The organism is Halalkalibacter suaedae (assembly GCF_017939705.1).
GTDB classification, from domain to species: domain Bacteria; phylum Bacillota; class Bacilli; order Bacillales; family Bacillaceae_D; genus Halalkalibacter; species Halalkalibacter suaedae.
This window is the reverse complement of sequence record NZ_JAGKSQ010000012.1, coordinates 1-57671: the sequence shown is the minus strand read 5'-3', so window position 1 is coordinate 57671 and position 57671 is coordinate 1. Positions and strand designations below refer to the sequence as shown.

Genomic DNA, 57671 nt, shown 5'->3' with positions numbered 1-57671 from the left:
GTTCTGATGCTATTGGATTATAAATTAGCAATCAGAGAATGGATGAATAGTGACTTTGACCCTCCCTCATTTGATAATGATTATCATTAACACTAATAATGATATTAATTTATTAGTAAGTTGTCAATGGAAATTTTCAGATATTATCGTGAGCAAGTATTTTAATGAGATAATATGAGGTAGATCTTAGGACTTAGTAAAGAAGATAATAACTATTTATCCGCAATCCTATCCCATCTTTGTATATATCGGAATATGTTAGTATTATAGAAATTGCATAAGAAAAATGATAAAAAAGAATAGGGTGATGAAATGGATTTAATGGAAGTGCTTAAAGCTAGAAGAAGTATTGGTCTGGTGAAAGAGGACGCCGTATCACGCGATTTAATTGAACAGATACTTGAAGCAGGGACGTACGCACCTAATCATCACCGAACAGAACCTTGGCGTTTTTTCGTTCTTGAAGGAGATGCTAGGAATAGACTAGGAGATGTACTCGCAGAGATTACTCAATCAACATGTGCCGACCCTCCTTCTGAAGACGATCTAAAAAAAATTGAGAGACAAAGGAAGAATCCACTTAGGGCTCCGGTTATTATTGCTGTTGGTGTTGAACCAACAGATAAGAAAAATGTCATTTTACAAGAAGAACATGCAGCTGTACATGCAGCGGTTCAGAATATGCTTCTAGCGATTCATGCATTAGGATTAGGTGCGGTTTGGAGAACAGGACCGATTTGCTACGATAAAAAGGTGAAGGAATTTTTCAAATTATCACCTCAAGGTGAGTTAGTTGCCTTTTTATATATTGGATATCCAAATATGGAGCCAGGGAAAAAGATTAATAAAGGGTTTGAAGAACATACAACATGGATGGAATAATCAACTAAAAGAAAAAAGAGGGCCGGGACAAAAGTCACTAACAAAAAAACGAACGAAGGGGTAGGGCATAGGGACGCCGCTGAGTATCCTCGTGCTTCGTGACTTTTGGGTCCCCTTTGGCTTTTGCATGAGGCCACTGAAAGAGTCCCTTTGGCAGATTCGAGGAAGCAGCAATGGCTCCACACGTTGCACGCCTGCTATGAAACCCCCACTCATAGCAAGCTTAAGAGAACGCAACGGTTCCGCTCATTGCTTAAAGGCCACTAGGAAAGGTGAAAATCATACCTTTCCTTAGTGGCCTCTCTTACTATCTATTATAAATTGTCGTCATCCATTCAACGATACCCATGTTTTGTTCAATGCGAAGTGATTCGACATTGTGATGGCCAATAATAGAGCCGTCTTTAATGACAATTACATCATCGAGGATTGTCTCAATTTCCTTGATTTCATGTGTTGTAATGAGGACAACTTGTTTTTCAAGATCAATAAATGAGATTAACCCTTTTACGATTGATTCACGAACCATCGGATCTAGGCCAGAAAGTGGTTCGTCCATTAAGATGACTGGAACTTCACGAGCAAGTGTTAGAACGATTTTTAGCCGTCCGCGATTCCCTTTTGATAGATGCTTTAATTTTGCATTCCTATCAAGGTTCATAAACTCCCTGATTTCTTCAGCCTTCTCTTTATTGAAATCTGGAAATTGTGATGCGTGGAAATCGATGGTTTCACCAACGTTGTAGAAGCTATAGTATTCATCCAGTTCAGATAAATAGGCAACTTGATTAGCAATTCGATGAGTCGAAGGGACACCATTAATCGTAATCGTTCCCTTAGTCGGTTTGTTCAGACCGGCAATTAGTTTAAGTGTGGTTGATTTTCCACTGCCGTTTTCCCCAACAAGACCGATAATTTTACCTGATTCTAGCTCAAGACTGACATTTTCCAAAGCTGATTTAGATAGAAACTTCTTAGAAACATGTTGAATGCTAATCATGAGTAATCCCTCCATTTACCTTGTTCAAAAAGGACCGAAGACCCGATTCGATTTCTGTATTGCTATAGCCCATTTCATGCATACCATCTACAAATTGAGAGATTTCCTCTGCTTTTAATTTTTCTCTCATTTCATTTAAAATTGCTTGATCCTCAGTCACAAATGTCCCTTGGCCTCGCTTTGTCTCCACAATTTTCATCCCTTCTAGTTCACGGTACGTACGTTGAACCGTATTTGGATTAACATTTGATTGAATACCCATCTCTCTTACTGAAAGTAATTTATCACCTGGCTTAAGTTCACCACGAAGAATTTGTTTGTTTATTCGATCAGCTAATTGACTATAAATTGGTTTTGAAGCATTGAAATCTGTCATTGATTAAACCTCAACCTTTCGTTCAAGAAGCCAACAAGCACCCAGAAATAAGAGAAGGGCAAGGACAGATTCAAAAATGTATTCACCGATATACAGGTTAACTTCTCCGATTTCACTCATTACATCAGTACTTTCAGAATCAACGGTGAAGCTAAGTCCATTGATTAGTTCCGGGAATTGAACTGGCCCCCATGACGTAATTGTTTCAACAAGGACGGTCCCTGAAAACCACTCACCAATACTTGCGAAAGCTATAAAAAGTACAAACGTCATAACGAAACTAACAAAGCCTCCCAATTTTGAATGAATGGCGAGAAAGATCATCCAGAAGAACAAGAAAACAGCGGCAAAGCTTAAGGCTATTAAAATAAGATGTGAACCTCCAAATAGGCTAATGCCAAGAACATTAACATCTGCCAGCTCTTGATTGAATGTTGATGAGTAATTCCATGACAGGAGAAAGGTGGAAGCCGTTATGATCATGGTGATGACCATAAAGAATAACCCCGATACAACTTTGGCGAGAAGGAGGGCGTATCCAGGCATCGGATTGTGGAGCCACAAGTGCAGGCGTTTCTTTTCATATTGCAAACTATGCAGCAGATAGTAAACGAGATAAAATACTTGAACCCCTGTAGCAATCATTGCAACAATCGTTATCGATTCAAATGAAAATCCTGCGTTTGAACTGAAATAAGCAGCAACCCCACTAATGATAATAAAAGCAATGATTGGAATTAGAAATGCCGCAAACCCCACTCTTACTTCCTTCCTAACTAAACTGAACCAAGCTGACATAAAATGACCTCCTTATAATTTTGTTATACTGTACTAATATGATAGTACACTAATACAAAAGTACGGTCAATGGGTAAATGGGATATTTTACAAAAAACAGTGGCTGCTTTATACGGACTGTAGACAGAGTAACTCTAGGAACTAACGATATTTAAGATTGTTCTCAGTCTTACGATTGAGGATAGGGTGACTGACTGCAGGGGGGAAGGGAGGACTCTGAAAAGGTACGGTTTAAAAAATCACATGCCAATATACAAATATAAAAGACCAAAATGGGTGCCTGCATTTACGTACTCGACAAACAGGAAACCCTGCGATTTAGATTTCAGTTTTACTTACGGACATTGGTTCCGCTAAGTAATGGAAAAAAACAAAAAATCGTGTAGTAACGGACATTTAATCCTTTATTCAGTGTTTGGATTGTCATTTTTCTAAGATTTATATGAAATAACGGATCATATGTCCCTAACAGTGTTAAGAAGGGGGGATTATTAGGATTTAAGGGATCATATGTCCGTAAAGAATTCTACAAACTGTAAAAAAACCTGAAACATTTGAGACATTGCTGCTTGCTCAAATTTATAAAAAGGAGCTTGTTTCAGTGAAAATCCACCGGCTAAGCCGGTTAGTTCCATTCCCTCCGGAGGGTGCGTGCCCCCATCCCGGTAGCGGAGTCGAAGGTCCTGTCATAGCCTTCCTAATAAAAAAGCTTGCTGACTGCTCTTCAAAGAGCTTTGTCAACAAGCTGAATACAGCCACTGCTGTCTTAGTTTGAGGAATCATTAAATTTAAGTTTACGACGTGCGAGTAGCTTTGAAAGCAGCCCGTGTGTGGGGGAGAAAATAAATGTAAGACCAAAGAGTATTCCAGCAACGGATGCCATTGAGCCTGATATGGAGACATTGGATAAAAGGGCCGTGTAATAACCTCCTACTGCTGAAAGAATACCTACAACTGCACTTAGGATCAGCATGATAGATAGGCGGTCCGTCAATAGATAAGCAGTTGCCCCAGGAACGATAAGCATCGCCACAACTAAGATCGCACCAACACTATCAAAAGAAGCAACAGTCGAGATTGACAGCATTCCCATTAACAAATAATGAATGACCATGACGGGGATGCCTAGTGCTATAGCCATATCCGGATCAAATGAGGCAATCTTAATCTCTTTGTAAAAACAAGCGATAATAATTAAGTTAATAAGTAGAACAGAACCTAGGATCCAAACGGCTTTAGGTCCCAGGTCGACCCCAGCAATTTCAAGAGTGTTCCAAGGGATGAAGGCAATCTCACCCATTAACGTGTGATTGACATCTAAATGAACACGGCTTGCAAATGAGGTTAGTAAAATGACCCCGACTGCAAATAGAGAAGTGAAGACGACTCCAATGGCAGCATCTGATTGAACACCACTCGCATCAAGCAGTTGAATTAAGAAGGCAGTAAGCAATCCAACGATCACCGCACCGATGAACATATTGATTCCTTCCAAGCTATTACTAATTAAAAAGGCAGCGACGATACCAAGTAGAACGGTATGGCTTATGGCATCGGCAATCATGGCCATTTTTCTTAAGATAAGAAAACAGCCAATGACCCCACACGTAACACCGACAAGAGAACCTGTTAAGATAATCCAAGCCCCATACGTCATTGGCTATTCGCCTCCCTTCGAAATCCGCTTGTTGAATGTGTTACTAGTTGAATAGCTTTAGGTTCCCTGTCATAGATTAAGAGTAATTCTTTTAATTCCTCAAGAATTTCCTTCGGTAGCTTAAAGATGTCGGACTTTTGATCTTGTTTGATATTGAGATGGGCAAATTTTGTTTCATTCATCAAGTAAACCTCTACTAATCTATTTTGAAGAGTAATTGTATGGGCAACCTTTAGTCCTCGGTTTGTTAATGTCCATTGATTCGTTTTTGTTTGACAAGTGAGCCCATCTTTTTCAAGACGTACAAGAGTTTGTTCTAATGCACGTTTCTTAGTATGACGCCTTTGGATGATTTGCCCTGTCGAAAAATCATTAGATGTGATAGTGGGTTTCTGTTGCAATGTTTCTTCTAATAAATCATAGAGAGTTTGTAAAGTGTTCTCCTTTAATACTTCTTTTCTCAACTTATATTGGCGGAGTGACTTCATAAGTAGGCCACGATTTGGAGCGAATACGAGTGAAACGAGAAAGATGATTGTAGCTGCAACAATAATAAGCGGCCCTGTAGGCATTTTATTTGCAGAAATACTTAAGGCCGTTCCTAAAACGCCTGAGACGGCACCAATAACACCAGAAATAATGATCATATGATCAAGTCGTTCTGTCCAATATCTAGCGGCAATTGCAGGAGTAATAAGCATTGCTGCCATCAAAATCACTCCTACAGTTTGTAGGCCGATCACGACAGCCCCAACAATTAATGTCATGAGTAAGCCATTTAGCAAGCCTGTTGGTAGACCAATTCCACGTGCGAACTGGGCATCAAATGTTAGTAGTTTCAGTTCTTTAAATAGAATAAATGTAATGATGATTAAAGTGATGGCAACCCCAGAAATGATTCTCACATCTGTTCCAACTAACGAAGCAGCCTGCCCAAATATAAATTCGTCTAAGCCACTTTGGTTTCCGTTACTATTTTGGTTAATATAGGTTAGAAGAACAATCCCAAAGCCAAAGAACACGGACAAAATTAGACCAATTGCTGTATCTTCTTTAATTCGGGAATGTTTAATAATCATTTGAATAAAGTAAGTCGCTAACAAACCAGCGAGTGCTGCACCGATTAAAAACCAAATCATTGATTTAGAGCCTATAATAAGATAGGCGACACAGATCCCTGGTAAGGCCGCATGTGCCATGGCATCCCCGATCAGGCTTTGTTTGCGAAGCAAGGCGAAGCTACCAAGAACTCCGCTCGCAATGCCGAGTAAAGTTGTGCCAATTAATACCCATTGAGAATTTGGATTTGTGAAAAGATTTATGACAATTTCAATCATGAATGTCACCCCTAATGTTGCTCAATTATCGCATTTCTTTGGTCAAGAAATGCTAGACGGCCTCCGTATGTTTTTTGGAGATTCTCCATCGTAAACACTTCTTCCGTTGGACCAATGGCGATTTTTCGCATATTTAATAATAGCACCCAGTCAAAATAATCTTTGACAGTTTGAAGGTCATGATGGACGACAAGGACGGTTTTGCCCTGAGCCTTTAGTTCATTTAACAGAGAGATAATCGCTCTTTCTGTAGCCGCATCAACACCAACAAACGGTTCATCCATAAAGTAGACAGTTGCATCTTGGGCCAGTGCTCTAGCAAGAAAGACCCGTTGCTGTTGTCCGCCAGATAATTGACTAATTTGTCTGTTGGCGTAGTCCTTCATTCCAACCTTATTTAAACATGAAAGAGCATACTCGATATCCTTTTTACCGGGACGCTTAAACCAGCCAATATGGCCGTAGCGTCCCATTAGTACAACATCAAGTGCATTTGTCGGAAAATCCCAATCAACAGAGCCTCTTTGAGGAACATAACCAATTAATTTTCTTTGTTTTTTATAAGGTTCTCCGTAAATTTCAACCTCTCCAGAGGCTTTTGGAATAAGCCCGAGAGCTGCCTTTATTAGCGTAGACTTTCCTGCACCATTAGGCCCAATAATGCCGATTAATTTCCCTTCAGGTACTGTGAAGCTAACCTCTTGAAGGACGGGTTTACGGTTATAAGCGACAGTTACATTGCTTACTTTAACTGGTTCCAATTGGAATTCCTCCTTCTATAACAGTTATTTCAATGATGACACAATTGTTTCAATATTGTGTTTGAACATACCAACGTATGTGCCCTCTTCTGTTCCTTGCTCTCCCATCGCATCAGAGTATAACTCTCCACCAATAACAACGGTATGATCCTTTTCGCCAGCACCTTCAACAACTGCGGTGATGGAACGGTCCGACACACTACTTTCAACAAAGACGGCTTTAATATTGCGATCAACAAGCACATCGACTAAATCTTGCACATCACGTAATCCATATTCTGAGTCTGTGCTGATGCCTTGAAGCCCCATTACTTCAAAGCCGAAAGCTTCGCCAAAATATTGAAAGGCATCATGAGCGGTGACAAGAACGCGACTTTCCTCAGGGATTTTTGCAAATTCCTCTTCACCGTAAGCGATAAGAGCTTCAATTTCTTTAAGGTATTTTTCAGCATTTTCTTTGTACGTATCAGCATGATCTGGATCAAGCTCAACTAATTGATCCCGAACTTCCTCGACAGCATACACCCATTTTGAAGGGTCAAACCAGATATGAGGGTCGATTTCACTCGCATTTTCCTGATCATCAAGTAGTAATGAGGTAGGAAGGGCATCTGCGACAGCTACTGTTGGCTTATCTTTGGACATTTTCTCGAAAATCGTATCCATTTTTCCTTCTAAATGTAATCCGTTGTAGAAGATAATATCTGCTTCATCTAATTTTGAAATATCTCCCTGTGATGCTTGATAGGAATGTGGATCAATTCCAGGCCCCATTAAAGATTCAACTTCTGCTAAATCACCAGCGACGTTGATTGCGATATCAGCAATTTGTCCTGTTGTTGTTGTAATGATCATTTTCTCATTATCGGAACCCGTTGTTTCTGAACCGCAGGCTGTAAGTACCCCAACTAGACAAATTGCAAAGACCCACTTTAATGTTTTTCTCATTTTAAAAACTCCTCCTTTTTTTGGTTCAAGCTATTTATTTTTCCTTAGGTAAACTTTTTAGAGAAAAAAAGAAGCAGTGCAATACAAAAATAACATATGAAAGATGATATGAAGGTGTGCACTATTTTTTCCCAATAGCATGAAAGGTGGACAGATGATAAAAAGTTTCCCTATGGAAACAATTTAACGTCTAGCAAACTAAAAGTCAATCAATTCCTTTCGACAGAAATCGATTGCTTGGGAAATAACAAAGAGCAGGGGTTTTTAATAACCCTTGCTCCTCTTTTGATCAATGTATTAACTCTAATTTGACTGCTTTAAATAGGCAATTCCATCAGGATGAATCCCTGCATCGATTCGTCCTTCTTCTTTAAGTGTACTCATGTTGATTACTGAAATATCATTTGTTTTGTTATTCGCTACATATGCATAGGAACCATCGTCATTAAATACTGTACCACCTGCCCATATACCAACTGGCACTCGTTTGATTTCCCAAGGGCGTACTTGTCCATTAATTTTTTGTTGTGTTTCAATTACTGAAATATCTCCTGACTCCCGGTTAGCACTAAGTGCGTATTTTCCGTCAGGGGAAAAGACTAATCTGACAGGACAACCACCAATGCGACGTTTGAATAATACCTCATATGTCATTGTATCAATTACATGCAATGTGTTGTCACCCTGGTTAGCAACATATAAGTGATGACCGTTCGGATGAACAGCAATACCCTCAGGTTCTGGACCGACAGGGAAGTGATTGATGATTTCTTCTTTTTCTACATCAATAACGGTAATATTATTGCTACCGATATTCGGTACATAAACGGTATTTCCATCTGGAGAAAAAGAGATCATATGAGATTTATCTTGGAATGTAGGTAAAATCTTCTCGATTTCATCTGTGGTCGTATTAATAATAAAGATTTTCTCACTATAGGTTGAAGCAAGGTAAAGCTTCTTCCCGTCCTTCGTTAAGCCAAGTCCGTGAGGGAAATCAAAATCTGGATGTTCAATCCGTTTAACGATTTCAAATCTAGAGTTGTCAATAATATTAATCTTATTTCCTAGGGAACAAGCAATATATGTTTTTTGCCCGTCGGGAGTAATGATCACTTCATGTGGGTTATGATCGGTTTCAATCGTTTTCTCAATTAGCTTTGTTTCAAGATTGATAATAGAAATAGTATCTTCGTCTTTATTTAGTACGATAAGACGTTCTGTCATCGGTATATCCTCCTCGAAATGTAATGAATATTATTCCTATTTTAACATGTTTATTTCGTGTATAGAAATATTTCTACCGAAAATACTTTGTCAACACATCTAACACATTGATAGATTATGATTTTTTAATTATTTACAATTAAACCTGCATAAATAAAAGGGTTTTTCACTTTGTTAAAAATAGGTCTGACAGAAATGATAACAGTGCTTCTGTCTTTTATTTCGATTTTTTTGTTCAGAATATTAAGATAAAAAGGGGGAGAATATGAAGCATAAAGGACAAATGGCAGCACTACTTTTCTCAACGTTAGCGATGATTGTGTCTTTCACTGTTTGGTCGGTCTTTTCGCCGATTGCTTCACTATTACAAGAAATGTATCAACTATCTGAAACGCAAAAAAGCTTTTTGATCGTCACACCGATCTTATTAGGGTCGTTAATGCGTATACCAATGGGCATTATTGCAGATAAATTTGGTGCAAGGAAAATTTATACACTAACAATGATTTTTAGTGTATTTCCTTTAATTGCTGCAGGGTTTTCAAATTCTTATACTGCATTACTCTTTTGGGCCTTCTTAATAGGTATGACAGGAACGACATTTACAATTGCGATCACGTATGTAACTAGATGGTATCCACAGGAAAAGCAGGGATTAGCACTTGGTATTATTGGTGTCGGTAATTTGGGTACGGCGATGGCAGCATTGATTGTTCCATCAATTGTTCATTGGTTTGGTTTGAACTGGGCTTTTTGGAGTTTAGCAGTTATATTGGCTGCGATGTCACTCGTTTTTTGGATGTGTACAGCAGATGTACCTAACCCGCCTAAGGCAAAAACGCTAAAAGAATCGCTCAGTGTATTAAAATTTAAAGAAACATGGGTTCTCTCATGCTATTATTTCTTAACATTTGGTGGATTCGTTGCCTTCGGATTCTATTTGCCAACACTGTTTCAAGAAACATTTCTTTTTACGGCAACGGTTTCAGGATGGTTTGTCGCTGGATTTGTTATTGTTGCTACATTAATTAGACCCCTTGGTGGGTATATTGCTGATCAACTCGGTGCTAAGCAAGTGCTCAGACTTTTGTTTGCTGGTATTGTTTGCACTTCGTTGATCATGGCATTTGTTGTTTCTAGTATTGTTTCATTCTGTATCTGCTGTTTTGTTATGGCGATCTTATTGGGAGCAGGAAATGGAGCTGTGTTCAAACTAGTACCGGACGTATCGCCAAACAACACTGGAGCCGTAACGGGGATTATTAGTGCAGTAGGTGGAATTGGTGGTTTCTTTCCACCACTAGTAATGGGTTTCCTAATGGAGACAACAGGTAGCTACAGCATTGGTTTTGTTTTGCTAGCGATTTTTGCAACGGGCTGTTTATGTATGAATCTCATACCAGAATTTAAGAAAAAACATCAATTCCATAGTGCTTAAGAAGGGCGGTGGCTTATCATATTGACAGAGAAAAAAAAATCTCTGTCAATATGGTTAGTCACTGTCTTTTTTGATTGTTACTCCAGGGGGACATGGTCAGAACATCTGACCAAGTAAGACCAAAAATTGGACTTGAGAAAAACATTGGTAATAAAGGGTTTACAGTAAGTTGTTTGTCAAAAGATGTGACAGACTCAATTATTTTTTAGGGAAGCTATGTGATAATGGAAACTACTTACTATTTGAATGCTGAATTTTCGTATAATTCAATTCATTTATGCTGGAGGTTTACAATGGGAAATCAAAAGCTTGTTATTATCGGGAACGGGATGGCAGGGGTTCGTTGTGCGGAAGAGATTATTAAGAATGACCCAAATGCCTTTGACATTGACATAATTGGTAGTGAACCACATGGAAATTATAATCGTATCATGCTTTCAGCTGTGCTGCAGGGTGGAACCAAAATGGATGATATCTTAATTAACGGTTTAGATTGGTACGAAGAAAACCAGATCACGCTTCATGCAGGAGAGACGGTTACGAAGATTAATAGAAAGAAAAAAGAAGTTAGTACAGATCAAAAGAAAACGATCGCTTATGATCGGTTAATTATTGCAACAGGCTCCAATCCATTTATGATCCCATTTCCAGGCAGTGACAAAGAAGGCGTTATGGCCTTTAGAACAATGGAAGATTGTGAACAAATGGTAGAGGCGGCGAAAAATTATGATAAGGCCGTTGTGATCGGTGGAGGTCTTCTAGGGTTAGAGGCAGCAAAAGGCCTGCTTCATTTAGGGATGAAGGTCGATGTCGTGCATCTTGGTGATTACTTGATGGAACGGCAGCTTGATTGCAAAGCAGCCAAACTTCTCCAAGCTGAGCTAGAAAAGCAGGGAATGAACTTTCTCTTAGAAAAACAAACGGAACGATTTATTGGTCAGAAACGTGTGAAAGCAATTGCCTTTAAAGACGGAACTCAAACAAGAGCGGATCTCGTTGTGATGGCCGTTGGTGTAAGGCCAAATATTGAACTAGCGAAAGACTGTGGACTTGAAATCAATAGAGCGATCGTTGTCAATGATTTCATGCAAACAAGTGATCCATCCATTTATGCGGTAGGTGAATGTGTAGAGCATCGAGGTGTTGTTTACGGATTAGTCAAACCATTATATGAACAAGGAAAAGTACTAGCGAAACATATTTGTGATGTCGGAACGAGAGGGTATCAAGGGACGATACTTTCTACTCAGCTTAAAATTTCCGGGGTTGATGTGTTCTCGGTAGGCCAGTTTGTTGATGACGCGACAACAAAAAGTATGAATGTTTTGGATGAACTAGAAGGGATTTATAAAAAGGTTGTTTTTCGAGACAAAATTGCAATTGGAGCTGTTTTGTTTGGAGATACGAGAGAAGGTCCAAAATTAATGGAAATGATCTCAAATCAAGAAAGAGCAGATGTAGTGAAGGAGGCGATCTTTCAAGTAACAACAAAATCGGCTGAAGAGCATCTTGCTACAATGCCACTCTCCGAAACGATTTGTACATGTAATAACGTTTCAAAAGGAACGATCATTGAAGCCGTCCAGAATCAAGGCTGTGCAACGGTTGATGATATTAAAAAATGCACAAAAGCTTCTGGATCATGTGGTGGCTGTAAACCGTTAGTAACCGATTTACTTTCGTATATTCAAAGTGATGAGTTTGATGAAGCGATCGAAGAGAAGACATTCTGTTCCTGTACTACACTTACCGAGAACGAAGTGGTTGAGCAAATTCAGGTCCAGCATCTAACTACAATTAAGGATGTCAAAAGAGAGCTAGGCTGGCAAGCGAGTGGCTGTTCCACGTGCTCAGCAGCACTTGATTATTACCTCGGCATCATATTTGCCGATGGTATTAGCTCGAATGTAGCAGATCAGAGGGTAGGTGCGACAAAGCAATTTGATGGAAACTATACAATTACACCATCGTTGAGCGGCGGAATGGTTTCGGCAGAGACATTAAAAGAGTTATCCAATTTAATTGATACCTACAAAATAAATAGGGTTGCCCTAACGCAAAACCAGCGTATTAGCTTAATCGGAATTAAGGAACAGGATGTAGAGACAATCTTAGATAAGCTAGGTATCGAAAAGAGGGCTTCAGAACATTGGGTTCATAATGTTCGAACCTGTATTGGAGAAACAAACTGTCATTGTGATAGGTACTCGGTACTAGAATTAGCAGAACAGCTAGATGAGCTTTTAGAATACGCATATACACCAGAGCACCTATTTCTTGCTGCCTCTGGATGTATCCATGATGGAGCCAATAGCAAGCAGACAGATATCGGACTAATTAAGATAAATCGAGGCTGGGAGATCTATATCAGCGGGACACTTCTATGCGTTAGTGAAGGAGATGTATCGGTATCGGATACAGTTATCGCATTGGTTCAATATTATCGACAAACAGCAAATTACCTTGAATCAATAAAACAATGGATGGACCGTATCGGGATTATTCATCTAAGAGAAGTGCTCTTTGAGTATGATTTGCGAATTGAACTTTTAGAAGGGTTTCACAAAAATAGTCAGCATCATCTTAAAAAGCTTGAGCTGTCCTAAGCAGTAATAGTGAAAATTGGACAAAAAGGATGTGACGTTGTGACAGAATTATTACTCAAATACGTTCAAACGGTACAAGAGAAGATACAGTCCGAAAAAACGTATCAAACCCAATGTCCGTATTGCAGCATGCAATGCAAGATGGCAGTGGTCGAACAAAAAAGTGCCACCAAAACGAGTTATAAAACAATACCAGTTGATAACCCGACGTCTGAAGGAAGATTATGTGTGAAAGGCTTAAACGCCCATCAACATGTAATGCATCGCGACCGAATTAAGCAACCGTTATTGAAATCAGACGGGAAGTTTATACCGGTGTCATGGGAATATGCTCTTCAGGTTATGAAAGATAAATTTCAAGAGATTCAAATGGAATATGGAAATGACGCCGTTTCTGTTTATGGAGGTGGCTCCTTAACAAATGAAGAGTCTTATTTACTTGGGAAATTTGCGAGGGTTGCACTACAAACCAAATATATTGATTATAATGGACGTTTTTGTATGTCAGCTGCTGCGACTGCAGCTAATCAAGCATTTGGGATTGACCGTGGAATAACGAATCGACTTTCGGAAATTGAACAGACAGATTGTATTATTTTAGTCGGAACTAATATTGCTGATTGCCAGCCAACGATTATGCCATATTTTGAGCGTGCAAAGGAAAATGGCACGAAAATCATCGTTATTGATCCTCGAGAAACAGCAACGGCCAAGCTTGCTGATTTGCATTTACAGCTTAAGCCAGGAACAGACGCTGCTCTTGCGAATGGATTGCTTAAGCTATTACTTGAGGTTAAGGCAATAGATGAGACCTTTATTGCAAACCGGACAAATGGATTTGGAGAGCTAGTTGATCATCTATCTTCAATTACAATCGATGACGTTGTTGAAAAGACTGGTGTTGCTTACGAGGATCTTCAAAGGGCGGCAAACCTCTTTGGAAACGAAGAGAGAGGGATGATTTTCACAGCTAGAGGGGTTGAACAACAAACGGATGGGTATATGGCAGTCCGTAATTTTCTGAACATCCTAATGATTACAGGAAAAATTGGAAAGATAGGCTGTGGCTATGGTGCGATCACCGGTCAGGCAAATGGTCAAGGTGGGCGTGAACACGGGCAAAAGGCTGATCAGCTACCTGGTTATCGATCAATTGAAAATCAAGAGCATCGTGAATACATTGCAAATGTTTGGGGGGTAAAGGAGGAGGAGCTTCCTCGTAAAGGTGTGTCGGCATATGAAATGATGGAAAAGATTCATGAAGGCGAAATTAAAGCAATGTTCATTATGGGATCTAATCCGATTGTATCGAATCCAAACGCTACCTATGTCAAAGATGCACTCGAAAAGTTATCGTTTCTTGTCTCAGTAGATATGTTCATGTCTGAATCTGGTAAGCATGCAGACTTGATTTTGCCAACGACCTCATATCTTGAAGATGAGGGGACGATGACGAACTTAGAAGGACGTGTCATGCATCGTCCGGCATCAAAGGAAAAGCCAGGGCAGACCAAGCATGATTGGGAAATTCTATGTGAAGTCGCGAAAGTACTAGGGAAAGAAGAGCACTTTTCTTATTCGACGGTTGAAGACGTATTTAATGAGTTACGAGTAGCGAGTCGTGGAGGCATTGCCGACTATTATGGAATGACATATCAACGCTTAATGGAAGGTGACGGTCTCTTCTGGCCATGTCCGAGTGTTGATCATCCTGGGACGGAGACATTGTTTGAAAAAGAGTTTCACCATGAAGACAAGAGAAGTAGAATCATCCCGGTAACAAATGAAGCGGACTTTCGTAAAGAGCGAGTTAGTGAGAAATTCCCGCTTTATTTAACAACAGGGAGAGTCATGTCTCACTACTTATCTGGTGTCCAAACGAGAAAGAGTGCCGCACTTGCTGCAAGAGATGTGGAATCACATGTACAGATCCATCCAGAAACAGCGAGTGAATACGGAATTGATGAGAATGTGCTAGTTTGTGTTGAGTCGCAAAGAGGTAGGATTATTGTTCGAAGTCAATACTCGAAGAATATTAGAAAAGATACAGTATTCATCCCATTTCACTGGGGAGATTCTCAAAACGTTAATGATCTCATTTCAAATGAGTTGGATCCGACCTGTAGAATGCCTGGCTTCAAAGTGGCGGCTGTTACGGTTTCAGCTGTAGATCAGTTTTATACGGAAGCCTCAGTATGATCATTGTTGTCAGATTTTCTAATCGAAATTAGATAATTAAGCTGTCAGAATATTTAACAAGATCTAACAAGGGAGGTAATGATTGCTTTACACTAAGTAGTAAGGAGAAGGGGGGCAGTGAACATGCAAAAAGGCATTGTTTATTTTGTTGGAGCAGGACCAGGCGATCCAGAATTATTAACGATAAAAGGAAGACGAGTTTTGAGAGAAGCAGATGTAGTTGTGTTTGATCGATTAGTCAATCCCATTCTATTAACGGAAGTCAAATCGGATGCGAAACTGGTCTATTGCGGAAAACAACCATGTCAGCACTTTCTCAGACAAGAAGATATTCAAAAGGAATTACTCATACATGCAAGAAAAGGCAAGAAAGTTGTTCGCTTGAAAGGAGGAGATCCTGCTGTCTTTGGTCGTGTCGGCGAGGAAGCAGAATTACTCTCAGATAATAAGATAGACTATGAGATTGTCCCTGGGATTACGGCAGGGATTGCAGCACCGGCTTACGCTGGTGCGACAATTACTCACCGCGAGCACTCACGATCGTTTGCAGTTGTTTCAGGACATAGTAAGACAAAGGATGGCAAGCCGGATATAAAGTGGGAATCGCTAGCAGGTAGTGTTGATACGATTGTCTTTTATATGGGTGTGAAGCATCTACAATTAATAGCAGATCAATTGATCAATCATGGGAAACCCCAAGATACAGCTGTCCTAGTCATTCAGTGGGGAACACTTAGCAGGCAACGGACGATTGATGGAACACTGAAAACCATTGCTAGAAAAGTGAAGCAGGCAGAATTGACGAACCCAGCAATCATTGTAGTTGGTGATGTTGTCAAACTAAGAAAGAAACTACAATGGTTTGACCAACGATCGTTATCTGGAAAGGGTATCTTATTCCCAACGAGTGACCCGGCACAACAATTGATTGTCTCCGAGCTTAAGAGAGAGGGAGCCGATGTCTATCAGCACCCTAGATTAACTCAACGTTCCTTAATAAAGGAAACTCCATTTAAAGAAAGATGGAAGGATCTTAATTCCTGTGCAGAGCTAGTCTTTTTATCTGATGCTAGTGTTGACCATTTTATTGAAGCGATTAATGAATATGATTGTGACCTTCGAGAAATTCATTCAGTGTTCTACAGCAATAAGGATTCAACGAGAGATAGACTTTTGCAGATAGGCTGTCGCTCCAAAGAGTTTCATTCGGCCAAGAAGCTTATCAATCCGTTGTTTGTTGGAAGTGAGCTAGATATGAAATCTATTGATCTAGTAGACGTGCACAAAGTCAACCACTTGTTCACACATGAAGATATTGTCTCAGAGGGAGAGATTCAAGCATTTAATCGGCTTGTTGAAGAAGAGCATGCAGATACTTTAATCCTTAGCAGTAAAACACACGCCCTTAAATTTTTGAATTTTCTTAAAAAAGGCATAGTTAGTCGGGAAGGCCTTTCTAAATTGTCAATTCTATGTCAGGCAGATGCGGTTAAGGTATTAGGAAATGAAGGAATTCATCCAGATGTCGTATTCGAAGACGTAGGAAATATGACTCAGCTCATGACTCAGTTAACAGGACGACTTTTGTTAGCACAAGAAAGCTAAATATCATTTTAGATAGGAGAGGATTTTTGTGGGAGAGAGACTTGTACTTATTGGAAACGGTATGGCGGGAATTCGAACATTAGAGGAGATTATTAAAAAAGACCCAGCACGTTACTCAATGACTGTATTTGGAGAGGAACCTCATCCGAACTATAACCGAATCTTATTATCATCTGTGTTACAGGGGGATGCAGATGTAAATGATATCGTCCTGAATGATTATGACTGGTATGCAGAAAATGGAGTGATATTATATACAGGTGATCCTGTTATTAAGGTCGATACGAAGAAGCAAATTGTCTACAGTTCAAAAGGAATTGAGTGCCCTTATGATAAATTGATTTTCGCTACTGGTTCAAATCCGTTTATGCTGCCATTGCCAGGTGCAGATAAAGAAGGGGTTATTGCGTTCCGGAATATCAAAGACTGTGAAACAATGATCGAAACATCAAAAAATTATAAGAAGGCTGCCGTTATTGGTGGGGGACTATTAGGGCTAGAAGCTGCTAGAGGTCTATTAAATCTTAATATGAAGGTAGACGTCATTCATATTTCAAATACATTAATGGAAAGACAATTAGATGAACCGGCTGGCAAGATGCTTCAGGAAGAATTAGAAGGCCAAGGCATGAACTTCTTACTTGAGGCTCAAACGGAGAGTATTATTGGTCGGGACCGTGTCCAAGGTCTTCGTTTTAAAGATGGAACGAGTATTCAAGCAGATCTAGTTGTTATGGCTGTCGGAATTAAGCCGAATATTGATCTTGCTAAGAAAACGGGACTCAAGACAGAACGGGCAATTGTCGTTGATGATTATATGCAAACAAGCATTAAGAATGTCTATGCGGTTGGGGAATGTGCGGAGCATAGAGGAATCGCTTATGGTCTTGTTGCACCATTATATGAACAAGGTAAGGTACTTGCTGAGCATATTTGTGCATCTGAACCGATGACAAAACCAGGTTATCAAGGTTCCATTGTGTATACTCAATTAAAAGTATCTGGAGTAGATGTATTCTCAGCAGGGCGTTTCCAGGACAATTCTGAAACAAAAGCAATTCGAGTTCATGATGAATTCGAGGGGATTTATAAGAAGGTTGTTGTTCAAGATAACAAGATTGTCGGGGCCGTGCTATTCGGTGATACTGGTGATTCACCTCGTCTGTTAAATATGATGAGAAGTGGCGAAGATATCTCGCAAATGAGTAAAGTAGCGATCTTACCTTCTGAGAATTCTGGTACACGTGAAAGTCCTGTTGTTGCTATGGCTGATGGTGAGACCATTTGTGGCTGTAATGGAGTATCAAAGGGAGATATTTGTTCGGCCATCACTGATCAAGGATTGACATCAGTTGAACAGGTGAAGCAATGTACAAATGCAGGTCGTTCATGTGGTGGCTGTAAACCACTTATTGCGGATCTCTTAACACTTACAACAGGTGAATCTGTTGCAAATGCGAAAGAGCCAATGTGTAGTTGTACTGAGTTCTCACACGAGGAAGTCGTAGCTGAAATTCGTGAATTAGGCCTTTCTCATCCGCGAGAAGTGATGAATGTACTTGGCTGGGAGTCTGACGAAGGTTGTTCAAAATGTCGACCGGCAATTAACTACTACTTGAAAATGGTTGATCCAATTAAAAATCAGGATGATCCAACATCACGCTTTATTAACGAACGTGCCCATGCAAATATTAATCATAATGGTACATTTACCGTTGTTCCACGAATGTATGGTGGGGTCACGAATGCGGCTCAATTACGCAAAATTGCTGAAGTAGCGGATAAGTACGACGTTCCATTATTAAAGGTAACGGGTGGACAGCGGATCGATCTTGTCGGTATTGATAAGGATAATCTGCCAAAGGTATGGAAGGATTTAGACATGAGATCAGGCTCTGCTTATGCAAAAGCCTTACGTACTGTCAAAACATGTGTTGGTGCTCAGTTCTGTCGCTTCGGTACACAAGACTCGATCGGACTTGGGATTGAACTTGAGAAGAAATTTGAATATATTAATACTCCTCATAAAGTGAAAATGGCTGTTTCTGCTTGTCCGAGAAACTGTGCTGAATCAGGTATTAAAGACTTCGGTGTTGTTGGTGTTGATGGAGGCTGGGAGCTTTATGTTGCTGGTAATGGTGGTGTCGACCTTCGTGCTGGTGAATTATTCTGCAAGGTTAAAGAAAAAGATGAGCTGATTGATATCATTAGTTCCTTTATGCAATATTACCGTGAACATGCTCGTTACCTAGAGCGTACATCCCATTTTGTTGAACGTGTTGGCTTAGATCATATGAAGAAAGTCATTCTTGAAGATACAGAAGGCCGCAATGCATTGATTGAGAGAATGGATCTTGCTCTTTCAACTGGTAAGGACCCTTGGAAAGAAATCATCGAAAACGAAGAAAAGCAAAGTGAATACAAAAAGAACAATATAGAAGTACTTCAATAGGGGGGATTCCAAAATGAATCAGACAAAGAATGGAAATAAAGTTCAAGTAGCTGTGCTTTCAGAATTAACTCCGGGTGTTGGGAAGCGAGTCAAAGTTGCTGATGAAGAGGTTGCCTTATTTAAAAAAGGCGATGATACAGTGTTAGCCATTCAAAATAGTTGCCCTCATAAAGGCGGTCCCCTATCTGAAGGGATCGTCAGTGGCGACCATGTATTCTGTCCTCTTCATGATTGGAAGATCAATATGAAGGATGGCCAGGTACAGGCACCTGATCATGGCTGTGTGAAGCGATTTGATGTAGAAATTGAGGGTGAAGCTGTCTTTATCTATGTTGCATAGAAAGAATAAAAGATAAGGTCTTTGGTTTCATTCCAAAGCCTTATCTTTTTTATATTGAGGTGCTTATTAAAAGTAAACGAGATAGATTGCAAACGCCAAGACGATTCGATAAATCGCGAATGGTACGAGTTTGATTTTATTAATAAGCTTCAAGAAAAAGCGAATTGAAACTAGAGCGAAAATAAACGCACTAATAAAACCAACGACGAAAAATGGGATTGCATCAACAGTGAAATACTGCCAGTTCTTCAAAAGAGACAGCCCACTAGCTCCAACCATGATCGGAACAGCCATGATAAAGGTGAAGTCTGCAGCGGCCCGGTGACTCATTCCTAGTAATACCCCACCAGATATCGTCGAGCCGGATCGAGAGAATCCTGGCCAGAGTGATAAACATTGGATTAGTCCGACAACGAGTGCCTGCCTATAGGTAATTTGATCAACTGTTTGTATCGCGGGATCTTTTGAACTGAATTTGTCAGCGATAATCATCAAAATCGCACCGACAACTAAACCGATTAAAACGGTAGTAATTGAAAATAAATATTCATCAATATAGTCTTCAAGCAGAACCCCTAAAATACCAGCCGGAATAAGTCCGACAATTACTTGTGATAACTTAAGACGGTTTGTTTGTTCAGAAGACTTTTTACTAAACTTATTTAAGCCAAGTAGATCAATAAAGCGATCCTTAAAGACAACAACAACTGCAAGTATTGAACCGAGTTGAATGACAATTTTAAATGTATTCGCGGCATATTTTCCGAGGAATTGTTCTGATTGCAGCCACATATCATCTACAATAATCATATGTCCGGTTGATGAAACAGGGGCAAACTCAGTTAATCCCTCTACGATTCCAAGAATAATTGCTTTTAAGATTGTGAAGATATCCATCCATTTTAGCTCCTCGATCAAAATAAAAAACGGTTTCTATTTGCTTTACCGCTACTAATAATATAACAATTTCATTATTTATGATATATGTTTTAATAGTGATTCAATGTATTTTCTTTTAGAGCTTTGATTTGGTTGAAAAAAAGAGTGGGAACGTCTATTCATTGCTGAATGAGGCTTTTGTTCCAGATATTAATCCTTTATACTTAAGGAATCTACTATTCATGAAAGAGGGTGTTCTAGATGAAACAGGGTTTACTCGGAAAACGAGTTGTACTTGGTGCATCACGTAAAACGGAGGAAATGAGTACTTTAATTGAGAAACAGCAGGGTATCCCGTTAGTCCGCTCTCTTCAAGGGACGGTTTTCTTGGCTGATGAACAAGTAAAACCAGGTCTAGAAAAGATTATTGAGGAAAGCTATGATTGGATGATTTTCACAACTGGAATGGGAGCCCAAAGACTTGTTGATTTAGCATCCGATATGGGAATAAAAGATCAGTTTATTGAGGCGATTCATCATGCGAAGGTGGCGTCTAGAGGCTATAAAACATTTGCGGCATTAAAAAAATTGAATGTCACACCAGATGCTAAGGATGATGATGGGACAACGGCAGGAATGATGGAAGCTCTAAAAGACGTTGATTTTAACGGTAAACGAGTTGTCGTGCAATTACATGGAGAGAACGCTCCTCGTCTTATTACTTTTTTAGAGGAATCTGGAGCTACTGTTTTACAGCTTCTACCATATCAGCATGTTGATCCTGTATGGGATACCCTAGAAACATTGGTTAACGAAATGACGAATCAAGAGGTTGATGCTGTTTGTTTTACAGCTGCCATTCAAGTTCGTTCGTTTTTTAATTTCTTAAGAAGTAAAAATTACACTGAACGAGTCCTTGAAGCGTTTGAGGATAAAGTTGTTGCCGTTGCAGTTGGTAAGGTAACCGCAGAGGCGTTACAGGAAGAGGGAGTCAAACGGATTATTTCCCCTGAAATAGAACGAATGGGTGCAATGATTATTGAGCTTTCACATTATTACGAAGCGCAACAAAATAACTAGTAACATAGGGTGTCTCTTTCTGTGAGGCATCCTTCATTTATAGAGTTTGTTCAAAAAGGATGGTTTTTCCCTTTTTGAACAAACTCAAAGCAATGAGTGTAGTCGCTACATCCTTTAAAGTCTTGTGATGAGTGGTCTCCTCATCACAAGACGCGTAGCGAACGAAGCCATTACGTTATTGAACATGTTCTTATAGATGAACTGAGTCTAACAAGGACCTAAGTATAATTCCTTCATCTATAATAATATGACACATAAGATAGAGAGGGAGTGCTATCTAAATGACCTCCATTCAGCTTGAAACGAACATAAGATTTATTAGTGAGACTGCTGTTACAATATATGTAGGGCAGGAAATCTCAGAGGAAAATCACGAAAAGGTGAAAGCGTTATCAACTAAATTAGAGAACGATCCTTTTCAAGGTTTAATAGAAGTTGTCCCAGGATTTTATAGTGTCACAGTTCACTTTGACCCACTACTAGTAATGAGGGTGAAACAACAAGGAGAGACAACTAGTGATTACATTCGGAGCTTCCTCACAGATAGCGTCAAAACAATCGACTTGAATAAAAAGATTCCTGTAAGAGAAATCGAAATCCCTGTTGTATACGGGGGGCAATATGGACCTGATTTACTTGAAGTTGCACAGTTTCATCAACTAACAGAAGAAGAAGTGATTAACCTTCATTCAAGTAAGAGTTATTTAGTCTATATGCTTGGTTTCGCTCCTGGCTTTCCGTACCTGGGCGGATTGTCTTCTAAATTGACCACACCAAGAAGGAAAAAGCCTCGACTTAGAATCAAGCAAGGGTCAGTTGGTATAGGAGGCGAACAAACGGGAATCTATCCAATCGAATCACCAGGTGGCTGGCAGATTATTGGGCAAACACCTACATCTTTGTTTTCTCCAATTAATCATTCACCTTGTTTACTCCAGGCGGGTGATCGTATTCGCTTTAAACCGATCACTGAAGAGGAATTTCTGTTACTGAAGGAGGATTAACTATGAGCATGGAGCTTCTTAAGTCAGGTCTTTTGACGACAATTCAGGATTTAGGGAGAATTGGTTATCAGCGTGATGGCGTGATTGTAAGTGGTGCAATGGATCCATTCTCGTTAAGACTGGCGAATACTCTTATCGGAAATAATGATAATGATGCAGGGCTTGAAATTACGTTCTCAGGTCCTTCTATACGATTTAAGAAGGAAACCTTACTCGCTATAACTGGAGCTAATCTTTCGCCTATGATCGATGGTCGCCCTGTTCCATTAAACCGTCCCGTTCTTATCAAAGGAGGAAGAATTCTTTCTTTCGGTCAAGTACAATCAGGCTGTCGAGCATATGTGGCAGTAGCTGGTGGTTGTGATGTTCGGAAGGTTATGGGGAGCCGCAGCACCTATTTGCGTGCTAAATTGGGTGGTTATAATGGAAGAGCCTTAAAAGGAGGAGATGAAATTCCGATTGGAGAGGCAACAACAAAAGCTAAGAAGCTAATAGCTAGTGTAAAAGAAAGCAATCCTGACTCGTTTGCATCAACTAACTGGGACGTTCGTTCACCATACTCTTTCTCTTATAAACGTCCACATTTGGTACGGGTCATGGAGGGACAACATTTCGATCTCTTCAAAGCTGAAAGTAAGATGGCTTTTTTTGAGGAGAAATTTAAAGTGAGTCCAGAATCGGATCGAATGGGTTACCGTCTTGCAGGAAACATATTGTCGCTAAAAGAACCAGTCAACATCGTTTCAGAGCCTATAACAACTGGTGCAATTCAAGTTCCAGCAAACGGAAATCCTATTATCTTGATGGCCGATCGTCAGACGACAGGGGGTTATCCGATCATCGGTCAGATTAGCTCTGTTGATCTTTCTGTAATTGCTCAAGCGAAGCCAGGTGAAGAAATTTATTTTCAAAAGATCACGCTACAAGAAGCTGAAACCCTTTATTTAAAGAGAGAATATGAAGTGAATGAAATAAAGGCCGGAATTAATGCGAAGCTCCTTGCAAGCAAGTAAAGGGGATGAAAGAGTTGGTAACAGTAGACTTAAATAGTGATGTAGGAGAAAGCTTTGGTGCTTTTAAAGTCGGTGAAGACCGAGAATTAATGAAGCATATTACATCAGCGAATATTGCCTGTGGTTATCATGCTGGAGATCACAATATTATGGCTGAAACGGTGAAGCTAGCCATTGAGCATGGCGTTAAAATTGGGGCACATCCAGGGTTTGCAGACCTTATTGGATTCGGAAGACGTGCAATTGAAACGAGCAAAGAGGATATTTTCCATTCGGTTGTTTATCAAATTAATGCGTTAAGAGGATTTTGTCAGATGAATGGTGTGAAGATGAATCATGTTAAGCCACATGGTGCGCTTTATAATCAAGCTGCCATAAATCCGGAAATAGCAGAGGCCATTGCCAAAGCCGTCTTTGTAACAGATCCAACTCTTATTTTATACGGATTATCTGGAAGTGCACTAATTAAGGCTGGAAAAAAGTATCGATTAACGGTAGCAAATGAAGTTTTTGCAGACAGAACCTATCAGATCGATGGAACATTAACCCCGAGAAGAGAACCGAATGCATTAATACATGACTCGCAAATAGCAGTTGAGCAGGTACTTTTAATGGTACAGGAGAAAGTGGTAAAGACAGTAGATGGGACGTTTATTCCTATTGAAGCAGATACGGTTTGTTTGCATGGAGATTCAAAGGATGCGGTTCGTTTTGGAATGGACCTGAGAGTACGTTTAGAACGGGAAGGGATTATTGTTAGGTCATTGGGTAATTAATTCAATGTGGCTTTTTAGAGTGTAAATGTTCATAGCGACCACTTTAATTCTCAATAACAAGAAAAGAAAACCGTTCCGTTTACCGTAATACACTGCTTCGACTTCGCTACCGGGATGGGGGGCACGCTTTCCGCAGGAGGGCATGGAACTAACCGGCTTCGCTGGTGGATTTCCATTTGCCCTTATTTCCTGCAGGAGTCGGCCCGCCCATCCCGTCCGCTTGATAAGAGGATAGATGAGAAGTCACTTACTTTCTAATCCCTCCTGAATAGGGGCATATTTAGACAGTCAAAAGTTTCTTATATGTTGAATATATTTATTAGATATGCTTGTTTCATAGTTCATGAACTTAACAAGAATTAGCAAATTGATGCTGGTAAAATGGCATACCTCTATTAGTTCAAAGAGAAAGTGTGGATCTATGCAAAACTCCTTTGAGAGTATTAATTCTCAAAGGAGTTTTTTTAAAAGCTCTGAACAAAACGAAAGAGACTAGGACAAAATTAAAGTGTCTAACTGAAATAGCGAACAAAGCAATTACGTAGCGGATGAAATATACGTAGACTCCTGCGGGATGTAAAAGCCAAGGGTGAGACCCCACAGGCGTAGACGAGGAGGCTCACCGGCTTCCCGCGGAAAGCGAAGTATATTTCAGGAGCGGTTTACGTCCACCACCTATCATTATTCGGACTTTCTATTAGTTGAATCACTTTTCTCCCAACCTCTCTTTTCTAGTTACTTCTGCTGTACATCAATGACATTTCCATCGATTGTTACACTCTTAATTGTTTCATCGTTTAAAAAGAGTCTTTCTTGGTCTTCATTTAGATTGTACTGCCACTTAAAGCCAGATTCAGTTGTGCTTGTAGATCCTGCTTTTAATTCAAACGTTTTTTCATCTATTGTTGTGACTGTAACGACTGGTGTGTAGGTTGGTAGGAATTCTGTCTCTCCGTCTTGGCGTGTTCCTTCAATCCCTATACCATTTGCTGAGATATTGATAGCATCAAGCTGTAATTTCTCATCATCCTCTGCCAAATTCAAATCAACGCTGATATTTTGCGAGGTAGGGCTTTCACTACCTATGAAGGTAAGATGGAAAGGTCCGTTAACCAAAACCTCATCTGTTTTACTATCTAAGACTTTATCAGCCGAAATCGTTAATTTTTCCCCACTGATGTTTTTGGTTGTATCGATGTCGAACATAATCATCAGCTTCTTACGGTCCTCGGTCATTTGTTGATCTACCATATAACTCGCATTCTGTTTCCAGCCTAACTCAAGATTAGGTATCACCACATCATTTTGAAAGGCAGTTCCGTCTTCCTTCTCAAATGAAACGAGTATGAGAGCACTCTTCCCACCGATGATACTTTCTTCAACTGCCATTTTAATACCTGAAACGCTAATAGATTGATTAACTGATTGGCTTTCAATTCCACTCTCTTGTGCACCAAAGAACATTGAAAAATAATCAGTATTCTGTGCTGCAACCGATGCAGACCCGATAATAAATAATGTTGAGGTGACAACAAGCCCCGTTTTAAGTAATTTCCCTCCGAAGTTTTTCTTGCCTGGTTTTACATTTTTCATATTAATTCCTCCATTACATTACTTCAACTAAGCTTTAATACTTGGTTGAGTGTTTTTAGTATAGGGAGGACTTCTAAAGAAACTATAAAGATAGAATTAAGGTTATCTAAATTTAGGGACATATTTCCATAGGGCTTCGAGGTTTTAGTCAAGTGGAGGTCCAAGTCTCTGTTAAATGAATGCTATATAAATCCGAACAACGATAGTTGGCGGACGTAAATCGCTCCTGAAATATACTTCGCTTTCCGCGGGAAGCCGGTGAGCCTCCTCGTCTACGACTGTGGGGTCTCACCTTTGGCTTTTGCATCCCGCAGGAGTCTACGTATATTTCATCCGCTACTAATTGCTTTGTTTGGTATTTCAGTTAGACACTTTAGTTTTGTTGCGGCTTCTTCCTATAGAACATTTTAAAACACTCTATAATTATCGATTAGATGTTTAGACAGTCAATGTTAAGTGGTATATATCAACTAATGCAGTGGAAAAATAACCTTGTTTGAAATGGAGTCTAATAGAAGTAGAGGGAGTGTTTGAATGGCGAATATTCTAATTCCTTATTACAGTGCTTATGGTCATATTTATGAAATGGCACAGTCTGTTGCTGAAGGAGCGAAGCGAGTAGATGGAACCGAAGTGAAGATAGTGAAAATTGAAGAGTTTGATGCTGTGAAGGAAGCGATGTCAGGACAAGAGGCATATGTACAAGCCCAAAACGTTCAAGATGCTGTGGAAACTGCGACACACGATCACTTACGTTGGGCTGATGGAATCATTTGGGGAATTCCAACACGTTATGGGTCAATGCCTGCACAAATGAAACAATTTCTAGATTCTGCTGGTGGACTTTGGGCAAGTGGAGAATTAGAAGGGAAAGTTACTTCCATCTTTACAAGTACAGGTTCCGTACATGGGGGGCAGGAGACGACCATCATTACGTCTTTAGTACCGCTCCTACACTTTGGCCTACTTTATGTTGGATTACCATACAGTGAAAATCCTGAACAGTTAACTAAAGAAGGTATTGGAGGGACGCCGTATGGTGCTTCTACTCTTGCTGGACCAGACGGATCAGCAACACCAGATCAAAGGGATCTAACGATGGCGGGTCGTCTAGGAGCCCGAGTCGCAAAAATAGCAGGAAAGCTATCATCATAAGGTAACCTTAGTAAAGGAAGGGTAGCTCTCGAAAAATCCCATTAGGAGATTCAAGGAAGTAGTGATGGTTCAAGATACTGCACGCCTTTATATCAATTGTCAATAAACTGCTATATTTAAGAAGGTCTAAAATAGTGTGAAGGGTATGATTTATAGTATAATTAAAAGCAATGCTAGATGAAAAAGGTGTGTTAGAAATGAGAATGTCAAATAAGAAACTTTTTGCACTGATTGCAGGGATAGCAATAGTATATGGTCTTTCATATTGGATAATTGGTGGTCTCTTCATAAACTAAGACAAAAAAAGAGTGTCTCTCAAACGGTTCATTCGAACCATTTTTGAAACACTTTTTTTACTATTTCCAGGGGAATTTGTCGAAACTCATAAGGCTGTTAATTGGCTTAAAAAAGCGGTAGCTATTCCAAAATAGATCATTAAAGAGAAAATGTCATTTATCGTAGTAATAAGTGGGCCTGATGCGACAGCTGGATCGATACCAAAACGGTGAAGCATTAATGGAATCATTGTTCCAGCTAATGTCCCAACAACTAGCGTGATTAAAAGTGATGCCCCAACGACAAATCCTAAATAAATGTTTTGATCCTGCCAAAAATAAGCGATTAAAGAAATTAAGATGCCACAGGTTAATCCAATAATTAATCCAACTCGGAGTTCACGTAAAATCAATTTAACAACAGTCGCACGATCAACATCTGCGGTTACAATCCCTCGTACAACAACTGCTAGTGACTGAGTTCCGGTATTTCCGGTCATTCCAGCGATCATAGGCATAAAGAAAATAAGTGCAACTACTTGATCCAATGTTGCTTCAAAACCACTAATAATGCTTCCAGATAAGAGGCCGATAAATAAAAGAAGAACGAGCCAAGGAAGCCGTCGAATCGAAGCCGTTATTGCTTTTGTATTAAAATCGATATCTCTACCTACTGCAGAGAGTCTTTCAATGTCTTCGTTCGCTTCTCTAATAAAGACATCTATGGCATCATCAACTGTGATAATACCTAGTAGTTTATTATGATCATCCACAACAGGAACTGCAATGAAGTCATAACGTTCGATTGTTTGAGCAACATCTTCTTGGTCATCATTTACGTGAACTGAAACTACCCTACTAAACATTAATTCTTCTATTTGCACATCAATATCTGCAATTAACAGATCGCGATAGGAGACAACCCCGACTAACTTCTTTTCAGCATTAATTACATATAGATAATAAATATTCTCTGAAAAGCTAGCGTAGGTTTTTAGTTTTTCAACTGCTTGACGAACCGTTTGGTCAGCATGAATCCATACGAATTGATTTGTCATCAAGCCCCCTGCTGAGTCGGCTGGATAGCTCATTAAAGATTGAATATGCTGTGAATCCTCTTTCTTCATTACATCGAGAAACTCTTGGATACGGTCAACGGATAATTCGTTCAAAAGATCGGCTAAGTCATCGTTGTCCATTAGATTCATAACCTTTGATGAACGTTCAATCCCTAATTTATGTAAGATTTCGATTTGTAATTCAGAATCAAGCTCTTGAATCAAATCAGCAACTTGATCAGGTGTTAGAAACGTAATAAATTTATGGTGATGCTTATCTGGTAACCCTATGTAAATCTGTGCTACATCGTATGGATGTAATTCCTCCAAAAGCTGCTGTAGAGCCCCTCGCTTCGCCTCTTTTAAATACTTGATCACTAATACTAATAATTGATCTTCTGTCATATTTGCAACCATCCGAAATCTCACCTCCTATAATCACTAACTTTACAAAAAAAACGAAAAACTGTCTAACTATACTTTAACCTCAATACCCTTTTTTATGAAAAAGTAAGCATGAAATACCTATATAGACAGCCTTATAACGTTTTTACCACACTCTTTTACAAAGAATTTACAGTGGCTTCACCTTCAATTGCTACAATAAATAAGCGTCTATTGGGGGATGGGCTGCAACTACAATTGGGGGTTAGACTGTGAAGGATGAAAAAGGCAGGTCAGAGAAAGAGGTCACGATTGTTGCCCTTATAACGGCTCTTTGTCTTTTAGGGGATTCAATGCTGTATGTAGCCTTGCCTCTTTTTTATCGAGAAGCAGGACTGGAATCGCTCTGGGAAGTCGGTTTGATTCTTTCCTTAAACCGTTTTGTTCGCATTCCAATTAATCCAATCGTTGGATGGGTATATCGGAGACTTCAGCTGCGAACAGGCCTTTCTATTTCTGTCATATTAGCAATTGTTACGACAGTTGGTTATGGGGTTGGTTCAGGCTTACTCGTTTGGATTCTTTTAAGATTAGTTTGGGGAGTTGCTTGGTCCTTTTTGAGACTAGGTGGATTTTATGTTGTACTCGAAGTCGCCTCTGAGCATAATCGTGGTGAGCAGATGGGGCGTTATAATGGACTTTACCGCTTAGGAAGTCTTGGTGGAATGATAGGTGGCGGGCTACTTGTCAATATCATTGGTTTTAACTCAACGGCAATATTATTTGGATTACTTATGCTTATAGGTCTTCCGCTTGTTTACATAACGATACCGAAAATCAAGCCTGAAAAATTTGAGAAACCACCCGTACCTTTAAGGTTATTTGGTTTGACTAGGAAATGCTTAGCTGTGATCATGAGCGGACTAATTCTAGCCTTTCTTATACAGGGCTTCTTCACTTCTTCATTAACACTTGTCATGGCAGATCATTTTGGAAGCGACGTTTCACTAATTGGGGTCACAATTGGAATAACTGCTTTAGCTGGTATTTTGCAGGGACTAAGATGGTTATGGGAGCCTTATTTGGCTTTGAAAATAGGCGTATGGTCAGATGGGGAAAATGGAAGGCTTCCGTTATTTCTCGTTTCGCTTGGACTATCATCAATTGGTTTTTATATTTTATCAATATCCCTTTCTATTTACCTTTGGATGATAATCTTACTTGTCGTAATGATGGCATCTACAGCATTAACTACTTTAATTGATACGTTAGCAACCGATGTGGCAAAAGGGGAGAATGCCAAACAGTTAATGACTACCTACATCATTTTTTTAGATATTGGAGCCGCCTTTGGGCCGATTGTTACATATATGCTTCTTTCCTTTGGGATGAGAATAACAAATGTCTTTACTTGTGCAGCCGTTCTTTTTATCTGCTTATTTGCTTATTGGTTCCGGTTCTATCGCTTAGATCTACAAGAAGGTCAAACAAAAAAGACAGCATAAAAATAGTGGGATTGAATTGAATAAATTACCATAGGCTATTGACAATGAGAACCAATCTCAATTATTATAGTGATAATGATAATTGTTATCACTAAAAAAGGAGGTAGGACCATGTCGTCATTAATGATTGTTGGGGCGGATCGTTTAGGCTCAATACCAAAGAGATTAGAAGAGATGGGTTTTGATGAAATTATTCATCTCACTGGGAGAAAGGTTCAAATGGTCAAAAGAGATATACCTGCTCATATTGATTTGATATTGGTTCTAACGGACTTTATTAATCATAATTTGACGAGTGTTTTGAAAAAAAAGGCTAGCGAACAGGAGATACCTATCTGTTATGCGAAGCGTTCGTGGTGTTCAATCTATCAAGCAATTGGTGATTGTGACTACGATTGCCCGAAGAGGGATACTTGTATGCTAAAACGTGGACGGGGTTGAGCAATGAATGAATAATAATCATACAATCGAAGAATGTTACAGCTTCCTTGCATGTCCGTATCGTTTTCCTCAAGAGAAGCAGATACATAATACTGTCAAAGATAGCTGGCAACAAGCCTTACAAAATAGTATTAATGATATAATTGAAACATTTTATAGGATTACATACGAGGAACGAACAAGCCTTCGTCTGTTTGCTCTTCTAAGTCAGAATTGGGAGAACTTTGATCGCTCCCTTTTTCTCTCACAGCAACATTTTATCTTAGTATGTGCAACTGTGACTGATCATTTATTAAAGCTACTAACAACGGTCAAAGAGAAGAAAAATCCTTTTTTGAACCTAAGCGAACCAACCTTTGAAAAAGGGGAAGTAGTTATTGAGAAGGTGTTAGTGGATGTCGATGAAGAGCTATTCTCGGCTTATTGTCAGACGGCTATGACATATAGCTATAATGCTTACAAGTGCATCCCGAAAAGAATTGAAGTCTTTGATATTTTAAATGCGAAAAGATATGTTCATTATCCTGGTTTGTAAGTGAATAATCAGCTGTCGAAGCCCATAATGATTTTCATTACGGGCTTCAGCTTGTCGACGTAGTTTCTACTATAGAAAAATTAACCTTGAGTGATTTTTTATTCGAATGAGTCTAATGCAGGAGAAATCTCCAATCATACTCAAAGTACTAGTCTTATTTCTAAGAAAAAAGAGGCTAGGACATATGTGTTTAACCAAATGATAAGCCGAACAATCAAAGCTGGTGTAGAAACGCCGCTACTGAAATATACTACGCTTTCCGCGGGAAGCCGGTGATCCTCCTCGGCTATGCCTGTGGGGTCTCACCTTTGGCTTTTAGATCCCGCAGGAGTCTACGTATATTTCATCCGCTAAGTTTTTGATTAGTTCGGGATTTCAGTTAAACACTTTAGTTATGACTCGACTTCTTTTTTAAACTGATAAAAGATAAGTGTAAATAAAATAAATACTTTTAAGGATAAAAGGATAAATCGAGCAGGGGGATGACATGCAGACTCTTGTGGGATCAGTAAGCGATGCCCCTGATAAGTGTGAATTTTGATTCGTTTGGGGTAAAAAATAGGAGACCGGTAAGAATGATCAATATTATGAATCATTCTTACCGGTCTCCTTATTTAATTTTTCTTTTTTTGTTTTTTAAGTTGATGTTTCGTTTGAGATCAACTCGAAAATTGTGGTAGCACTCTGAACTGTATCAAAGGTTTTAATTTCCCTTGATCTTCACTGTTAAGAGGAAATTCAATCTATCCTTTCATCTAAGCGGACGGGATGGGAGGGCCGACTCCTGCAGGAGGGAAGGGCAGGTTGAAATCCACCGGCGAAGCCGGTTAGTTCAACGCCCGCCTGCGGAAAGCGTGCCCCCCATCCCGGTAGCGTGTTCGAAGCGACTTTTTATGGCCTTGAAAATGTGGTCTCACCAGGCACTCGCGGAAAGCGTAGTGTCATTCCTTTTCAAGCTATATCCAGTTAAATAATTTGTGAAAGAATTCCATATAGGATTAGGATCGCAAGGCCGATCCAGATTACTTTTGATAATCGCTTCTTGTTTCTTTGTTTGTTCTGCCAGCGATTTGGGTTGAAAACGGGTTCGCTTGGTTCAACAAAGGACCTCTGTGCGTAGAAAGGCTTTGCTCCGATGAGGAAAAGGGGAGCAAGGGCAGCACCAGAAATAAGTCCAAATAAATGGGCTAGAATATTAATATTTGAGTTTACAAAGGTCATGACTAATCCAATGATTAGAATCGTCATCACGAGTTGTCCGTTTTCTTGATCAATTAGGTCTTTTCTATTAACAACAAGGTACAAATAAAGACCGAGTAGACCATAAATAGCACCTGAAGCACCTAAATGCTGGGTGTATGGGTCTCCTAAATAGAAGTAGGCAATATTTGCGATTACACCTGTAAGTAAATAGAAGAGAATGAACTTAAATCGACCGAGCATTTTTTCAAGTGCTGGTCCGAATATGACGAGAGAGAACGAATTAAAAAGGACATGTGCGGTTCCAATGTGTAAGAAAATAGGTGTTACGAGTCTCCAATAATCGCCATTTGCTACTGCGAGATTATTACCAATTCCTAAAGTGAGGACCCATCTCCCCATCGGTAGAAAGTTAATCCAAAGAAACAGGATTAAGTGAATGGCCACAAGAACGGTGATGATTGGATAGTTTCTTCTAAAGGAATAGAAGGTTTCATTTCTAATAAACATGATACAGCCTCCTTATCTATTTGTTATTATAACAGAGAAACCGAAAACATCCTCAAATAAGACTATGAGTGGAAACCTTATAGCATGAATATTGAAAAAGTAGGTGAGAAGATGATTAAAGGAATTGGAATAGATATTGTTGAGATTGAACGGATAGATGGTGTAATGAAGCGTCAGCCAGCTTTTGCTAATAAAATTCTAACAGAAAAAGAAAAGGTGCTTTTTGATTCGATGCAAGGAAGAAGAAAGATTGAATTTCTTGCGGGGAGATTTGCTGCCAAGGAAGCCTTTGTTAAGGCAGCGGGTACAGGCATCTCCAAACAGTATAGTTGGCATGATATTACAATTGAAAAAGAAAAATCAGGTAGACCTATCATGAGTGTTGAAGGAGTCGGAGATACGCTTCATCTCTCGATTTCACATAGTTTCTCATACGCGGTTGCCCAAGTAATTATTGAAAGCTTGGAAAGCTAGTCTGCATATTGCTCAAGGTTGTCTCATATGATTGTAGTGCGAATAGAAGAGGAGAGTCATTCAACGTCAGGTCTAGTTCTAAGAGAGCCTAATTCCTGCTCGGAGGCATTGCCAGTCATGTAAGCCGGAAGTAGAAGGGCACAACAACATGAGAGCCGTCTTGAATGCATTCATTCTTCTTTCAAATGAGACTAAGGGGTGAAGGCATGAAAAAAGCAATATGGTTCGCTGCAATCGGTCTACTATTATCAATGGTTCTTGTAGCTTGCGGTGAAAAAACACAAGAGGACATTATGACAGATTTGGAAAACAAAAAGGAAGAAATGACTGGGTACAAAGCAACCGCTACGATGACGCTTGAAACCGGTAAAGAACAGCAGACATATGGTGTTGAAGTCTGGCATGAGGCTGACAGTAACTATCGAGTTGCTCTAGAAAATGAAAATCAAGATCAAAGTCAAATCATTCTTCGCAATGATGAAGGTGTATTCGTGTTGACACCTGCATTGAACAAAAGTTTCCGTTTCCAAAGTGATTGGCCGACAAATGGTAGTCAAGTATACTTGTATGAATCTCTTATCCAAGATATCTTAATGGATCCTGAGCGTTCTTTCCAAGCGGATGAAGAGTTTTATGTATTCCAAACGAACACGAACTACCAAAATAAAAACTTGCATACACAGGAAATTAAGTTAAATAAGAAGGATCTTTCTCCGGTTCAAGTAAAGGTAATGAACGCTGACCTTGAAGTGCTTGTTCAACTGGACTTCACTAGCTTCGAGTGGAATACTAGCTTTAATGAAGGGGATTTTGATACTGAGCGTAATATGACTGGTGCTCAAATGTCAGAAGAACCAGCTATGGCAGAGCCAAGTGAGCCGATGATGGTTCATTATCCAATGTACAAACCAGATGGTACAGAATTTGAATCGTCTGAAAGCGTTGGTTCAGAAGACGGTGAGCGAGTGGTGCTTCAATACAAAGGTGAGCAACCATTTACAATTATTCAAGAAAAGAGTAAGGTCGTTCCTGCTTCAACACCAATGAATATGAGCGGTCAAGGTGAGCCAGTTGATTTAGGATTCACAATTGGTGTCATGACTGGTGAGTCTCTCACTTGGACTTATAATGGTGTCGATTTCTTCCTAGCTTCTGAGAATTTAAGTGCTGAAGAAATGCTATCAATCGCAAGCTCTGTCTACGGTACTGAAGAGAAATAAGAAGAGGAAGGCTCAGCATCAGCTGAGTCTTTTTCGTTTCATTATGATAAAATAGATACAAGAAGAAAGAGATTTGGGTTGGTCGTCATTGGAGGATAGACAAATGGATAAGGTGTTTTACCGCGATACTTGGGCAGAAATAAATTTGAGTGCAATCAAGGATAATATTCAAGCCGTCTCTCGACTATATCAAGGTCGGGAAGTTCATGTAATGGCTGTTGTCAAAGCAAATGGTTATGGGCATGGTGCAATTGAAGTTGCAAAAGCGGCTTTAGATGCAGGGGCTACGCATCTAGCAGTCGCTTTATTAGACGAAGCGATTGAATTAAGACAGGCCGGTATTGTGGCACCTATATTGGTTTTTGGTCGTATTCGTCCGGAAGATGCAGTAGTGGCTGCAAAGTGGCAGGTAATCTTGACTGTGTACCAATTGGAATGGTTGAAGATAGCGAATGAGAGTCTATCTCAAGATACAAGGATTCAGGTGCATTTGAAAATAGACACCGGCATGGGAAGAGTTGGAATGAGAAACGAAGAGGATGTTCAGTCCGTTCTCGATTTCATTCAAGAATCGACTGTTTTTGAGCTGAATGGAATTTATACTCATTTTGCTACAGCTGATGAGCTTAATACTTCCTATGTTGAAAAACAATACAGTCGTTTCTTAACCATACTAACTCTGTTAGAAGAACGAAAGATACAGATACCTTTCATTCATTGTGGGAACAGTGCAACAGGTCTCCGTTTTCCAGAAAAGGTATTTAATCTGTTCCGTTTTGGAATCTCATTATATGGTTTGACTCCATCACCAGAGATCACTGAGGAACTACCAATAATTCTAAAACCAGCGTTCACCTTAAAGACAAAAATTGTTCAGGTAAAACAACTTCCTGCTGATGAATGCATTAGCTACGGGGCAACGTATCAAACAACGAAAGACGAGTGGATTGCGACAATACCGATTGGCTACGCAGATGGCTGGATTAGACACAATAGCACAAAGGGTGGAGAGGTGCTCGTCAACGGGGAGCGTGCTCCGTTTGTAGGTCGAATTTGTATGGATCAATGTATGATTCGGTTGCCAGAACCAGTAGAAGTAGGGACAGTTGTTACGTTAATCGGCGAGGATGGCGAGGATTCTATATCAATGGAAGAGGTAGCAAAAAGGCTTGATACAATAAATTATGAAGTGCCTTGTATCATTAGTGCACGAGTACCTAGACTGTATGTAGAAAGATAATTATTACTAATAAAAAAGTAGCGATCTTCTTTGCAAATCAGCCCAGCTAGTGATATGATTAATCTTGGATATAAATAGGCTATGTAAATGGTGGATGCTGGGGGTGGATGTTTGTGTCAGAGCAAAGCACAGAACGAATTGTAATTAATTTGCCACAACATTTGTTGAACGAGGTGGACGGTGTGATTAAACAAGAGAACGTCGATCGTAGTGAATTTATTTCGCAAGCAACAAAAATGTACCTTCGAGAACGTAAAAAACGTCAAATTCGTGAGACTATGCAACAAGGTTACATGGAAATGGCGAAAATCAATCTAAATATTGCATCAGAATCTTTTCTTGCCGAGGAGGAAGCAGAGAATACCCTCGATCGCTTAGTGAGTGGGGTGTAGCCCTTGATTGTCAAACGAGGTGACGTATACTTTGCGGATCTCTCTCCAGTTGTAGGGTCAGAGCAAGGTGGAGTTCGACCAGTTCTTGTCATTCAAAATGACATTGGTAATCGTTTTAGTCCTACCGTCATTGTTGCGGCGATTACTGCACAAATACAAAAAGCAAAATTACCGACTCATGTAGAGATTAATGCTAAACGCTATGGATTTGACCGTGATTCTGTTATTTTGCTCGAACAGGTGCGAACCATTGATAAGCAACGATTAACAGACAAAATCACACATTTAGATGATGATATGATGAATCGTGTGAATGATGCTCTTTTCATTAGTTTAGGACTTATTGATTTTTAATGAGAGAATGAGTGAACTCCGCGTTTATTACGTGCGGAGTTTTTTGTTTTGCTTTGTGTTTTTGTTGAAATGTATGTAAAGTTTTACATGAAATAATACTTTGCAACTAGAAATAACTCATGAAATAATTAAATTACATATTTAGGAGGATCTTTAATATGCAACCATATTTGGTTTCACTTATTACGAACCAGCGACAAGCTCTACTTGAGCAATGGGAAAAAGAGCTAGAAGCGGTTAGACAAGAAAACTATTTGGATTCAGTTTCCGATACAGTCTATAAAAATACCAATCGTGAATTTATGCAATTCATTATAGGTATGGTAGACACAGACCAGCAGGAAGCAAAACAACGGATTAGTGCGTTTGCAGAAGAGTATATTCATAGTGGATGGCCACTAGCTTATTTCACACAAGGCTTACAGGCATTTCGTAGAACGGTTCTAGCAGTCTATTCAACTTCAACATCGAACATGGAAGATTTCGCAGAGACATTCAGTAATTTAGAAAATTGGGTTGACCGCATCATTAATCAACTTATTCATGACTATACAGGTTCGTGGGAAGATATCTTTGAGATGCAGAAGCTATCATTACTAGAATTATCTGCTCCGCTTATTCCGGTGTTTGAAGATGTTACTGTTATGCCGCTTATCGGAACAATTGATACAAATAGAGCAAAGTTGATTATGGAAAACCTTTTGTCAGGTGTGATTGAGCATCGTTCACAGGTTGTTTTGATTGATATTACTGGGGTTCCTGTTGTGGACACAATGGTTGCTCATCATATTATTCAAGCATCCGAAGCGGTTCGACTAGTTGGTGCTACTTGCATTCTAGTTGGTATTCGTCCTGAAATAGCACAAACAATCGTAAACCTAGGAATTGATTTAAGTCGCTTCCCGACAAAGAGTTCATTGAAAAAAGGAATCGAAACGGCGTTTGAGATGACGAATAAAAAAGTTGTTGCTTTATAAGCTGGAGGAAAAAAACATGAGAATTCCAATTTTAAAATTACGTCAATATTTGTTAATAAGTGTACAGGTCGAACTTGATGATCAAACTGCATTAAGGTTTCAGGAAGATCTTCTTAATAAAATTCATTCAGAAGGATCGATAGGAGTTGTTATTGATTTAACCTCCGTTGATATGATTGATTCTTTTATTGCAAAAGTATTAGGCGATGTTGTTGATATGTCTGGTTTGATGGGGGCAAAGGTTGTTCTAACAGGAATTCAACCGGCCGTAGCGATTACGCTGATTGATATGGGAATTAAATTACAAGACGTTCGAACTGCGTTGGATTTAGAACAAGGTCTTGAAAAGCTCCAACTAGAATTGGAGGGATAACAATGGAGAGTCAATCCTGTGTAGAGGTGAAGAACGAGTGGGGGATTGTAGCTGCTCGTCAAGCTGGACGAACATTATCAAAGGAACTTGGCTTTGGTAGTGTCGATCAAGCACGAATTACAACGGCGATATCTGAGCTTGCACGTAATATTTATTTATATGCAAAGCGAGGAGAAATATGCTTAGAGCCTGTTGAAAAAACAGGAAAGACAGGCTTGAAAAAAGGTATACGTGTGATTGCTCAAGACCGTGGACCCGGTATTCCTGATATCCGTCAAGTGATGATCGATGGATTTACAACTTCAGGAGGTATGGGGGCTGGGTTACCTGGTGTAAAAAGACTGATGGATGAATTCTCTATTGACTCAACTACTGGAGAGGGTACGACTGTTACGACAATCAAGTGGTTGATATAGTGTAATTCTTTTGGAAGAGGGATGAATATGGAGAAGAAGGCAACAAACCTAGAATATAGATATAAATATATTCTAGAGGCATTTGTGAATCAGAAGAGCGAGCAGGGTCTTTATCAAGCACAGCAATTTAGTAAAATGCTGCTTGAAGAGCAGATTTCACCTGAGGAGCTTGTTAGTATCCACCGTTCAGCACTAGAAGAACTATTTCCCTTCATTCAAAAAGAAATGGTTGATTCTCTTGATTTATTGTTAGAGGTCATGATGGGGTATGGACTAGCCTACCGTGAGCATCAAAGTTTACGAGATAGACAACTAGAGCTTGAGTTAGAAATTGATGTTGCGGCTAACATGCAACAAACTTTACTACCAAAGCAGGTTCCGCTTATAGAAGGCTTAGATATAGGAGTTATTAGCATTCCTGCAAATAAAATGAGTGGTGATTATTATCATTTCATTCAAGATGATAATGGCTGTGTAGGGGTAGCTATTGCCGATATTATCGGTAAGGGCGTTCCTGCTGCCTTATGCATGTCAATGATCAAATATGCGATGGATAGTTTGCCAGAACTCAGTCTTCAACCAGGGGTTCTTTTAGAAAACTTGAACCGAGTAGTTGAGCAAAATGTGAATGATAGTATGTTCATTACAATGATGTACGGATCCTACGATCCTCGCACCCATTTATTTAAATATTCAGGTGCCGGCCATGAACCAGGTTTCTACTATGATTCTTCAACAGGTGAAATTAATGAATTGTATGCTAGAGGCTTAGTCCTTGGATTATCTAGGAAAACTCAATATCAGGAATTCACTAAAAAGCTAAATGTAGATGACTTTATCATCTTTTTATCTGATGGGGTAACAGAATCAAGGAACGAAGATCGGTTTATTGAACGTGAGGAAATTATTAAACTGATAGAAACGTATATGCATTTACCAGCGCAAGAGTTTGTTGAGAATGTTTATAGTGATTTGGCAAAGTGGCAGGAGTTTTATTTGAAAGATGACTTTACAATGATGGTTTTTAAGAGGCATGTTTAGAAACAGTATGTTGGTGGTATATAAATAGTAATGATCAAGAAAGTAGGGATGAAGCGTGAACTTATCAATACGTTACGAGAAAATGGAAGATGGTCATTTTGTCTACTTATCGGGAGAGATTGATGCATATACTGCACCACAATTAAGAGAGTCGTTATTACCTTTAGCAGAACAAGTTGACGAAGATGTGACTGTTGACTTGTCTGATGTGCAATATATAGATAGTACTGGTCTTGGTATCTTTATAGGAGTGTTCAAGGCAATGCATGCACATAAGGGCAGATTAATGCTTGTAGGTATGTCTGAGCGCGTTGAACGACTATTTACGATAACAGGATTAGATGAAGTGATTACAATCGAGAAAAAAGGAGAGGGTCTAGCATGAGTCAGCAAGAGTTTGATCACATACAAATGTCTATTCCTGCCAAGCCAGAGTATGTCGGGGTTGTTCGTTTGACTGTTTCTGGAATCGCCAATCGTATTGGGTTTTCCTATGATGATATTGAAGACATGAAGATTGCGGTTGCAGAAGCATGTACCAACGTTGTGAATCACGCTTATCAAGATGAAGGAACAATGAATGTATCTTTCTTTTTATATGAGGATCGAATGGAAATCATTATTGCTGACCGTGGACAGAGCTTCGATGTAGATACAATCCGAAATAATCTAGGACCTATTGATTCAAATAAGCCTATTGTTGACTTGAAAGAAGGTGGACTTGGTTTATTTCTGATTAGTACATTGATGGATAAAGTAGAAATTAACGATGAATCCGGGATTGTCTTAATGATGACAAAGTTCCTACGCGGAGATGAGGTGGAGCATCATGTCGACCGAATCACTACAGCACAGCCGAAACAATGAAGAAGTATACGAATGGATTAGTCAGTACCAAAAAAATGGTGACAGTGATGTCCAATTAAAAATTGTTAAACATTACGAGGCGCTGGTAAGATCCTTATCACGAAAATTTTCAAAAGGTCGTGACTATGACGAGGATCTATTCCAAGTGGGGATGGTTGGTTTGTTAGCTGCGATGGATCGTTTCGATGGAGAGTTTGGTCGGAGCTTTGAATCCTTTGCTGTCCCGACAATTGTCGGCGAAATAAAAAGATTTATTCGCGATAAAACTTGGAGTGTTCATGTGCCTCGCCGTATTAAGGAGCTAGGTCCCAAAATAAAGAAAACAGTAGAAGAGCTAACGACAGAATACCAACGTTCACCGCTTGTTCATGAAATTGCTGAGAAATTAGAAGTTACTGAAGAGGAAGTGCTTGAGACGCTAGAAATGAGTAAGAGCTATCAAGCATTATCGGTGGATCGATCCCTTGAAGCTGATCAAGAGGGTGGAGAGGTTACGCTTCTCGATCTTGTCGGGGATGATGACGCTGGTTATGATATGGCGGATAAGCAGCTACTATTAGAAAAGGCTTTTCGCGTTTTGGATGAGCGAGAGAAGCAAATTCTTTATTACACCTATTTTGATAACTACAGTCAAAAAGAAACCGGTGATAAGCTCGGAATCTCTCAAATGCACGTCTCTCGTTTACAACGAAAGGCATTAGAGAAATTAAGAAAAAATATTAATATTGAACCCTCGGAGATCCTTTAATGATTAAGCATTATGATGATGGAAAAACGGAAATCGTTGCAATTGAACGGGCCAAGCCTGGGAATCGGTGTTGTGGTGATGCGAATGAAGTTATTCACACAGATGAATATACATTATGTGTTGTTGCAGATGGTTTAGGTAGTGGAGAAGGGGCCAAGCAATCAGCTAATATAGTTATAGATACAATTCAATCAATGCACGCTAAACCAGTAGAAGAAATGGCCTCTGCTTGTAATGATGCTCTTGTAAATAAAAGAGGGGCAGTTATTACGATTGTTAAAATACATTACGTAAAAAAAGAGATTACTTACTGTAATTTCGGAAATATTGGCTTTTTGATGTGCTCCCCAAATGGACAAATCTTTCAACCGATGCCAGCTAGAGGGTATTTATCAGGTAGGAAGCAGCGTCTAACTAGTAATCGTGTTCCTTACGAAAGTGGGACTGTGTTCTTTATTTATTCGGATGGGATTGAATCACCCTTAAATAAGAAAGAGCTGCTAACCATTAGATTTCCAGAACAAGCAAGTGAGATACTAGAAGAGAAAATTGAGCATGCGAGAGATGATGTGACCGCATTGCTAGGTAAATTAAAATAGGCTTGTCGAACCAGAAATGGCGACAAGCCTATTTTGTATTTAATAAGAAATCTTGAAGTGACCGATTTTAACAATAATATACTAATTAATAGAGTTCATAAGTAAGTTCATATAATATAGTTGTTTGGGTAGTTCGTTCTCATTTGGGTTACTAACAATTTAATTTTATTGTATTTTTCATTATGGCTGATGTTAATAGCCTGTTATAATGAAAATTAGTCTTAACGTAAGGAGTTACTTTTCATGAAAAAGATCGTTACTGTTGTAACCGCTATCATATGTATGTTTCTATTTTATCTTACATTAAAGTCGGTTTTAAATGTGTTTGATCCGGGATGGCAGTTGCCAGAGGCGTCGGATGAAGAGTTAATTGATAATCGAATTGTCTTGATCACTCAAGAGCTGGACACGCCCTTTTGGGATCAGGTAAGTGCTGGTGCAATGAAGCAGGCTGAAGATGACGGGGCAAGGCTCGAAATATGGGGGAGCTACGGAAACAATCAGGATGATTTTCTTAAGCAAATTGAAATCGCAATTTATTCCAAAGTTGATGGGATCATCGTTCAAGGGTTAGATACAGATGAATTCAAGGAATTAACAAAGGTAAAAGCCTCTTCTTACGGGGTGCCGGTCATTACCGTAGCTAATGATATACCAATGGCAGAGAGTTTGCGTAGAACATATGTAGGTTCTAATCAACATTTGGCTGGTAGGATGATTGCCAAACAGCTCGTTCAGGATATGGGAGAAGAGGGCGAGGTCGTCCTCATGCTTGATAAGAGACAGGAATATTACCAGATACAGCGATTAAAGGGAATTCGAGAATATCTTGCTGAATATCCAGGTATTAAAATGATTGAAGCCGAAACGGGCGATCGACGTGAACAGGTGATTACTACAACGAAGGATTTAATGAACCGGATGCCAGGTATTGATGCCTTTATTACAGTAAATGCCAAATTTACTGATGATCTAATAGAGGAAATTGAAAGACGCTCACAGGTGGAAGGGTATTATATCTATTCCTTTGATGATGATCCTGCGTCACTTACTTTGCTCGAGCAAGGGAAAATAGATGGAATGATTGAACAATCTCCTTCATTGATGGGAAAACTAAGTGTGGAATTAATGATGGATTATTTAAATGAAGAGGTTTTGCCACTAAATTTAGATGGCTATCTTACCGAGGTGCAAATGGTGAAACAGGTGAACGTAGAATGAATAGCCTACAGAAGAAAATTTGGGGTCTAGCATTAATTGTTCTCTTAATTATGACAGCAAGCTGGATTTCTTTGATTTACTACAATCAAAAAATGCTTGACCAATATAACAATATTCTTGAGCGGTATTTGGTTATGAATGAAATTACGAGTGTCAGCCAACAAACGGTCACCTCATTAAACAATTATATACTTAGTCCCTCTGCCGCTAACTATGAACTGATTAATCAAAACAAAAAAGAAATTGAAACAATGAAGAATGAAGTTATTGAGTTCAAGAATGTAGAAAATGAATTAGCTCTAACTAATTATGTTAACTTGATAGATAGCCTTATTGAAACCGTTGATCGTTCTTTATTTTTTCAATCTGAAGCCGAAACGGAATATTCAATGAGTGCATTTAGAGAAGCGACGCATGTCTCTAACTATATATCTGAAATGACACTTACACTAATTGATCTAGAGCTACGGACATATGATGTCTTCTATAGAGGGATTATTAATCAGTCTGAAGAGCTTAAGCAGCTTGGAATCTGGCTCCTGCTTTCAATTATATTGGTCCTTTTACTCTTTACGTATTGGTTCTCTCAGCGGATTACAAAACCAGTTGAGAAGCTAACATCTGCAGCGAATGCACTGTCAAGAGGGCGTTTTGATTTGAAAGTCGAAGTGGAATCAAAGGATGAAATTGCTTTCCTAGCAATGACCTTTGAGCGTATGAGGGTAAGTATTAATAATCTGATATCGGAAATCCATCATAAAGCTCAGCTAGAAAAAGAGCTACAGCAAAACAAGCTTCTATTGAAAGAAAGCCAATTACGTAATCTACAGAGCCAAATCAATCCACATTTTTTGTTTAATACACTAAATACCCTTTCAAAAAAGGCGTATATGGAGGGTTCTGAAGAAACGAGTGACTTACTAGTTAGTGTCGCTAGTCTGTTACGTTATAACTTAAAACATTTGGATAAGCCGATGTCACTGTATGATGAAGTCAATGTGTTACAACAATATATTGATATTCAGAAATCAAGATACACAGACAGACTCAGGTTTTATACAGATATCGATGAATCCTGCCTCGGCATAAAAATTCCGGGACTAACCTTGCAGCCGCTTGTTGAAAATGCGGTCATCTATGCTGTTGAACCACTAGAAGATGGTGGAACCATTTGGTTTCGAATTAGGGACGATGGCGATAGGGTCACTGTTGAAGTTGAAGATGATGGTCCGGGAATGACAGAAGAGAAAATACAAGAAATCTTATTAGAAAAGTTAGATACAGAAGGAAGACAGTCCACTGGGATTGGCTTAAATAATGTGATGAAGCGTCTCCGTCTCTTTAATGGAAGTGATGATGTAATGAGTATTGAGAGTAATGTAGGAAGTGGGACGAAGGTAATTATTCATCTTTTAAAAGAGAGGAGAAATGAAGATGATCAAAATACTAATCGTTGATGATGAACAAGTCGAAAGAGATGGTCTACAAACGATCCTCGATAAACATTTCTCGGATATTGTGATTCAACAAGCGAAAAATGGACGGATTGCGATTGAGGTTGCTGCAGAATTTGAACCGGACCTAGTCTTTATGGATATTCAAATGCCGGGATTATCTGGGCTTGAAGTAATCGAGAAAATGAAATCAGATCATCCTCATATTAAGTTTATCCTAGTGACGGCTTATGCGACATTTGATTATGCCAAGGTCGCGATGGGACTTGGAGTTGTTGATTATTTAGTGAAACCAAGTCGAGTTAAGGAGATCGTTGAGTCAGTAGAAAACGTGATTTCTAAAATGATCTCTGAGCGCAAAGAGAATCGGCAGCAACAAAATACATTGGAAAAAGCGAGATCTTTATTTGAAACGGATGTTGTTACTCAGCTGTTATTTGATCATGTCCACGAAGTCCATTTGGAAGAATTAATGGACATGCTCGATATTCAAGCAACTGAAGAGAAGTTTGTGATGAGCCTTATTGTGCCAGATGGATTTGAATCATGCTACACCGCGGTGAAGGAGAAAGTAAGTAGTACAGGGAGTGGTATGGTCGGCGCACTATATGGTCGTCAGCTTCCTATTGTAGTCTTTCGGAAGCCAGATTTATCGTTTCGGACTCAGGCGACGCTGTTATCAAGAGAGATTTTGTCACTTTCAAGGTCATCTGAGAATGTAGAATGGTTTATTGGAATTGGGAAAGTATATAGCTCCATACATCAAATTCGACAGTCCTATCAAGAGTCTCTCATTGCGACTGGAGACACTAAGATACCGGCTAGATATCGATTCTACGAGGATTTACCTGCACTTACACCTGGGTTTGATGAGCGAACCAATAAGAAAAATGAAGAGCTATATTTCGAGCATATTCGTAATGGTGAATGGAACGAAATCAATCGAAACTTCACTGAGCTTATTGACCGCTTTGAGCAAGAGGGTAAGAAACTACAGCAGACCCAACAACGAGTGATGGAACTGTTTTGGATTGCTTCTCGTATCTTGAGTGAAATGGGAGTCGATTCTGATATACCGTTGTATTCATTTCAATCAACGGATTATCGACAGCTACGGGCCGAAACAAATCAATTGTTAGAAAGAATGCAAAGGCTACATGAGGAGCATCAGTCTACACTTGAAGCAGATACCGTTCAACAAATTAAACAATATATTATCGACCATGCCCATGAGGATATATCATTAGATGCCATAGGTAGGGAGGTTGCTTTAAGTCCAATTTATATTAGTAAGATTTTTAAAGAACAGCTTGGAGTGAATTATATTCACTTTTTAACGGAGTGTCGGATTGAGAAGGCGAAGAAACTCATGCGTGATCCAGCAAAAAGCTTAAAGGAAATTACCTTTGAAGTTGGTTACCATGATCCGAACTATTTTAGTAAGGTATTTAAAAAGATCTGTCATGCCTCTCCAACGGAATATCGAAAGAAATTACTTGCTAACTAACGCCTAGATCATTCAAATGATAGGAGGGAATCGAATGAAGCGGTTATTTACTCTACTAAATCTAGGAATGCTGTTGCTCGTATTAACTACATTTCTTTATGCATGTGAAAACAGTGAGACACCAATTGCTGAATCTGAATATCAGACCGAGACTGGATCTAATGAAGTAGAGCGATCACCCGATGAGCCTATCAGAATTGGATTTGCGATGGATACATTAACGGAAGAACGTTGGTTAAAGGACAGGGATTATTTTGAGGAATCGGTTGAAGCTCTTGGTGCAGAGGTAGAAATTATGACTTCACATGGGGATGATGCATTACAAATTTGGCAGGCCGAAACGATGATCAGCCATGGAATCGACCTACTCGTCATTGTTCCGCATAATGCTGAATCAACAGCAGCTATCGTGGAAAAAGCACATTCTGCGGGTATTAAGGTTCTATCCTATGACCGGCTTGTGAAAAATGCAGCAGTTGATATGTATGTATCTTATGACAATGAACAAGTAGGAGTCCTGCAAGCACAAGCCATCACTAGCCTTGTCCCTAAAGGAAAATATGTCTATATTGGAGGTGCTGAAACGGATAATAATGCCCATATGGTTAAGAAGGGTGTGTTCAGTGTCCTCCAGCCACTAATCAATAATGGGGATATTACAATTGTATTTGACCAATGGACAAAAGACTGGTTGCCGGTAAACGCAAAAGAAAATATGGAGCTTGCCTTAGATGCCAACAATAACGAGATTGATGCGGTTATTGCGGCTAATGATGCAACAGCGGGTGCTGTAATTGAAGTGCTTGAGGAACGTGGGCTTGCTGGGGTCATACCTGTTGCAGGACAAGACGCAGACCTAGCAGCAGTTCAACGTATCCTTAAAGGAACGCAGACCCTCACTGTTTATAAGCCGATTAAAGAGCTGACTATGATAGCTGCTGAGCTTGCCATTGCACTAGCGAGAGAAGAAGAAATAGGGAGATTCATGAATGTAAATAACGGCAAAATGGAAGTTCCTTCGATTCTCCTTAAACCAATTATTGTCGATCAATCTAATGTAGATGAGACGATTATTGCAGATGAATTCCATACTAGAGAGGAAATTTACTTAGAAAATAATTAGCTTGGATTGTCATGTCATTCATTAGTAATCAAATCATAGCGGAAAGTGCTTAGGGAGTTTGGATTTCAGTCCATACTCCCTTTTTCATGGTCTTTTAAATGCAAGTCCCTTTAAATAACCATGTTAAAAAAGTACAGATCAATAATGAAATAACGCTATAAGAAAACGTTTTCACCCCCTATACCTGATGATATATTAGGTTTGTAAGCAATTACATTAATTTTTGAGAGGGGTTAAACATAATGAAAAAAGGGTTTAAATCAATTGCTATCTTATTAGTAGGAATTATGTCTATACTTTTTGTTGCCGCATGTGGCAGTAGTAATAGCACTGGCGGTAGTGGTGGAGCTGGCGTAAGTGTTGGTATCGTATTACCGACAAAGGATGAGCCAAGATGGGTTCAAGATGAAGGAAGATTTAAGGCAGCACTTTCTGATTCGGAATACACAACTGAAATTCTATTTAGCCAAGGTTCTTCTGCGAAAGAAAAAGAAAACGTAGAAACATTAATTAGTAAAGGAATTGAAGTTTTAATCATCGCACCACATGATGGTCCAGCAGCAGCTTCTGCAGTTGAAGCAGCGAAGGAAGAAGGAATTACAGTTATCTCTTATGATCGTCTAATCACTGATACAGAAGCAGTAGATTATTATGTAACGTTTGACAGTATTGCAGTAGGTGCAGCACAAGGTCAATATTTAGTTGACAATGTAGAAGGTACAGGTGTTCCACTTTACCTATACGCTGGTGCAGCATCTGATAACAACGCATTCTTATTCTTTGAAGGTGCTTGGAATGTTCTTCAACCAAAAATTGCTGATGGTACATTTGTAATCGCTAACTCTAGCGAAGCAGAAGCTTTAAAAGATAAAGCGACACTTAGTCGTGATGAAATGGGTAAAATCTTAGGTCAGGTAACAACGAACTGGGATCCAGCAGAAGCAAAGAACAAAGCTGAAACGCACTTAACATCTGCAGGTGCTGAATTAAAAGGTGACATCGCAATCTTAGCTCCAAACGACGGTACTTCTCGTTCAATCGCTGACGTATTTGCTTCAGATGGGGAAGTAACTAGCTATGTTGTAACTGGTCAAGATGCTGAGCAAGCTTCAATCCAATACATCATTGACGGTAAGCAATCTATGACTGTATTCAAGGATGTTCGTTCTTTAGTTGAAGATGCAATGGGTATGGCTATTGAAGTCCTTGATGGTAACACTCCAGAAACAACAGGTACGTATAACAACGGTAGCATCGATGTAAATGCAAAACAAACGGATGTTATCGTAGTTGATCAAGCGAACGTAAAAGCAGAATTGATTGATTCTGGATACTATGAAGCTAGTCAATTTACGGGATTAGAATAATAGAACTAATACAATTATGGGGATGAGTGTTGGATCAATCTAACGCTCATTCCTCTGGTTTTAAAGTTGTCTGGTTAAGGAGGCAAAGTAATGAGTGATTATATTTTAGAAATGAACCAGATATCAAAAGAGTTTCCAGGCGTGAAGGCACTCTCTAATGTCAATTTCAAAGTCGAAAGAGGAGAAATTCACTTCCTTGTTGGAGAAAATGGTGCTGGTAAGTCTACGTTAATGAAGGTACTTAGCGGGGTTTATCCATTCGGCACGTATTCTGGTGATATTGTCTACAATGGAGAAATCCAAAAATACAATAAGATTAGCGATAGCGTCGACGTTGGCGTTGTTATCATTTATCAAGAATTAGCACTATTCCCTGATCTATCGGTATACGAAAATATATTTGCAGGAAATGAAATACAAAAAGGCGGCGTCCTTGATTGGAACAAAGCGATTGTTGAATCCAAAAATCTGCTTAATAAAGTAGGATTAAAGGTTAACCCAGAAATCTTAATTAAAGAGTTAGGTGTAGGTAAACAGCAGCTAGTTGAAATTGCGAAAGCATTAAGTAAAGAAGTAAAGCTTCTAATCTTAGATGAGCCGACTGCTGCGTTAAATGAAGATGATAGCGCGAATCTATTGGAGCTGTTACTTGAATTGAAAAAGCAAGGGATCACATCGATTATGATCTCTCACAAACTAAAAGAGGTTATCGCAATTGCTGATAAGGCCACTGTCCTACGCGATGGAGAAACGATTTGTACATTAGATGCATCCAAGGGTGAAATTACTGAGACCAATATTATTAAGAACATGGTTGGTCGTGAAATTGAAGATATTTACCCGAAACGAGCGAAAAAAGTGTTGGGTGAGAATATTCTTGAATTATCTAACTGGACGGCCTACGATTCAAGACTTGGACGGAATGTAGCCACTAATGTAGATCTCCATGTGAAAAAGGGAGAAATTGTTGGCATAGCAGGTCTAATGGGTTCGGGTCGTACAGAGCTTGCACTTAGTATTTTTGGAAATGCAGAAAACTATAAGGTACAAGGGGATCTCATTGTAGAAGGGAAAAAGACCCATTTCAAACACACAAGCGAAGCCATCAAGGCAGGAATTGCCTATGTAACGGAAGATAGAAAAGGCGATGGGTTATTCTTATTGCAAGACATTAAAAGTAATATTTCGATCGGAAATTTAAAGCAAATTTCACCTGGTGGTAAAGTGAATGAAAATGAAGAAATGGTCATTGCTCAAGGTTATCGTGAATCCTTAAAAATCAAGACACCGTCACTACAACAATTGGTTGGAAAATTAAGTGGAGGAAACCAGCAGAAAGTGTCTCTAGGAAAATGGCTATTTGTTGGTCCGAAACTATTAATCTTAGATGAACCGACACGAGGAATTGATGTCGGTGCAAAATTTGAAATCTACACAGTCATGAATGAATTAATTGCTCAAGGAATGAGTATTATTATGATTTCGTCGGAACTTGGTGAAGTTCTTGGGATGAGTGATCGCATTTATGTCATGGCCGAGGGTGAAATTAAAGGGGAACTTTCTTCAGAGGAAGCAAACCAAGAAAAGATCATGGAACTTGCAACGCAATAGGAGGTTAATAAAATGAAGTATATTAAAGAATTATCGGGATTGTTAAAGCATAATATCCGGGATTACGGAATGTATATCGCTTTAGCTGTCATTATGATCACGTTTCAAATTTTGACTGATGGTTTATTCCTTTCTTCACGTAATATTAGTAATTTATTAGATTCTGCTGGTTATATCGCCGTATTAGCAGTCGGTGTTATGCTTGTTATCGTTATTAGGCACATTGATTTGTCCATCGGATTTTTGGCAGGTTTTCTTGGGGCAATTGCGGCAATCCTTCTTATGCAATTTAATATGCCGGTATTTATTGTTATCCCGATTATACTTGTAATGGGTATCGCAGCTGGTTCAATTACAGGAGCTTTAGTAGCAAAAGTTGGGATTCCAGCATTCGTTGCCACTCTAGCTGGTTGGCTTATCTATCGTGGTGCCCTTTTAATGGTAACTGAAAAAACAGGTACGATTAACGTTGATAATGATGCGTTTAATGCAATTGGGAATGGCTATATACCAGCTATTGCCGAAGTAGCTGGTCTACATTTACTTTCCTTGATTATCGGGGGAATTGGAATCCTATTCTACATTTACAGCGCGATTTCAAATCGTCGAAATAAAATCAAGTATGAGTTTGATGTTGTATCAAAGCCAATCTTTACCCTTCAACTAGTATTTGTATCAGGAATTATTGCTTATATAACATGGCTTCTAGCGGGGTATAACGGTTTCTCTTGGACGGTTATCATCATTATATTAGTTGTCCTGGTTTATCATTTCATTACAACAAAGACGGTTCTTGGACGTCACATTTATGCGGTAGGTAGTAATCCGGAAGCCGCTCACCTTACGGGTATCAACGTAAGTAAAATTACGTTTATCGTATTCGGTTCAATGGGGATGCTTTCAGCGTTATCAGGTATTTTATTTACAGCTCGTTTGGAATCAGCTACAACGACAGCTGGTACATTATTTGAACTAGACGCGATTGCTGCCGCATTCGTTGGTGGTGTATCTGCTGCGGGTGGTGTTGGTAAAGTAACAGGTGCTGTTATCGGTGCGATTGTTATGGCGACTCTCATAAATGGAATGAACTTGTTGGGTGTAGGTATTGCCCCACAATACATGATTCGTGGTGGAGTACTTGCAGCGGCAGTTATCTTTGACGTTATGACTCGTAGACAAAGAGCTTAATACTGATATGGGGAGTGGCCCCTTGTCCAAGAGGGACAAGGGGCCATTTTTCTAATGAGCAATATGTGAAACTTAGAGTAGGGGGTGGGAGTATGAAGAATAAGTTATTCAAGCCACTTAAATTGAATTCGATTAGAGCTAAGATCTTGGTGGGATTTTCAATTGTGGTTGCATTAACGCTAGCATTTGGCGTGTACAATTTCATTGCTTCTACAGCGATTAATTCTGAAACGAAGAATATGATTAATCATCAGCTTCCGCTGTTAATTGCCGATCAAACATTAGGGCATAACATGTCGGAACGGATTAGTCTTGCAAGGGCGTATGTATTAACTGGGAAACAAGAATACATAGATCAGTTTGATGCATATTCAGAAGAAAGTCGAACAGTAGAAACGGAAGCTCTGGAGTTATCGGACTCGCAAGATTTTCAAGACTTAGTGGCTAGGAGTATTGAATGGGAACAACGAGTGAGAGATGAAGTATTTGTTGTATACCAAAGCGGGGACGAAGAGTTAGCTAAGGGAAATATAGAGGGACCTGTAAGAATAGAAGGTATGGAAATTATGAATGGGTATCAATATCTCATTAATAATCGAGAACGACTATTCGAAGGTGCAGGTAACAATCTACTCGTTAATAACGAATCAAATATGGTTGTAGGAATCATCGTTTCGATTGTAGTAGTGGTTATAGGAACGGCATTGGCTATCTATATGGCTTCGATCATTGCTAAACCAATTCAAAGGATTACAAAACGAATGGGCTTGCTTTCTGAAGGCGATTTAAGCCAAGAGCCACTTCAGATAAAGTCGCATGATGAAATTGGACAATTAGTCACAGCTAGTAACAAAATGAATGAGAACATCAAGGGACTACTGGGGCAAATCAGTTCAGTCTCGCATACGGTATCTGCTCAAAGTGATGGACTCACTCAAGCAGCGGGGGAAGTAAAAGAGGGGAGCAGTCAAATAGCTTCGACTATGCAAGAGTTGTCCTCTGGATCTGAAGCACAAGCAACTACGGCCACTCAATTAGCGAGTTCAATGCTTGATTTTACTGGTAAGGTGAACGAGGCGAGTCAAAGAGGAAATGAAGTCAATCAATCCTCGCAACATGTCATTGAAATGGTGGAAAAGGGAAGTCAATTAATGAGCTCTTCTATTCAACAAATGACGTCGATTCACACGATAGTAGGAGAAGCGGTAGAAAAGGTAGGGTCGTTGGACAAGCAGTCAGAGGAAATATCTAAGCTTGTTGGAGTCATTAAGGATATTGCCGATCAAACGAATTTACTGGCGTTGAATGCTGCGATTGAAGCCGCTAGAGCAGGGGAGCATGGTAAAGGATTTTCTGTTGTGGCAGATGAAGTTAGAAAGCTAGCAGAGCAGGTATCTTTATCTGTAGCGGATATTACACATATTGTTGGTAGTATTCAAAGGGACTCTAATCAAGTAACGGAATCACTGCAGTCTGGATATAAAGAAGTAGAAAATGGTACAAACCAAATCCGTACAACTGGCGAAACGTTTGAGATGATTAATGAAGCTCTGTTGGAAATGACTAAAGGGGTGCAGATCATCTCAGGTAATTTGAATACGATCGCAGATAACAGTGAGGAGATCAATAAATCAATCGAAGAAATTGCTGCAGTTTCTGAAGAATCGTCAGCAGGTATTGAACAAGCGGCTTCCTCTGTTAAGCAAACGAGTACTTCCATGGAGGCTGTTGCTACTAGCTCGGAACAGTTAGCGAAGCTCGCGGAAAACCTAAATCAACAAGTAGCGAAGTTTAAGTTTTGACCTAGATTAAGTTAAGAGGTTTCTGATCCTGTTTTGGAGGAGGGCCTCTTTTTTCTTTTTAAAAAGGATAGAAGTCTTACAATTGAAGTCTAGCTCCACAAATTCCTTACTACAACCCTTGAAGGAGAAATCTTTTGCTTTCGTTTGGGCTAGGAAGAGTAGGTCGATTCTCAGTTTCGCTAGTCAATATGATATGATAATACTATTCTTTCTAAAGAGGTGCTCGAATGAATGATGCAAAGAAACAACATACAATCGAATCAATTGCTCAGGAATTGAAAGTAAAGAAAGCGAATGTTGATCAATTAATCAAACTTGTTGAAGAGGGGAATACGGTTCCTTTTATTGCACGTTATCGTAAAGAGATGACAGGTGGTTTAGATGAGGTAGAGATCCGCACAATTGTTGACAAGTGGGAATATGCAAATCAATTAGGACAACGTCAAGAAGAGGTTCTTCGCTTAATTGATGAACAAGGAAAATTGACAGATGAATTGAAAGTAAAAATTACAAATTCTAAGAAGCTTCAAGAGGTTGAAGATTTATACAGACCATTTAAACAGAAGAGACGAACGAAGGCGACTGTTGCTAAGGAGAAAGGCTTAGAGCCCTTTGCTTTATGGTTATATTCCTTCCCGAAGGATGGTTCAATCACGGAAGAGGCGCGTACATATTTAAGTGAGGAGCATGAGCTTCATACAGAGGAAGAGGTCATTCAAGGTGCGAAAGATATCGTTGCTGAGTGGATTTCTGATGAAGCTGACCTTCGAAAGGCAATCCGGTTAACTGGATTTAAGGATGGTAAAATCAAAACTGTCTCCAAGGATACTGAATTGGATGAAAAAGCAGTATTTGAGATGTACTATGAGTATGAAGAGGCAATTAAAGCAATCGTTCCACATCGGATTTTAGCGATGAATCGTGGTGAAAAGGAAGGGATTCTTCGTGTATCGCTAGTGTTCCCAAGTGATCGAATTATTGGTGATATGAAAAGAACGATAATTAAGAATCCATCTTCACTGACAGCTGATTTAGTTAGTGAGGCGATAGAGGATGGCTATAAGCGTTTGATTGAACCGTCAATTGAGAGAGAAATTCGTAATGAATTAACTGAGAAGGCGGAAGAACAAGCGATTCATATCTTTTCAGAGAATTTAAGACATCTACTGCTACAACCTCCGATGAAGGGCAAAGTCGTTCTTGGTGTTGATCCGGCATACCGGACAGGCTGTAAACTTGCGGTTGTTGATGATACAGGAAAGGTGTTAGATATCGCTGTTATTTATCCAACACCTCCGCGTAATGAAGTAGAAAAGGCCACCGAGAAGGTCAAAATGTTAATTGAAGAACATCAGGTTGAGATGATTGCAATTGGAAATGGAACGGCTTCGAGGGAGACAGAGCAGTTTATTGCAGATACGGTGAAACAATTAGCTGATCCGATTTATTATTTGATCGTTAATGAAGCTGGTGCGAGTGTCTATTCGGCATCAGAGCTTGGGAGAGAGGAATTCCCTGATCTGAAAGTTGAAGAAAGAAGTGCAGCTTCTATTGCCCGTAGACTACAAGATCCGCTTGCTGAATTGGTGAAGATTGACCCTAAGTCTGTAGGGGTTGGTCAATATCAACATGACGTTTCTCAAAAACGTTTAAATGATTCATTAACATTTGTTGTAGAGACTGTTGTAAATCAGGTTGGGGTAAATGTAAATACTGCCTCGAGCTCGTTGCTGCAATATGTTGCAGGATTGTCAAAAACTGTAGCAACCAATATCGTTAAACGTCGAGATGAAGAGGGACGTTTTACGAGTCGTACTCAATTGAAGAAAATACCAAGATTAGGTGCAAAGACATATGAACAAGCAATAGGCTTTCTGAGAATTCAAGAAGGCACTCAACCACTTGATGCGACTGCTATTCACCCTGAAAGCTATGATGAAACGAAAAAGCTTTTAAAAAGAATCAATGCGTCTGCAAAAGAAATTGGTACAGATAAGGTGAAGGAACAGCTTCAGTCTATAAATAAAGAGGAGCTTGCTAGTGAACTTGAAATCGGATTACCGACATTAACGGATATAATCGATTCATTGATTCGTCCAAGTCGTGATCCGCGTGATGAAGTAGCGAAGCCTCTTTTAAAGCAGGACGTTTTACAGATGGAGGATTTAAAGGCTGGTATGGAGCTTCAAGGAACAGTGCGCAATGTTGTAGATTTTGGTGCGTTTGTTGATATTGGTGTAAAACAGGACGGTCTTGTCCATATTTCTAAGTTAACAAACCGCTTTGTCAAACACCCACTTGAAGTCGTTTCTGTTGGTGAAATTGTAACAGTTTGGGTTGAACAAGCTGATGTAGAAAAGGGAAGAATTTCACTAACAATGAAAAAACCAGAGGAACAGGTGTAGACTAACAAAGTAAAAACCTCTAAAGAGCCAAGAAGAAGCCACTGGAAAAGGTAAATCGTACCTTTTCAGTGGCTTCTTTTATTTTTGCATCGTCTTAATGGGTACATCTGATTTCTCTTTGTAATAAAACCAGCATTGATTTAAAATTTTAATCTGTGTTCGGTCTTTTTTGTGGTAAGCCCGCCTTAATTGTTGTCTTAGCCAATCTGGCATAAGCAACCATCTCCTTAACAGCTATTTGGATATGTATTATTATATGTATGAGGGTTTGTCAAAGTTGAAGGAATGGTGAAGGTTATGGAAAAAAACATTAAACAATTAGATAATGAGTTGTTGCAGCAATTAGTAGAACGATTATCGTTGGATCATTTTAATCGTCAATTCAAGCATAAAGCAATCTTTAATAATAGGTTGCGAACAACAGGTGGAAGATATCTCTTGCACAATCATAATATTGAGATTAATCCAAAGCAGTTCACCTATTTTGGGGAAGAGGCTTTAATTGGGATTATTAAGCATGAGCTATGCCACTACCATTTACATATAGAAGGAAAAGGATATAAGCACCAGGATCAGGATTTTAAAGCTCTTTTAAAACAAGTTGATGCTCCTCGCTTTTGTGATGTGATTCCTGGGACCACGAATACAATAAAAACGCTTCATAGGTATGTATGTAAAGAGTGTCAACAGGAGTACTCTCGAAGACGAAGGATCAATGTGCAGAAATACGGATGTGGACGCTGCAAAGGGAAACTTAAAAAAATTTAATTAAAGTATTGATTAGCAGGAATGTCCTGTGCTATATTATAGAAGTCGCTGAACGAGGCGATAACAAATAGTTGACAACTGAATGTTATGGTTATATAATATTCCAAGTCAGCAATAAGTTATTCCACAGTAGCTCAGTGGTAGAGCTATCGGCTGTTAACCGATCGGTCGTAGGTTCGAGTCCTACCTGTGGAGCCACGGAGAAGTACCCAAGTGGCTGAAGGGGCGCCCCTGCTAAGGGTGTAGGTCGTTTACGCGGCGCGAGGGTTCAAATCCCTCCTTCTCCGCCACTGTTTTGTTTGATAAGAGGCCCGTTGGTCAAGCGGTTAAGACACCGCCCTTTCACGGCGGTATCACGGGTTCGATTCCCGTACGGGTCACCAATTGGAGGATTAGCTCAGCTGGGAGAGCACCTGCCTTACAAGCAGGGGGTCGGCGGTTCGATCCCGTCATCCTCCACCATTTATTTGGTCCGGTAGTTCAGTTGGTTAGAATGCCTGCCTGTCACGCAGGAGGTCGCGGGTTCGAGTCCCGTCCGGACCGCCATTTATATTTTTCTATGAAATTTCGCGGGTGTGGCGGAATTGGCAGACGCGCTAGACTTAGGATCTAGTGTCTTATGACGTGGGGGTTCAAGTCCCTTCACCCGCACTTTGTTCTTTTAAGAAATGCGATACGGTGTTAATGCGGTTGTGGCGGAATGGCAGACGCGCTAGGTTGAGGGCCTAGTGGGGGTTGACCCCGTGGAGGTTCGAGTCCTCTCAACCGCACCAACTATTCGCTTATTATATGAAGAAACAGTATGCGCCCTTAGCTCAGCTGGATAGAGTGTTTGGCTTCGAACCAAAAGGTCGGGAGTTCGAATCTCTCAGGGCGTGCCATATACATTTCGGGAAGTAGCTCAGCTTGGTAGAGCACTTGGTTTGGGACCAAGGGGTCGCAGGTTCAAATCCTGTCTTCCCGACCATTGTTTTTAAAGTTTTACTTGTTTTCATAGGTATCTTATGATACAGTATTCATTACACGCGGGTGTAGTTTAGTGGTAAAACCTCAGCCTTCCAAGCTGATGTCGTGAGTTCGATTCTCATCACCCGCTCCAAAAAAATAGGCTTTGTAAGGTGCTTTTTTTATGTCTTTTTTGGGCCTGTAGCTCAGCTGGTTAGAGCGCACGCCTGATAAGCGTGAGGTCGGTGGTTCGAGTCCACTCAGGCCCACCAGAAAAAAAGTTCTTGACTACTAGAAAGTCTTAATGTAATATAGTTTAAGTCGCCACTGAGCGGCAAACGAGTTCTTTGAAAACTGAACAAAAGCCAAGCGAAAAAGAGAATTTTACTGTTGACTTCAACAGTAAGGATATCTCGTCAATTTAGACTTTTATTAAAAGTCAGCAACAAGTATTGAGCTATTTAAACTCAACAATTTTATGGAGAGTTTGATCCTGGCTCAGGACGAACGCTGGCGGCGTGCCTAATACATGCAAGTCGAGCGGA

General features: G+C 39.6%; 51 protein-coding genes, 11 tRNA genes and 1 rRNA gene. 50 read left to right on the top strand and 13 right to left on the bottom strand.

Annotated features, from left to right (window positions below; genetic code table 11):
• Positions 1-312: 312 nt before the first annotated feature.
• The gene (locus J7W16_RS19700; protein ID WP_210599199.1) at positions 313-882 is read left to right on the top strand and encodes a nitroreductase family protein; all 570 of its coding nucleotides are present in this window, start codon (positions 313-315) and stop codon (positions 880-882) included.
• 307 nt (positions 883-1189) lie between these two features.
• Here J7W16_RS19700 and J7W16_RS19695 read toward each other — a convergent pair whose 3' ends face one another.
• The 8 genes from J7W16_RS19695 to J7W16_RS19660 form a co-directional block, all read right to left on the bottom strand.
• A complete protein-coding gene (locus J7W16_RS19695; protein WP_210599198.1) occupies positions 1190-1882 on the bottom strand; it encodes an ABC transporter ATP-binding protein in 693 nt (230 codons plus the stop codon).
• The gene (locus tag J7W16_RS19690; protein ID WP_210599197.1) at positions 1875-2258 is read right to left on the bottom strand and encodes a GntR family transcriptional regulator; all 384 of its coding nucleotides are present in this window, start codon (positions 2256-2258) and stop codon (positions 1875-1877) included. Before J7W16_RS19690 ends, J7W16_RS19695 begins: the two co-directional genes overlap by 8 nt.
• A gap of 3 nt (positions 2259-2261) precedes the next feature.
• Complete coding sequence (locus J7W16_RS19685; RefSeq protein ID WP_210599196.1) at positions 2262-3056, bottom strand: hypothetical protein; 795 nt, start codon at positions 3054-3056, stop codon at positions 2262-2264.
• 766 nt (positions 3057-3822) lie between these two features.
• The gene (locus J7W16_RS19680) at positions 3823-4713 is read right to left on the bottom strand and encodes a metal ABC transporter permease (protein ID WP_210599195.1); all 891 of its coding nucleotides are present in this window, start codon (positions 4711-4713) and stop codon (positions 3823-3825) included.
• A complete protein-coding gene (locus J7W16_RS19675) occupies positions 4710-6050 on the bottom strand; it encodes a metal ABC transporter permease (protein ID WP_210599194.1) in 1341 nt (446 codons plus the stop codon). Before J7W16_RS19675 ends, J7W16_RS19680 begins: the two co-directional genes overlap by 4 nt.
• An 11-nt stretch (positions 6051-6061) precedes the next feature.
• Entirely contained in the window at positions 6062-6811 is a 750-nt protein-coding gene (locus J7W16_RS19670) for a metal ABC transporter ATP-binding protein (RefSeq protein WP_210599193.1), read from the bottom strand.
• Between the two features lie 24 nt (positions 6812-6835).
• Positions 6836-7759, bottom strand: coding sequence for a metal ABC transporter solute-binding protein, Zn/Mn family (locus J7W16_RS19665; RefSeq protein WP_210599192.1), 924 nt, complete (start codon positions 7757-7759; stop codon positions 6836-6838).
• A gap of 303 nt (positions 7760-8062) precedes the next feature.
• Positions 8063-8986, bottom strand: coding sequence for a YncE family protein (locus J7W16_RS19660; RefSeq protein ID WP_210599191.1), 924 nt, complete (start codon positions 8984-8986; stop codon positions 8063-8065).
• Positions 8987-9251: 265 nt separating this feature from the next.
• Here J7W16_RS19660 and J7W16_RS19655 point away from each other — a divergent pair, with 265 nt between their 5' ends.
• The 6 genes from J7W16_RS19655 (at position 9252) to nirD (ending at position 19626) form a co-directional block, all read left to right on the top strand.
• On the top strand, positions 9252-10424 hold the full coding sequence (locus J7W16_RS19655) for an MFS transporter (protein ID WP_210599190.1): 1173 nt from the start codon (positions 9252-9254) through the stop codon (positions 10422-10424).
• Positions 10425-10717: 293 nt separating this feature from the next.
• Complete coding sequence (nirB, locus tag J7W16_RS19650) at positions 10718-13030, top strand: nitrite reductase large subunit NirB (protein WP_210599189.1); 2313 nt, start codon at positions 10718-10720, stop codon at positions 13028-13030.
• 39 nt (positions 13031-13069) lie between these two features.
• On the top strand, positions 13070-15229 hold the full coding sequence (gene nasC / locus J7W16_RS19645) for an assimilatory nitrate reductase catalytic subunit NasC (protein ID WP_210599188.1): 2160 nt from the start codon (positions 13070-13072) through the stop codon (positions 15227-15229).
• Between the two features lie 123 nt (positions 15230-15352).
• Positions 15353-16834, top strand: a complete 1482-nt coding sequence (cobA, locus tag J7W16_RS19640) for a uroporphyrinogen-III C-methyltransferase (protein WP_210599187.1) — start codon at positions 15353-15355, stop codon at positions 16832-16834.
• Positions 16835-16862: 28 nt separating this feature from the next.
• Positions 16863-19286 carry a nitrite reductase large subunit NirB gene (gene nirB, locus J7W16_RS19635; RefSeq protein WP_210599186.1) on the top strand — a complete coding sequence of 808 codons (2424 nt, stop codon included), beginning with the start codon at positions 16863-16865 and terminating at the stop codon, positions 19284-19286.
• 13 nt (positions 19287-19299) lie between these two features.
• Positions 19300-19626, top strand: coding sequence for a nitrite reductase small subunit NirD (gene nirD, locus J7W16_RS19630; RefSeq protein WP_210599185.1), 327 nt, complete (start codon positions 19300-19302; stop codon positions 19624-19626).
• A 66-nt stretch (positions 19627-19692) separates the two neighbouring features.
• Here nirD and J7W16_RS19625 read toward each other — a convergent pair whose 3' ends face one another.
• Positions 19693-20523 carry an undecaprenyl-diphosphate phosphatase gene (locus J7W16_RS19625; RefSeq protein WP_210599184.1) on the bottom strand — a complete coding sequence of 277 codons (831 nt, stop codon included), beginning with the start codon at positions 20521-20523 and terminating at the stop codon, positions 19693-19695.
• A 243-nt stretch (positions 20524-20766) separates the two neighbouring features.
• Here J7W16_RS19625 and J7W16_RS19620 point away from each other — a divergent pair, with 243 nt between their 5' ends.
• The 4 genes from J7W16_RS19620 to J7W16_RS19605 all read left to right on the top strand — a co-directional run bounded on the left by J7W16_RS19620 (position 20767) and on the right by J7W16_RS19605 (position 24378).
• Complete coding sequence (locus J7W16_RS19620) at positions 20767-21585, top strand: uroporphyrinogen-III synthase (RefSeq protein ID WP_210599183.1); 819 nt, start codon at positions 20767-20769, stop codon at positions 21583-21585.
• Between the two features lie 281 nt (positions 21586-21866).
• Positions 21867-22589 carry a 5-oxoprolinase subunit PxpB gene (gene pxpB / locus J7W16_RS19615; protein WP_210599182.1) on the top strand — a complete coding sequence of 241 codons (723 nt, stop codon included), beginning with the start codon at positions 21867-21869 and terminating at the stop codon, positions 22587-22589.
• 2 nt (positions 22590-22591) lie between these two features.
• On the top strand, positions 22592-23602 hold the full coding sequence (locus J7W16_RS19610) for a 5-oxoprolinase subunit C family protein (RefSeq protein ID WP_283246061.1): 1011 nt from the start codon (positions 22592-22594) through the stop codon (positions 23600-23602).
• 14 nt (positions 23603-23616) lie between these two features.
• Complete coding sequence (locus J7W16_RS19605) at positions 23617-24378, top strand: 5-oxoprolinase subunit PxpA (RefSeq protein ID WP_210599181.1); 762 nt, start codon at positions 23617-23619, stop codon at positions 24376-24378.
• Between the two features lie 735 nt (positions 24379-25113).
• Here the strand turns inward: J7W16_RS19605 and J7W16_RS19600 are convergent.
• A complete protein-coding gene (locus J7W16_RS19600) occupies positions 25114-25971 on the bottom strand; it encodes a hypothetical protein (RefSeq protein WP_210599180.1) in 858 nt (285 codons plus the stop codon).
• Positions 25972-26505: 534 nt separating this feature from the next.
• Between J7W16_RS19600 and wrbA the strand changes: the two genes are divergently transcribed.
• A complete protein-coding gene (wrbA, locus tag J7W16_RS19595; RefSeq protein WP_210599179.1) occupies positions 26506-27126 on the top strand; it encodes an NAD(P)H:quinone oxidoreductase in 621 nt (206 codons plus the stop codon).
• A 382-nt stretch (positions 27127-27508) separates the two neighbouring features.
• Here the strand turns inward: wrbA and mgtE are convergent, their stop codons facing one another.
• Entirely contained in the window at positions 27509-28876 is a 1368-nt protein-coding gene (gene mgtE, locus J7W16_RS19590) for a magnesium transporter (RefSeq protein ID WP_210599178.1), read from the bottom strand.
• Positions 28877-29115: 239 nt separating this feature from the next.
• Between mgtE and J7W16_RS22320 the strand changes: the two genes are divergently transcribed.
• The 3 genes from J7W16_RS22320 to J7W16_RS19575 all read left to right on the top strand — a co-directional run bounded on the left by J7W16_RS22320 (position 29116) and on the right by J7W16_RS19575 (position 31324).
• On the top strand, positions 29116-30348 hold the full coding sequence (locus J7W16_RS22320) for an MFS transporter (protein ID WP_210599177.1): 1233 nt from the start codon (positions 29116-29118) through the stop codon (positions 30346-30348).
• 111 nt (positions 30349-30459) lie between these two features.
• On the top strand, positions 30460-30789 hold the full coding sequence (locus J7W16_RS19580; protein ID WP_210599176.1) for a DUF2325 domain-containing protein: 330 nt from the start codon (positions 30460-30462) through the stop codon (positions 30787-30789).
• 7 nt (positions 30790-30796) lie between these two features.
• Positions 30797-31324, top strand: coding sequence for a hypothetical protein (locus tag J7W16_RS19575; RefSeq protein WP_210599175.1), 528 nt, complete (start codon positions 30797-30799; stop codon positions 31322-31324).
• 966 nt (positions 31325-32290) lie between these two features.
• Here J7W16_RS19575 and J7W16_RS19570 read toward each other — a convergent pair.
• Positions 32291-33034, bottom strand: coding sequence for a rhomboid family intramembrane serine protease (locus J7W16_RS19570; protein ID WP_210599174.1), 744 nt, complete (start codon positions 33032-33034; stop codon positions 32291-32293).
• A gap of 111 nt (positions 33035-33145) precedes the next feature.
• On the opposite strand from J7W16_RS19570, the gene acpS reads away from it, so the two are divergent.
• The 22 genes from acpS to J7W16_RS19460 all read left to right on the top strand — a co-directional run bounded on the left by acpS (position 33146) and on the right by J7W16_RS19460 (position 55413).
• Complete coding sequence (acpS, locus tag J7W16_RS19565; RefSeq protein WP_210599225.1) at positions 33146-33508, top strand: holo-ACP synthase; 363 nt, start codon at positions 33146-33148, stop codon at positions 33506-33508.
• Positions 33509-33714: 206 nt separating this feature from the next.
• Positions 33715-34728: a LolA family protein gene (locus J7W16_RS19560; RefSeq protein ID WP_210599173.1), complete on the top strand. Its 1014-nt coding sequence runs from the start codon at positions 33715-33717 to the stop codon at positions 34726-34728.
• A 103-nt stretch (positions 34729-34831) separates the two neighbouring features.
• The gene (alr, locus tag J7W16_RS19555; RefSeq protein WP_210599172.1) at positions 34832-35968 is read left to right on the top strand and encodes an alanine racemase; all 1137 of its coding nucleotides are present in this window, start codon (positions 34832-34834) and stop codon (positions 35966-35968) included.
• Positions 35969-36075: 107 nt separating this feature from the next.
• The gene (locus tag J7W16_RS19550; protein ID WP_210599171.1) at positions 36076-36360 is read left to right on the top strand and encodes a CopG family ribbon-helix-helix protein; all 285 of its coding nucleotides are present in this window, start codon (positions 36076-36078) and stop codon (positions 36358-36360) included.
• A gap of 3 nt (positions 36361-36363) precedes the next feature.
• Positions 36364-36714, top strand: coding sequence for a type II toxin-antitoxin system PemK/MazF family toxin (locus J7W16_RS19545; RefSeq protein ID WP_034631315.1), 351 nt, complete (start codon positions 36364-36366; stop codon positions 36712-36714).
• A gap of 158 nt (positions 36715-36872) precedes the next feature.
• Positions 36873-37691: an STAS domain-containing protein gene (locus J7W16_RS19540; protein ID WP_210599170.1), complete on the top strand. Its 819-nt coding sequence runs from the start codon at positions 36873-36875 to the stop codon at positions 37689-37691.
• A 16-nt stretch (positions 37692-37707) separates the two neighbouring features.
• On the top strand, positions 37708-38064 hold the full coding sequence (locus J7W16_RS19535) for an STAS domain-containing protein (RefSeq protein WP_210599169.1): 357 nt from the start codon (positions 37708-37710) through the stop codon (positions 38062-38064).
• Positions 38065-38066: 2 nt separating this feature from the next.
• Positions 38067-38480, top strand: coding sequence for an anti-sigma regulatory factor (locus J7W16_RS19530; RefSeq protein ID WP_210599168.1), 414 nt, complete (start codon positions 38067-38069; stop codon positions 38478-38480).
• A gap of 27 nt (positions 38481-38507) precedes the next feature.
• The gene (locus J7W16_RS19525; RefSeq protein ID WP_210599167.1) at positions 38508-39521 is read left to right on the top strand and encodes a PP2C family protein-serine/threonine phosphatase; all 1014 of its coding nucleotides are present in this window, start codon (positions 38508-38510) and stop codon (positions 39519-39521) included.
• Between the two features lie 55 nt (positions 39522-39576).
• Positions 39577-39906: an STAS domain-containing protein gene (locus J7W16_RS19520; protein WP_210599166.1), complete on the top strand. Its 330-nt coding sequence runs from the start codon at positions 39577-39579 to the stop codon at positions 39904-39906.
• Positions 39903-40388, top strand: coding sequence for an anti-sigma B factor RsbW (gene rsbW, locus J7W16_RS19515; protein ID WP_210599165.1), 486 nt, complete (start codon positions 39903-39905; stop codon positions 40386-40388). The genes J7W16_RS19520 and rsbW overlap by 4 nt, the downstream gene beginning before the upstream one ends.
• Entirely contained in the window at positions 40351-41136 is a 786-nt protein-coding gene (gene sigB, locus J7W16_RS19510; protein ID WP_210599164.1) for an RNA polymerase sigma factor SigB, read from the top strand. Before rsbW ends, sigB begins: the two co-directional genes overlap by 38 nt.
• The gene (locus J7W16_RS19505) at positions 41136-41735 is read left to right on the top strand and encodes a SpoIIE family protein phosphatase (RefSeq protein WP_210599163.1); all 600 of its coding nucleotides are present in this window, start codon (positions 41136-41138) and stop codon (positions 41733-41735) included. The genes sigB and J7W16_RS19505 overlap by 1 nt, the downstream gene beginning before the upstream one ends.
• A 243-nt stretch (positions 41736-41978) precedes the next feature.
• On the top strand, positions 41979-42956 hold the full coding sequence (locus J7W16_RS19500; protein ID WP_210599162.1) for a sugar ABC transporter substrate-binding protein: 978 nt from the start codon (positions 41979-41981) through the stop codon (positions 42954-42956).
• Positions 42953-44413 (top strand): sensor histidine kinase, encoded by a 1461-nt coding sequence (locus tag J7W16_RS19495; protein WP_210599161.1) that lies wholly within the window; start codon positions 42953-42955, stop codon positions 44411-44413. The genes J7W16_RS19500 and J7W16_RS19495 overlap by 4 nt, the downstream gene beginning before the upstream one ends.
• Entirely contained in the window at positions 44391-45917 is a 1527-nt protein-coding gene (locus J7W16_RS19490; RefSeq protein WP_210599160.1) for a response regulator, read from the top strand. Before J7W16_RS19495 ends, J7W16_RS19490 begins: the two co-directional genes overlap by 23 nt.
• A gap of 34 nt (positions 45918-45951) precedes the next feature.
• Positions 45952-47040: a sugar ABC transporter substrate-binding protein gene (locus J7W16_RS19485; protein WP_210599159.1), complete on the top strand. Its 1089-nt coding sequence runs from the start codon at positions 45952-45954 to the stop codon at positions 47038-47040.
• 242 nt (positions 47041-47282) lie between these two features.
• Complete coding sequence (locus tag J7W16_RS19480; RefSeq protein WP_210599158.1) at positions 47283-48407, top strand: sugar ABC transporter substrate-binding protein; 1125 nt, start codon at positions 47283-47285, stop codon at positions 48405-48407.
• A 90-nt stretch (positions 48408-48497) separates the two neighbouring features.
• On the top strand, positions 48498-50018 hold the full coding sequence (locus J7W16_RS19475; RefSeq protein WP_210599157.1) for a sugar ABC transporter ATP-binding protein: 1521 nt from the start codon (positions 48498-48500) through the stop codon (positions 50016-50018).
• A gap of 12 nt (positions 50019-50030) precedes the next feature.
• Positions 50031-51206: a sugar ABC transporter permease gene (locus tag J7W16_RS19470; RefSeq protein WP_210599156.1), complete on the top strand. Its 1176-nt coding sequence runs from the start codon at positions 50031-50033 to the stop codon at positions 51204-51206.
• A 92-nt stretch (positions 51207-51298) separates the two neighbouring features.
• Positions 51299-53008 carry a methyl-accepting chemotaxis protein gene (locus J7W16_RS22665; RefSeq protein WP_210599155.1) on the top strand — a complete coding sequence of 570 codons (1710 nt, stop codon included), beginning with the start codon at positions 51299-51301 and terminating at the stop codon, positions 53006-53008.
• 227 nt (positions 53009-53235) lie between these two features.
• Positions 53236-55413 carry a Tex family protein gene (locus J7W16_RS19460; RefSeq protein WP_210599154.1) on the top strand — a complete coding sequence of 726 codons (2178 nt, stop codon included), beginning with the start codon at positions 53236-53238 and terminating at the stop codon, positions 55411-55413.
• 78 nt (positions 55414-55491) lie between these two features.
• On the opposite strand, the gene cmpA is transcribed toward J7W16_RS19460, so the two are convergent.
• Complete coding sequence (cmpA, locus tag J7W16_RS19455; protein WP_210599153.1) at positions 55492-55626, bottom strand: cortex morphogenetic protein CmpA; 135 nt, start codon at positions 55624-55626, stop codon at positions 55492-55494.
• An 84-nt stretch (positions 55627-55710) separates the two neighbouring features.
• Between cmpA and J7W16_RS19450 the strand changes: the two genes are divergently transcribed.
• From J7W16_RS19450 to J7W16_RS19390, 13 genes are all read left to right on the top strand, one after another.
• Positions 55711-56181: a SprT family protein gene (locus J7W16_RS19450; RefSeq protein ID WP_210599152.1), complete on the top strand. Its 471-nt coding sequence runs from the start codon at positions 55711-55713 to the stop codon at positions 56179-56181.
• Between the two features lie 123 nt (positions 56182-56304).
• Positions 56305-56379 (top strand) — tRNA-Asn (locus J7W16_RS19445).
• Position 56380: 1 nt separating this feature from the next.
• A tRNA-Ser gene (locus J7W16_RS19440) sits at positions 56381-56471 on the top strand.
• 18 nt (positions 56472-56489) lie between these two features.
• A tRNA-Glu gene (locus J7W16_RS19435) sits at positions 56490-56564 on the top strand.
• 3 nt (positions 56565-56567) lie between these two features.
• Positions 56568-56643: transfer RNA gene (locus J7W16_RS19430), tRNA-Val, on the top strand.
• Between the two features lie 7 nt (positions 56644-56650).
• Positions 56651-56727 (top strand) — tRNA-Asp (locus J7W16_RS19425).
• 23 nt (positions 56728-56750) lie between these two features.
• Positions 56751-56832 (top strand) — tRNA-Leu (locus J7W16_RS19420).
• 35 nt (positions 56833-56867) lie between these two features.
• Positions 56868-56954, top strand: a tRNA-Leu gene (locus J7W16_RS19415).
• 31 nt (positions 56955-56985) lie between these two features.
• Positions 56986-57062: transfer RNA gene (locus J7W16_RS19410), tRNA-Arg, on the top strand.
• Between the two features lie 9 nt (positions 57063-57071).
• A tRNA-Pro gene (locus tag J7W16_RS19405) sits at positions 57072-57148 on the top strand.
• A gap of 58 nt (positions 57149-57206) precedes the next feature.
• Positions 57207-57280 (top strand) — tRNA-Gly (locus tag J7W16_RS19400).
• A 41-nt stretch (positions 57281-57321) separates the two neighbouring features.
• A tRNA-Ile gene (locus tag J7W16_RS19395) sits at positions 57322-57398 on the top strand.
• Between the two features lie 203 nt (positions 57399-57601).
• Positions 57602-57671 (top strand): 16S ribosomal RNA (locus J7W16_RS19390); the annotation flags it as partial.

Coding starts and splice junctions, on each gene's coding strand:
- J7W16_RS19675 (WP_210599194.1), bottom strand. CDS start 6,050: ATGATTGAAATTGTCATAAATCTTTTCACAAATCCAAATTCTCAATGG.
- J7W16_RS19700 (WP_210599199.1), top strand. CDS start 313: ATGGATTTAATGGAAGTGCTTAAAGCTAGAAGAAGTATTGGTCTGGTG.
- J7W16_RS19655 (WP_210599190.1), top strand. CDS start 9,252: ATGAAGCATAAAGGACAAATGGCAGCACTACTTTTCTCAACGTTAGCG.
- J7W16_RS19610 (WP_283246061.1), top strand. CDS start 22,592: ATGAGCATGGAGCTTCTTAAGTCAGGTCTTTTGACGACAATTCAGGAT.
- J7W16_RS19540 (WP_210599170.1), top strand. CDS start 36,873: ATGCAACCATATTTGGTTTCACTTATTACGAACCAGCGACAAGCTCTA.
- J7W16_RS19480 (WP_210599158.1), top strand. CDS start 47,283: ATGAAAAAAGGGTTTAAATCAATTGCTATCTTATTAGTAGGAATTATG.
- J7W16_RS19680 (WP_210599195.1), bottom strand. CDS start 4,713: ATGACGTATGGGGCTTGGATTATCTTAACAGGTTCTCTTGTCGGTGTT.
- J7W16_RS19450 (WP_210599152.1), top strand. CDS start 55,711: ATGGAAAAAAACATTAAACAATTAGATAATGAGTTGTTGCAGCAATTA.
- J7W16_RS19660 (WP_210599191.1), bottom strand. CDS start 8,986: ATGACAGAACGTCTTATCGTACTAAATAAAGACGAAGATACTATTTCT.
- nirB (WP_210599189.1), top strand. CDS start 10,718: ATGGGAAATCAAAAGCTTGTTATTATCGGGAACGGGATGGCAGGGGTT.
- J7W16_RS19535 (WP_210599169.1), top strand. CDS start 37,708: ATGAGAATTCCAATTTTAAAATTACGTCAATATTTGTTAATAAGTGTA.
- J7W16_RS19525 (WP_210599167.1), top strand. CDS start 38,508: ATGGAGAAGAAGGCAACAAACCTAGAATATAGATATAAATATATTCTA.
- rsbW (WP_210599165.1), top strand. CDS start 39,903: ATGAGTCAGCAAGAGTTTGATCACATACAAATGTCTATTCCTGCCAAG.
- J7W16_RS19500 (WP_210599162.1), top strand. CDS start 41,979: ATGAAAAAGATCGTTACTGTTGTAACCGCTATCATATGTATGTTTCTA.
- J7W16_RS19665 (WP_210599192.1), bottom strand. CDS start 7,759: ATGAGAAAAACATTAAAGTGGGTCTTTGCAATTTGTCTAGTTGGGGTA.
- alr (WP_210599172.1), top strand. CDS start 34,832: ATGGATAAGGTGTTTTACCGCGATACTTGGGCAGAAATAAATTTGAGT.
- J7W16_RS19505 (WP_210599163.1), top strand. CDS start 41,136: ATGATTAAGCATTATGATGATGGAAAAACGGAAATCGTTGCAATTGAA.
- J7W16_RS19530 (WP_210599168.1), top strand. CDS start 38,067: ATGGAGAGTCAATCCTGTGTAGAGGTGAAGAACGAGTGGGGGATTGTA.
- J7W16_RS19490 (WP_210599160.1), top strand. CDS start 44,391: ATGATCAAAATACTAATCGTTGATGATGAACAAGTCGAAAGAGATGGT.
- wrbA (WP_210599179.1), top strand. CDS start 26,506: ATGGCGAATATTCTAATTCCTTATTACAGTGCTTATGGTCATATTTAT.
- J7W16_RS19580 (WP_210599176.1), top strand. CDS start 30,460: ATGTCGTCATTAATGATTGTTGGGGCGGATCGTTTAGGCTCAATACCA.
- J7W16_RS19620 (WP_210599183.1), top strand. CDS start 20,767: ATGAAACAGGGTTTACTCGGAAAACGAGTTGTACTTGGTGCATCACGT.
- J7W16_RS19495 (WP_210599161.1), top strand. CDS start 42,953: ATGAATAGCCTACAGAAGAAAATTTGGGGTCTAGCATTAATTGTTCTC.
- J7W16_RS19550 (WP_210599171.1), top strand. CDS start 36,076: ATGTTTGTGTCAGAGCAAAGCACAGAACGAATTGTAATTAATTTGCCA.
- J7W16_RS19560 (WP_210599173.1), top strand. CDS start 33,715: ATGAAAAAAGCAATATGGTTCGCTGCAATCGGTCTACTATTATCAATG.
- J7W16_RS19685 (WP_210599196.1), bottom strand. CDS start 3,056: ATGTCAGCTTGGTTCAGTTTAGTTAGGAAGGAAGTAAGAGTGGGGTTT.
- J7W16_RS19695 (WP_210599198.1), bottom strand. CDS start 1,882: ATGATTAGCATTCAACATGTTTCTAAGAAGTTTCTATCTAAATCAGCT.
- J7W16_RS19485 (WP_210599159.1), top strand. CDS start 45,952: ATGAAGCGGTTATTTACTCTACTAAATCTAGGAATGCTGTTGCTCGTA.
- J7W16_RS22665 (WP_210599155.1), top strand. CDS start 51,299: ATGAAGAATAAGTTATTCAAGCCACTTAAATTGAATTCGATTAGAGCT.
- cmpA (WP_210599153.1), bottom strand. CDS start 55,626: ATGCCAGATTGGCTAAGACAACAATTAAGGCGGGCTTACCACAAAAAA.
- pxpB (WP_210599182.1), top strand. CDS start 21,867: ATGACCTCCATTCAGCTTGAAACGAACATAAGATTTATTAGTGAGACT.
- J7W16_RS19575 (WP_210599175.1), top strand. CDS start 30,797: ATGAATAATAATCATACAATCGAAGAATGTTACAGCTTCCTTGCATGT.
- J7W16_RS19625 (WP_210599184.1), bottom strand. CDS start 20,523: ATGGATATCTTCACAATCTTAAAAGCAATTATTCTTGGAATCGTAGAG.
- mgtE (WP_210599178.1), bottom strand. CDS start 28,876: ATGGTTGCAAATATGACAGAAGATCAATTATTAGTATTAGTGATCAAG.
- J7W16_RS19460 (WP_210599154.1), top strand. CDS start 53,236: ATGAATGATGCAAAGAAACAACATACAATCGAATCAATTGCTCAGGAA.
- cobA (WP_210599187.1), top strand. CDS start 15,353: ATGCAAAAAGGCATTGTTTATTTTGTTGGAGCAGGACCAGGCGATCCA.
- sigB (WP_210599164.1), top strand. CDS start 40,351: ATGTCGACCGAATCACTACAGCACAGCCGAAACAATGAAGAAGTATAC.
- J7W16_RS19475 (WP_210599157.1), top strand. CDS start 48,498: ATGAGTGATTATATTTTAGAAATGAACCAGATATCAAAAGAGTTTCCA.
- J7W16_RS19690 (WP_210599197.1), bottom strand. CDS start 2,258: ATGACAGATTTCAATGCTTCAAAACCAATTTATAGTCAATTAGCTGAT.
- J7W16_RS19470 (WP_210599156.1), top strand. CDS start 50,031: ATGAAGTATATTAAAGAATTATCGGGATTGTTAAAGCATAATATCCGG.
- J7W16_RS19570 (WP_210599174.1), bottom strand. CDS start 33,034: ATGTTTATTAGAAATGAAACCTTCTATTCCTTTAGAAGAAACTATCCA.
- acpS (WP_210599225.1), top strand. CDS start 33,146: ATGATTAAAGGAATTGGAATAGATATTGTTGAGATTGAACGGATAGAT.
- nirD (WP_210599185.1), top strand. CDS start 19,300: ATGAATCAGACAAAGAATGGAAATAAAGTTCAAGTAGCTGTGCTTTCA.
- J7W16_RS19600 (WP_210599180.1), bottom strand. CDS start 25,971: ATGAAAAATGTAAAACCAGGCAAGAAAAACTTCGGAGGGAAATTACTT.